A 57,671-nucleotide genomic window follows, 5' to 3' on the forward strand; every position below is an offset into this window, starting at 1 on the left:
AGTTTCTCGTGTAGGCGGTGTCACGCGTCAAGTTGAAGTTGAATTAGATCCTGAAAAACTCTTGGCGTTAAATGCCACAGCAACAGACATCACCCGACAATTACGCCTTGTTCAGCAAGATGCATCTGGCGGACAAACCAAAATAGGCGGCAGTGAACAGTCTATTCGTACCATTGCCACAGTAAAAACTGCTGCTGAAATTGCAGCAATGGATATTGCCTTGAGTGATGGTCGCCATATTCGGCTGGATCAAGTTGCCAGCATTCGTGATGGCATTGCTGAACGACGTTCTGCTGCACTGTTAAATGGCCACCCTGTGATTGGCTTTGAAATTACCCGCAGTAAAGGTGCAAGTGAAGTTGATGTTGAAATCGGAGTAAAAGAGGCACTTGAAACATTAAAAGCGGCGCATCCCGATATTAAAATCACTGAAGCATTTAACTTTGTAAATCCTGTGGTTGATAACTACAAAGGCTCAATGTCCTTGCTGTATGAAGGCGCACTGCTTGCAATCTTGGTGGTTTGGCTGTTTTTACGTGATTGGCGTGCCACGATCATTGCGGCAACTGCCCTACCTTTGTCCATTCTACCCGCCCTAATTGGCATGTATTACTTAGGCTTTACTTTAAATATTGTCACACTGTTAGCCATGTCGTTGGTTGTGGGAATACTGGTCGATGATGCCATTGTAGAAATTGAAAATATCATCCGGCATCTTCGAATGGGGAAAACGCCTTATGAAGCGGCGATGGAGGCAGCCGATGAAATTGGTTTAGCCGTGATTGCCACCACTTTCACCTTGATTGCAGTGTTCTTACCCACTGCCTTTATGAGTGGTATTGCAGGTAAATTCTTTGTGCAATTTGGCTGGACAGCGGCTTTGGCTATTTTTGCCTCACTCTTGGTGGCACGCTTACTGACACCTATGATGTCAGCCTATATTCTTAAACCTTGGGTTGGTAAAGTTGAAAGTCATCATGACAACCAAGTATTAGATGATCAAAGCCAAGCAATCAAAGATCATGGTGATCTTGAACTTCAACATGATCGTGCCAAAGATGGTCGGGTGATGCGCGCATATATGCGGATGGTGACGTGGTGTTTAAATCATCGTTGGATCACCTTAAGCAGTGCCATTATATTTTTTATTGCTTCACTGATGCTCATCCCATTACTCCCTACGGGCTTTGTTCCACCACCTGATACTGGGCAGACCCAAGTGCGTGTAGAGCTTCCACCAGGTTCACAATTTCCAGATACCTTAAAAGCAGCAGAATACGCGCGTAGTTTAATTAAAGATCATCCTGAAATTAAAAGTGTCTATACCACGATTGGTGGTGGTTCAGCAGGTACAGATCCTTTTGCGGGTGGTGCATCAAGTGAACCAAGAAAAGCAACCTTAACCATTCAAGTCACAGCACGTTCTGACCGCGCTGCAAGTTTGCAAAAAATTGAAAACGACTTACGCCAACGTTTAGCTCCATTGCCTGGTGCACGGATTCAAGTCGGTATTGCAGGCAATAACAGCCAATATCAAATTGCGCTGTCAGGTGATGACCCAGATGTATTAATCAGTACAGCACGTCAAGTAGAACGAGAAATCCGTACTATTCCAAATATTGGTAGTATTACCTCAAGCGCAGCATTGATTCGCCCTGAATTGGTGATTCGTCCTGACTTTGCAAAAGCTGCGGATTTAGGCATTACCACACAAAATATCGCTGAAACTGTGCGTATTGCCACGGCAGGAGATTTTGATCAGAACTTGGCAAAATTAAACCTTTCGCAACGACAAATTCCGATCGTCATCAAACTACCCCTGTCTGCACGTCAAGACCAAGATCTGATTAAACGCTTGATGATTACTGGTAGTAAAGGTCCAGTGATGTTAGGCACCATTGCACAAGTTAATATTGAAAGTGGCCCTTCACAAATTGACCGTTTTAACCGTTTACGTAACATCAATTTTAATATTGAGCTCAATGATCAGCCTTTAGGCGATGTTGCAGCCGCTGTAGATAAACTTCCAACCATCAAAAACTTACCTCCGACGGTAAAACGTACCAATCTGGGTGATGCCGATGTGATGGAACAGCTCTTTGCAAGCTTTGGTTTAGCTATGCTCACAGGCGTATTGTGTATCTATGTGGTCTTGGTGCTCCTGTTCAAAGACTTCTTACAACCGATCACCATTTTAGTGGCATTACCTTTGGCACTGGGTGGTGCGTTTGTGCTACTGCTTTTAGCAAAAAGTAGTTTTTCGATGCCAAGTTTGATTGGCTTAATCATGTTGATGGGAATTGCCAGTAAAAACTCGATTCTTTTGGTCGATTATGCAATTATCGCCCGCAATGAACGGCAGTATTCACGTATGAATGCGCTCTTAGATGCCTGCCATAAGCGTGCACGACCCATTATTATGACCACTTTAGCGATGGGTGCAGGTATGTTTCCAATTGCCTTAGGAATAGGTACAGATCCAAGTTTTAGAGCACCGATGGCAATCTCTGTAATTGGTGGACTGATTACCAGTACCTTCTTGTCGTTATTGGTTATTCCTGTTGTGTATACCTTTATTGATGATATTCACAACATGTTATTCAAGCGCAATAAAGCCAATAAATCGAAGGAAGCAAGCGTATCTCATTCTTGATTTTTAAAATTGAATCAAATGACAACATAATGTAAAAGAGAATGCCTATCTAGATCTTTATTAGACTTCTTTCATAAGTCTTTTTTAAAACCATAGATTAACATAAAAGCGTCCTCATCCTAGCCTTCTCCCAAAGGGCATAGGTATCTACACAATTAAATCTATTTAAGTTAAATTGGAGAGCATGCTCTCCAATTTAACATTCCACACTTAGATAACCGATTAGTTAAACGCTACGGACGTCTTGTAAAACTTAATATGAATCCACTTGCTTCATTAGCCCCAGCGCTTAAAGATATTGCCTCTACCCAAAAGACTAGCTTTGCTACAACCCAAGCAGTTTGGCGTTTCTTAAATAACGAAAACGTTTCATTTCAACAACTCAATCAGCCTCTTCAAAAACTTGCGTTTGAACAAATCGCTCTATCGAATCACCACTATGCCTTAGTTGCTCATGATTGGTCTCAACTACAATATTTCAAACATAACAACAAGTTAAATAGATTCAAAAGAACACATGCAAGTGACAAAGGCTATGAATTACAAAGCAGTTTATTAATTGATGCTGAAACGGGTTTACCCATTGCACCATTAGATCAAACTTTATGTGATGCTACTGGACGTTATTCAACATTTACTGATGGGCATAAAATAAAAGAAACCCACTTAAATGCACTATGTGAACAAATCGAACATATTGAGTCTTTACCAATAGAAAAGAAACTCGTACATATTATTGATCGTGAAGGAGATTCAATTGCTCATCTTAGATTATTGAATCAACAAGAACATTTATTTCTTATTCGAGGTAAAGAAGGAAATCGTGTTGAATATCAAGGAGAAGATGTTAAGTTAAGAGACGTATCAGACCAAATACCGACCTCACAAACCCATACAATTCAATATAAAGGGAATTGCGAACAACTCTATGTTGGTGAAACTCAAATCAGTATTACGCGTAATGCAAGACCAATGCAAAAAGACGAAACGGGAAAAAGAGTTCCACCACAAAAGGGAAAGTCATTAACCGTTCGACTGATTGTAGTTGAAGTTAAAAATAAGCAAGGAAAATCACTTTCTCGTTGGAGCTTATTAAGTAATGTATCATCAGAAATTCCAAGTATAGAATTGGCAACTTGGTATTATTGGCGTTGGAAAATAGAAAACTATTTTAAGTTGTTAAAACAGGCGGGCCATGACATTGAGTCATGGCTACAAACAACTCCGCAAGCGATATTAAGACGACTCTTAATTGCAAGTATGGCATGTGTGTTAACTTGGAGAATACAGCGAGAAAATGATGAGAAAAATTCAAGAGTTAGAGTCTTTCTAACACGTCTATCAGGAAGGCAACAAAAAAGAGGAACAAGGGAAAGTGCTCCTGCAATTTTGGCTGGTCTGTCAATATTACTGAATACACTACAATTATTATCTGAACATTCGGTGGATGACCTTAAGCTGATTGCTGAAATTGCATTAGAGTCTCTACAAAAAGATGTGTAGATACCAATGCCCAAAGGGAGAAGGAACTTTCAATACCAATATGATTCACTCCACATGATCATTTTTTGATTTATCAAAGATCTTTATTAGATAGGCATGTTTTTATTTGGGCTAATTTTATTTGATTAATTCAGCAACAAAGCTGCGGCAAATAAGCCAAAGCATAAGGATGAAAGATAATAAATATATTTGATTTTGGTTTTAAACCAATGCATAGCTTTATTTTTAGTCATCAATCGCACCAGAAGCAAGTTCCAGATCAAAACTACACTCACCATCCACAGACAGGTTAAAGTCAGTTGAACAACATTATAGTGCTGATAAATTGCCATAATAATACTGCTATAAAACAGAATATTTTTAGGATTTAATAAACTCGACTGTATCCCCAGTAAGACACATTTTATCCATGCAAAGGTGGGTTTATTTTGGTGCTCTAGATGGTAATCCACTGTTAGCTTTGCTTGTTGTGCAAATATAAAACATCGATAAGACAAATAGCTTAAATAAGCAATACAGCCCCATTTTACCAACTTTAAAATTTCATCATCAAATTTGCCAAGAAAAAACAATGAGCTCAAAATAAGACCAATCACGGCAACATTTCCCAAGACGATCCCTAAACAAACAGCTCTCGCCGCATGTGGCCCATTTCGAAACAATGAGGTTAAAATAAGAAAAAAATCAGGGCCGGGTGAAAGTAAAGCAATGAAATGGGTGACAATCACAATAAAGAACAGTTGCATTACTCGATCCAAAAAAATATTTAGATGAGCTTAAATATTTTTAGAACCTGTTATCTTGTAGATAATTGCGCAGTTAGAGCATGACAAACTGCGCTTGAAACTGCTTCGGTGTGATTCCAGTATGCGATTTAAACACATGATGAAAATGACTTTGGTCTGTAAACCCTAAATCATGTGCAACTTGAATAATTGCTTCTCCAGACTTCAAACGCTTTCTGGCTATATTTATTTTTTGATTTAATTGATACGCATGTGGTGTTAAGCCAAAATTATTTTTAAACAAGCGAATAATGGCATAACGACTAATCCCGAGGCTTTGACTGAGATCCCCTAAAGAAAGCATCTGTTTACTATGCTTCATATCATCAATAATTGCACCCAAATGCTTTTGAAAATAATCAGACTGCTTTAATAAGGTAAATTCAAAATTGGGCAATAATATTTCACTCAGGACTTCAATTAATTGTTGTTGTTTAAATAAAATCGATATGGTTGGATCAAATAACAGCTGATTTAACTGCGTAAATGCTTGGTATATATGAGGGTTTGTTAAAATTTGTGGTTTTAGCAACGGAATATGATGGGGATAAAGCTGCTCAATATCTTTGACTAATTCTGAAACGAGTTGAGCAACCCAATGTGCATCTAAATGCATCATCTGATAACTCCATGCTTGATTTTCCAGTGGATTACATGCGTGTTCCACCTCAGCAGGAATGATCACTACGCTTCCTGTTTGAATTTGCTCCTCACTGGCAAAATAGCTACTAAAGCGGCTTATTCCACAATCTACAGCACCAATCGAAAAGGTCGGATGGCTATGTGATTTATAGCAAATACGGCTTTGACATGCCCTACGTGTTTCGACATAGGGCATTTGCGGATCAGTCCAAAATTCAACTGTAGTGTCTAATTGCATTATATCCTCAGTTTTATTTTGGTCTTTACAACAGCTTAATCTGCTAAAGCTTTTTCAATATCCTGTTCTATATCCTCAGGCTTCGTGGTTGGTGCATAGCGGTTAATCACTTCACCTTTCTTATTAATTAAGAATTTGGTGAAATTCCACTTAATGCCACTGCCGAGTATGCCTTTACTGTTATTGGTTAAATAACGGAATATCACATGCGCTTCAGGCCCTTTTACATTCACTTTAGCGAACATTGGAAAAGAAACACCATAATTGCGTTGGCAATAAGCACCGATTTGCTCATTTGTACCTGGGTCTTGTCCACCGAACTGGTTACAAGGAAATCCTAAAACTTCAAGACCTTGGTCTTTATATTTCTCGTAAACCTTTTCTAATCCTGCAAATTGTGGAGTAAAGCCACATTTACTTGCAGTATTTACAATCAATAAAACTTTTCCTTCATAATCAGAAAAAGATTTATTTTCACCCTCTAACAGCTCAGCCTCAAACTGATAAATGTTGGTCATGGATACGTTTCCTCGTCGCCTTTTTCTTGTGATTTTAATTCTAAAGAAGCGGAATTTACGCAGTAGCGTAAGCCCGTTGGTTGTGGTCCATCTTCAAATACATGCCCCAAATGAGCGTCGCAATGATGGCATATAATTTCTACACGTTCCATACCATGTGAATGATCATCTTGTTCTTCTATAACAGTATTATTGATCGGTTTAAAAAAGCTCGGCCAACCACAACCACTGTCATATTTGGTTTCAGAAGAGAATAATTCTTCCCCACAACATCGACATACATAGGTTCCATGCTGCTTGGAATTCCAATACTTTCCAGTAAAGGCAGCTTCAGTGCCCTTTTGTCGAGTGATTTTAAATTCCTCTGGTGATAACTCTCTTTGCCATTCTCGGTCTGTTTTATTGAGTTTTCCCATCATTAAACTCCTTTAAATCTTTGACATTCAATGTCATGCTTCAGTACTTCCATATTTACGCTAGAGCTTGGAAAATTTCTAGCTAAATTTCAACATAGATTGTGATATTTCAGTAATCTATTTTTTTAACTCAAAATAATTGGATAAAATTATGTCCGTTTTAGGTAACACAACCCCACGTGAAATCAAGAAATCGTCAAAGCTAGAGCATGTTTGCTACGACATTCGTGGACCAGTGTTACGAGCGGCCAATGAGATGGAAGAAGCCGGTCATAAAATTATTAAATTAAATATCGGTAACCCCGCCCCGTTCGGCTTTGAAGCCCCGCAAGAAATTATCAATGATGTGGCTTTAAACTTGCCTAATGCTGTCGGTTATACAGATTCAAAAGGGATCTTCCCTGCGCGTAAAGCCATCTGTCAGTATTATCAGCAAAAAGGTATCTTGGATTTACATGTCAAAGATGTGTATATCGGGAATGGTGTATCTGAACTGATCGTTATGGCGATGCAAGGTTTATTGGATGATGGCGATGAAATGCTGGTTCCAATGCCGGATTACCCATTATGGACGGCAGCCGTAAATCTATCAGGTGGTACAGCGATTCACTATAAATGTGATGACCAAAACTACTGGTATCCTGATATGGCGGATATGGAAAGTAAAATCACCCCGAATACTCGTGGTATTGTGGTGATTAACCCAAACAATCCAACGGGTTCAGTTTATCCACGCCATGTTTTAGAACAGATTGTCGCATTGGCAAAAAAACATGATCTGATTTTATTTGCAGATGAAATTTACGACAAAATTGTTTATGACGGTATCGAACATGTCTCTGTTGCAGCATTAGCAGGAAACCATTTATGTGTTTCTTTTAATGGTTTATCTAAAGCCTATCGTATTGCCGGCTACCGTTCTGGTTGGATGGCGATTACGGGTGATAAGTCACGTGCAATGGATTACATCGAAGGCTTGGACATGCTTGCCTCAATGCGTTTATGTGCCAACCATCAAGCCCAATATGCGATTCAAACTGCTTTAGGTGGCTATCAATCAATTAATGATTTGATCCGCCCAGGTGGTCGTTTATATGAACAACGCAATATTGCTTGGGAAATGCTTAACGATATTCCTGGCGTGTCGTGCGTAAAACCAGAAGGTGCAATGTATTGTTTCCCTAGGCTGGATCCTGAAATCTATCCAATTGAAGATGATGAAAAATTCATGTTAGATTTCCTCAAAGCTGAAAAAGTTTTACTGGTTCAAGGTACAGGTTTTAACTGGCCTACACCTGATCATTTCCGTGTGGTATTCCTCCCCGCAGAAAATGAATTACGTGAAGCAATGAACCGCTTAAGTCGTTTCTTGGCAAAAATGCGTTAATCTTTATAAAGTAAAAATAAGCTCAAAAAGGCATTCAAAATTGAATGCCTTTTTTTATTGCTCAATTCATCTGTACAACTAAAAACTTAGTCATTGCCGTTATATTGCACAACATCTTCATTGAATGCTGAAAAAACGCACTGGCAAGCACTTTATCCAGTTTTAATAGTATGTAACTATAAATTTGAGTGATTATTTGAAAAATTACATTTTTAAATAAGTATGGGCAACAGCTCAGTATTTATATAGATTGAAAAACTGGTACAAAAAATGCTTATGACCAGAACAATGATTGAAAAGGATAGTTTATGAAAAAGACGGTTACTGCACTTACACTTGCAATTGGCATGCTTTTACCCTTTACGAGTTATGCAAAAAATAATGTCGTTGTCGTCGCAACTGGCGGTACGATCGCGGGTGCTGGAGCAAGTTCTACAAATAGCGCAACATACACTGCTGCGAAAGTTCCTGTAGATGATTTGTTGAATGCAGTTCCGCAAATTCAAAATCTTGCTAATGTTACAGGCGTACAGGCTTTACAGGTTGCTTCAGAAAGCATCACTGACAAAGAGCTTTTAACCATTGCACGTAAAGTAAATGAATTGGTTAAAAAGCCTGATGTGAATGGCGTGGTGATTACCCATGGTACAGATACTTTAGAAGAAACTGCTTATTTTCTAAGTCTTACGGTTCATACAGATAAACCAATTGTCGTTGTTGGTTCTATGCGTCCACCTTCAGCGCTTTCAGCTGACGGCCCTTTGAACCTGTATAGTGCTGTTGCGCTTGCTGCCGCAGACAGTGCCAAAGGCAAAGGCGTTTTTGTGTTAATGAATGATGATATTTTTGCAGCACGCGATGTGTCAAAGACCATCAATATTCATACCGATGCTTTTGTCAGCCAATGGGGTGCTTTAGGTACACTGGTTGAAGGCAAACCTTATTGGTTTAGAAACGTTGCAAAACGTTTTAACAATAGTTCTGAGTTTAATATTGAAAACATTCAGGGTGATGCGCTACCAATCGTTCAAATCGTTTATGGTTCAGGTAATATGCTTCCAGATGCCTATGTCGCCTATGCGAAAGCGGGTGCTAAAGCCATTATTCATGCGGGTACAGGTAATGGTTCCGTAGCAAATTATATTGTTCCGACATTAAACCAACTCCAGCAACAAGGCGTACAAATCATTCGTTCTTCACGCGTTCCACAAGGTTTTGTGTTACGTAATGCTGAGCAGCCTGATGATAAATATGGTTGGGTGGTTGCTCACGATTTAAATCCGCAAAAAGCAAAACTTTTAGCCGCTTTGGCACTCACTAAAACCAAAGATGCAAAAGAAATTCAACGGATGTTCTGGGAATACTAAGTTTAATCTTTGAATCAAGCTTAATACTTGAATCAACTTTAAAACCAGCACAAAGTTAAGCGTGAAACTATGCATTAAACCGTCAAATAAATTTGGCGGTTTAATTTTATCTTGAATGGATAATGATTTAATCCGCTGTTAAATCCAATTGATCAAGGATATAAAGTGTATTGCCATCAATGATATTTTTATCGTGATCCAAATACTTTTGTTCCAGCACCCCATCTGTTTCAGAAAAAGCATAATCATCATCATTGAGAACCCCTAAATGCTGTTCATCAATCACCCATAGACCTTCAATTTTATCGTGCGGATACTGTAAACGCGCAACCAAATCCACCACTAAGGTTTTTTCTACTGGGTAGATACCCTGTTGAGCCAGACCACTCCAGCCTGCTGTTAACACATATTGTTCTAAGGTTTGTTCCGCTATCAACAGGCCGAATTGTTCATCTTGCCGAATCGTCGAAGTTGGCTTTAGCTTTTCCAAATCAGTGGCATGTTGCAAATTGATTTTATAAATCCGTTTAAATGCTTGAGAATTATCTTTATAGAAATCATCATCACGTTCTGCGACTAGAAATTGTGAGGCACTCAAGGCTGTAATTGCTGTATTTGAATAGGTCTTTGCACCCCCTTCTTGTTGATACAAATACTGAGAAACGACTTTGCTTTCTAAATCAATCGTCACAATACGCACAAGATCTGATTTGCTTACTGAAGCATCGGGATTACTCATGGTGGATTGCATAATGCCCACCAGCTTTTTTTGATCAGGTGTAATGGTTAAACCTTCCATCCCTCGATTTTGGCGTCGATTGGCATATTCTTGGGGCAATAAATACCCCGATGTTCTGCGCTCATCTAAGACATAGGCATTGATCCGGTCGATTTCTAGCCCGTCTGCATTAAAATGCACAATATGAGGACCATATTCATCACTGACCCAGAAAGTACCATCTTTGAGTGCAACCAAACCTTCAGCATCCAATCCAAATTCATCTGTGCCTATGGCTAATTTCTTGCCATCTTGGTCATAGGCGATTTCTTTACTTGCGCCAAAATGCTGATTAGGCAAACCAGTAATATTTCTGCCCGTTGGATCTTTTAATAAAATTTCTTTTATTTTCTGAATAGTTCCATCATTTTTTAACTCAAATAATCCAATCTTAGGGGTATAGTCAGGCTCTAAAAAGATTTTGCCATGATCTTGATTAACGTTATACGTGGTATTCGGCCCACGATCTGTAAGTGCATAGAATTGATACTTTTCTGTAGGGTGTGCTGAAATTTCTGAACCAAACCCACCATAACGAATCTCGATAAAATGGCCAGGTTTTGCACCATCAGGAATATTGTGAATGTTTAAAACTTCATAAGGTAAACGCACGCCTTGGCTAAATTTTTTATAAAGCTGAGGATCTGTACCAATATTGTTTGGGTGGATATGCTGTTCAGAAGACAATAAGTCCATGTTCCAATCTCATTTTTTAATATTCTGATTATTTTTTATCATGAAATCAGATAAACCACAGTAAAAGAAATGCGATAAACTGTGTAGAAACACCTTCAAAGTCAATATAAATGAAAAGATTTTTCGCCCTATCACTGATTGTTTGTTCTGCATCGCTACAATTGGCATATGCTGGGACGACGTTTAAAAAAGTTTCTGAGTGTCAGAGTGATTATTTTAATGGCGATTATTGTTCTAAAGCCAATCTTGCCAAATATAAAAATGCGCTTAAAACAATGCAGCCCAATTTCGATAAAAAATATATTTTACTCAATACGGGAACTTCAGATTCTTTAGAAATGGTTGCTTTAGATACCCAAACAGGGATTGCTTATCCACTCAATTATCAGTTCACGGGTTGGGAAGATAATGAAGGCAATGTCAAAAAGAAGCCCACTTATACATTTTCATTGAATGACGCCAAATTATGCTTAATGGGTTCACAATTCGATGGTGATCACCCTGGCACACATGAAACCTATAGCAATATTAAAAATTGTTTTAGCATCAGTCATCAATATGGTCATACAAACTTTGAATCAAATTACGATGATCAGGTTCAATATCACTATGATAACAAAAGCAAAACATGGAAGCCTTATTCTCGTTAAATTTTAGATCCATAAAAAAAGAGGCTTTCGCCTCTTTGTTAAATTTAACAATCCGTTCAATATCGGACTTAAACTAATTCAGGTTTAGTCAATTCAGTCATTGGCCAACGTGGTGTCGTCGTCACCGATAAACCATCTTTTTGTCCAGCTTTTAAACGCTGATAACCTGCAAACGCAATCATTGCACCATTATCTGTACATAAAGCAGGTTCTGCATAATAAACCGTTGCTTTAATTTTAGCTAAATCTGCTTCTAAACGCTCTCTTAAACGTTTATTGGCACTGACACCGCCCGCAATCACCAAACGCCTTAAACCCGACTGTTTTAATGCTTTAATCGACTTTTTGACCAAAGTATCCACTAAAGCTTCTTGGAATGAAGCTGCAATATCTGCATCACGTTGTTCTTCACCCAATTTTTTTAACTGCACTGAAACAGCAGTTTTTAGACCACTAAATGAAAAATCTAGCCCTTGATGCAACATTGGACGTGGAAATTCAAACGCGTTTTTGTCACCTTGTTCCGCCAATTTTGAAATATTTGGACCACCGGGATAAGGTAATTTCAACATTTTTGCGACTTTATCAAAAGCTTCACCAGCAGCATCGTCAATCGACTCACCTAGAATTTCGTACTCACCAATTGCATGTGCTGCCATCAATTGAGTGTGTCCACCTGACACTAATAATGCGACAAACGGAAATTCAGGTGGATTTTCGGATAATAATGGAGCAAGCATATGACCTTCCATATGATGCACGCCAATTGCGGGTTTATTCAGCGCAAAAGCCAAGGTGCGACCAAATAATGCCCCTGTCATCAGTGCGCCCATTAAGCCTGGGCCGCGCGTATACGCCACTGCATCGATCTCTGATTTTTTTACACCGCTTTGCTCAAGCAACTGATTAATCAAAGGAATTAACTTCCGAACATGATCACGAGAGGCCAACTCAGGGACCACACCACCATACTCTGCATGCAATTTAATTTGACTATATAACACCTGTCCTCTTAAGCCGACTTCATTGTCATAGAGCGCTAATCCAGTTTCATCACATGAAGTTTCTAAGCCCAGAACGATCATTAAATTGCCTTTTACCCATTTCAAAATATTGCTAAAGCTATTATAGACTTGTGGTATGAGATGTAAATGAGTAAAATACTGACCTTCACTTGTGATCTAGGGTAATTCGACCCTGATCTTATCCATAACTTAATGAGGATTCTTCATGCCACAAGTTAAATTGAAAGAAGGCGAACCAGTAGACGTAGCTATCCGTCGTTTCAAACGTTCATGCGAAAAAGCTGGTGTTTTAGCTGATGTTCGTAAACGTGAATTCTACGAGAAACCTACTCAAGAACGTAAACGTAAAAAAGCTGCTGCTGTTAAACGCTACCAAAAGAAATTGGCGCGTGAATCAGTACGTACTACTCGCCTTTACTAAGATTAATTTGTGATTGATTGACTCACCTGGACAGATAAATGACTACTTTAAAAAACCAAATAACTGATGTTTTAAAAGCAACAATGCGTGCTAAAGAAATGGGTAAGTTAACGGTAATTCGTGGTCTACAGGCAGCAATCAAGCAAATCGAAGTCGATGAGCGCATAGAGCTTGACGATACTCAGGTTCTTGCGGTCATTGAAAAGCAAATCAAACAACGTAAAGAATCGGTCAAAGCCTTTGAAGGTGCAGGCCGTGAAGATTTAGCTAGTAAAGAACAAGCCGAAATTGAGGTGTTATCTCAGTTTCTACCTGAAGCTATGTCAGAGGACGAGCTTGATTCTCTCATTGCGCAAACTATTACTGCGCAAGGTGCAACTAGCATGAAAGATATGGGTAAGGTGATGAATTCTCTACGTCCGATCATAGCCGGACGTGCCGATCCAGCACAAGTTTCTGCAAAAATTAAAGCAAAACTTGGCTAAACCCAACGTTCTTAAATCTGAATTTCTGTTTGATTTGGTCTATTTAACAACTTAAATAAAAATTATTTTGCAATGAAATAGTTTCTTGTTAAATAGCCCAAAATCGTCAATCTACAATATCAGTTAATTTATTTTCTATCTGATAATGGCAAATATCTCTAAAGCCACCATCGACTGGATTCTGTACAGATTGATATTGAATATCTTTAAGCAAAAACCCTGCTTTTTCACATAATTTTCGTGCCAATATATTTTCTACATCGACATAAGCATTTAAACCCCAAAAATTCCATTTCGAGAATAAACTACTTACAAATAGTGTTAGCGCTTGTGCCATATAACCTTTTTGTTTAAATTTTGAGTTTCCCCAAAACCCAATAGATGCAGTATTTTGCAACCAATCAATTGCATGGATATCGACAACCCCTAAAAAATCATCAGTTTCTTTTAAACGGATAATAAATACAAAGTTCTCTTTATTTAACAACGCCACCAAACGAGATTGGCAGAATGCCATTGAAGCTGGCAAATTAGGCTCTTCCAATGCCCATGCGAGACTTGCAGGAAACTTTCTAAGCTCGGTTAAAGTATTTTTTATTGCACTATATAAATCTTCAGCATCAGATACTTGAATGATGTTGAGAACAATCTGCTCATTCTCAATTTGAAATTGGCTAAAATCCATAAATGATGTGGCTCAGATGTAAGATGTTAAAGATAAACCTATTTCAAATCACACTGAATATTATATTTTTTAAGCAGCTGCATTTCAGGTGACAACATCACTTTATCAATCACATTTTGTTTGGTCATAGATTGCGCTGATGGTGGGAGGTATCGACGATTTTCATCTGTCGTTTTATACATATCATCGACATATTTTTTAACAATGCCACAGAATTGTGACTCTTGTTGCGGATTAAACTGACTCAATTTAGGATCTAGACTACGCAAAAAAAATTTCATATCTGCACTGTATTGCGTCGAAATACGCTCAACTTCTCGAACATAGCTTTCTGGTACTGCTGCAAATGTTGAGTGAGCATAGAAAAAAATGCTGCATGCGATTAAAATTTTCTTCATGTGAATCAAATACTTTATTATAACTTTAAGTGATTTTAGCTTAACCTGTTCAAGCAAGAATAGAAAGTAAATTTTCTTTAATGGCACATTTTAAATCACCCATTATTTTTAGTTTTTAACTCAAGTTTTAAGTTCTTTAAATGTTATTTTTAAATTTTTAACTTCCGCTCATCTTGCATCACTTTTAAGCGTGTATCGATACGGGCACTCATCGCATTATTCTCTTTAGCCAAGCGCTTGGCATGTAAAAGTGATTTAATTGCATTTTCTTCATCACCAGACCAATATTGAACTTCCGCCCGATTTCTCAGCACATTGACTGTACGCATTGGATTCTTTTTATCTAAATTTGCCGCTTGTTGTAACAGTTGCCAGCCAATAATATCTTTATTATTTTTATTTACAAAACGATTAACCAATTGCTCAGCTTCTTTGGGCTTCTGCTGTCGAATATAAACTTCGGCTAATTTATAACTTAATACACGATTTTCTGGGGTTATGATTTGCTTACTGATGATGGTTTGATAGGCATCATCTAATTTATTTCGCCCTAAATAAATATCAGTTTGAATCAAAGTGACCAAAGTATGCTCAGCGTTGACCTTCTTGGCTAAATTCAGCTGCGTCTGCGCATTGTCATAATCACCTTGCAGCAAATAAAATTCACTTAAAGCCAATAAACCCGCTAAATTATTCGATTGTGCCAAAGCCAACAATTGACGGTCAGTGGCTTGTCCCGAAATCACTGCGGTATACCATTTAATAATATCAAAATCAGATTGCTGGGCGCGAAAAGGAACTTTTGGAAATTGATTTGCCCTTAATCTGGCTTCACTCATACGCTCAGTTGTTAAGGGATGGGTTAACCAAAAATCAGGTAAAAAGCTTAAACGGCTGGTAGAACGATGCATGGTTTCAAAGAAATCAGCCATACTTTCTGGGTCATATCCAGCCCCATACATAAACTGCATGCCGATCCGATCTGCTTCACGTTCTTGATTTCGGCTATAACTGAGCTGCTTATCCATCAGTGCCGCTTGTGTTCCCATCATCACCGCCCCACCTATATCACCATCCGCTTTGGACGCCAATGCAGCACCAACAATGATTCCAGCAAGCGCCAATAAACCTTGACCTTTAAATGCTTCTTGTGAACGGCTGTAATGACGTTGTGTGACATGGGCAATTTCATGTCCCATTACACTGGCAACTTCATCCATGTTACTTGAAGCTGTAATCATCCCACTATTTAGGGCAAACATGCCCCCAGGTACTGCAAATGCATTGATCTGAGCATCTTTAATTACCACCAAGCCTACTGGCTGTGAAAGCTGGGTCTGACTGAGAATTTTTGAAAAAACCAGCATAAACTGATCTTCCAGCCAAGGATCTTGCAGAACTGGCATTTGCTGTTGCACTTGGCGATAAACTTTTTCACCAATGGTTTTTTCTTTTTGTTGATCAATAAACCCCACCCCACTGCCAATCTCAGGTACTTCAAATTGAGTACTATTCTGAGTTTGCAGAAAATCATCAGCTGAGCTAATTGAAGTGCTTAAGCAGAGACAAAGGCTGAGGAAGGTCTTGTTCAATTGATCGTCCCAATTATTTTAATATTCTAAATATAACATTGAATTTAGTACAAATTCGCAATGAAGTGTTAGGGGGCTGTAAACACTTCATATGTAATTTGCATTGTCAGCAAACATTCAACATCAACTAGAAGTTTTCATTGACTAAATATCTTGGTGTGTGTTGTTCCAAAGCATCGACTAAATTTTGCAAAGCCAGTTCCGCCATTTTCTTGCGCGTCTCGGTGGTTGCTGAACCGATATGCGGTAAAGTCACGACATTATCCAACTCAAACAATGGCGATTGTTGCAACGGTTCTTTTTGGTATACGTCTAGACCCGCAGCAAAAATTTGGCGGTTCTGTAAAGCCTCTGTTAATGCCTGTTCATCCACCACCGAACCACGTGCAATATTGACAAAAACAGCATGCTTTTGCATCAAAGCAAATTCTTGAGCACCGATTAAGGCTTTAGATTGGCTATTTAAATCTACCGCAACCACAACAAAATCAGCTTGTTTTAACAGTGCTTCAAGACTTTTATATTGTGCATTAAACTGTTGTGCAACTTCGATTTTTTCCCGGCGATTATGATACACAATATTCATATTAAAGCCATAAAATCCACGTCGTGCAATTGCCGCACCGATATGACCTAAACCAATTATTCCTAAAGTTTTACCAAAAATTTCTTGACCAAATTGTGTCGCATTGACTGTACGTTGCCACTCACCTTGTTTGGTCCAGTGATCTAAACTCGGTACTTTACGTGCAGCACTCATCAACAAAGTAAAGGCTAAATCCGCTGTCGTTTCGGTTAATACGTGTGGTGTATTCGACAACCAGATTTTCTTTTGATTTAAATAATCAACATCGTAATTATCATAGCCCACACTGACAGAGGAGATAATTTTTAATTTTTCTGCAGTGGCTATATTACTTTCATTAAGCAAACGACCCGCACCAATCATTGCATCTGCATCAACAACCGCTTGACGAATTTGTGCATTGATATCGCCTTGCTTAGGATTCAATACAACCAACTGATATTTTTCTGCTAATTTTGCTTGAACTTCTGAGTCGATTTGACTAAATACAACCACTTTTTTATTCATATCCCAGAAAACCTCTCAGTACAGATCTTGAAAACTAATTCAGTTTATTTTGCATAAATTGCCATAGACGGCGTTTTAATAAAGGTTGCTCAATCATCTCTTGTAAACTTGCCAATTCAAACATTTCAGTATTGTTTAAATAAGGCAATTGACCAAGACTGATGACTTTACGCTCTTGCCTTAAAGCATCAACAAACCCTTGGATATACATCGCAGCCCCTCTTCCATCTTGAAGCTGCAACATTGGAAAAGGCCATTTTAAATCATAAAATTGCCCTACAAGCGCCTGCTGTATATTGCCCCATAGCGTGAATTGGTCAGCGCTGATTTGAGTACAATCGACAAAAATGACACAGCTTTCAATGCAATAGGCTTGGATTTCAAATGGCGCAATTTGTAATGCAGGCTCGACAATAAAGTTTGTCTGTTGCTGAATTTGTTCAGGCACCGAAACTTCTTCAGTTTGCTGTGTTTCAGGATTACGTTTTAATAAAGAAACTTCAGGCTGATGAGCTTTTTCAATTGGTGGCGGCTGTACTTTTTGATTTTCTAGTTTTGCATCTGATTGAGTTGAATGCGTGTTCAACTCAGGCACAACAGCAATATCCTGTTCAACTTGAGCAATATCACGGTATAGCGCATTTTCATAATGACGTGTTTGAACATCAACCTTGGGGATCCAAAGCTCTATTCCCATCGTAGCCAAAATGCTACGCTGATGTTCTGATACATTCATATTCATTATGGATTCAATACACACTATTCAAGCTATATTTTAGCTGTGTTTTGACTTTTTTGTCGCACTAATCAAAGCAAAAAAACACGATAAATTAAATTTAAACGCAAGAATATGTTACATGCTGATTTTAGCGACAATCATTGAGCACCAATTCACTATAAAGATGTGATTAAAATTCCGTACTTTGCCGTAAGATACATCCCCTGACGAATGATATCTGTACCATTGGCATGATGAACTTTGAGTTCTTGAGTCAACACATCAAATTGAAAAGCATCATAACAATCTTGATGTTGGCATAACCAATTTAAAGTATCAGCAAGATGTTCATCGACAATATAATTTTCAGCTAAAAAATTTTTAGACATTATGATTCAAAGACAATAAAACAAGAATAGGGTTATTCTAACGTAAATTTAACTATACTGAAAAAACCAAGACAGCCTTAAGCAATCAAACAATGACATCTATCAGCATAAGATTGAATGAATCAGCTTGCAAAACTAGATTTTTATTATTTTCATTTAGAGATATAACGCTTTCTAAATATCACCATATTTTATCCAATGATCATAATATAGTGATATTTTGAGATCGCTTCTAGAAAATTAATGATGAGCACCACACTTACGGCACTCTTTAACCACAATATTATGTCCAATTTCATATTCAAAACTGTGGATACACAATAATTTTCTGATTTTTTGAAACATTCTAAAACTCCTTTTAATATCTCACGTCAATATAGTTTCATCCTAAAACATCAATGCCTTAACAAGACATAGAATATGTTTAGCACATATACATATATCTGAGTAATACTTTTCCCTAGTTCTTTAGTCTGATACCCCACATTTCTTGATTAAATTTTCAAATCGCGATAATCCAACTAAGCTATTGTTTTTTATTGGTTAAAATAATAAAAATGTTGCAAAAATATATTGTTTTTAAGCTTGATTTAATCTGACTTTTATATAGGATGAAATGATAGCTTTTTCTATTTAACAATTTTTTTCACTTAGAAAGCTTCTGAGAAAAATACAATTTAAGCCTATCAACAAGATTATAAAGGAATTTTATATGCAAGGACGTATGATGCAGCAACCATTATTAATTAGTAGCCTCATTGAGCATGCTACGCGTTATCATGGTGATACTGCGATTATTTCAAAAAATACCGATGGCACGATTACAAAGACAGATTGGACACATGTAAGTGAAAACGCGAAACGCTTTGCCAATGCACTTGCCGGACTGGGTTTAGGCTTAGGTGACCGAGTTGCAACGATTGCATGGAATAATCATCGTCATCTTGAATCTTGGTATGCAATTTCCGGAAGTGGCTTGGTCTGTCACACCATCAACCCTAGACTTTTTCCTGAACAATTGATCTTTATTATCAATGATGCTCAAGACAAAGTGGTGTTATTTGATAAAACCTTTTTACCGCTAATCAAAGCAGTGAAAGCCCTTACCCCTCATGTAGAACATTTCGTCTATCTGGGTGCTTTTGACCAAGATATTGCCGATGCCCTCCCAGATGTTAAATTCTATGATGTACTGATTGCAGAACATTCTGTACAGTACGAGTGGCCAAATTTTGAGGAAAATACCGCAAGCTCGCTTTGCTATACCTCAGGAACAACGGGCAATCCAAAAGGCGCTTTGTATAGTCATCGCTCAACCATTTTACACACCTATGCGATCGCACTACCCGACTCACTAAATTTATCTGCAAAAGATATTATGTTACCTGTGGTTCCCATGTTCCATGTCAATGCTTGGGGTACACCTTATGCCGCAGCAATGGTCGGTTGTACATTGATACTCCCAGGGCCGGGTTTAGATGGTGCCAGCTTAGTACAAATGATTGATGAATATAAAGTCAGTATTGCGCTCGGTGTACCAACGATTTGGCAAGGCTTGCTTGCCGCAGCAAAACAATCTGGTAGCGCTCTTGAAAGCCTTAAACGCAATGTCGTTGGCGGTTCAGCTTGCCCACCTGCGATGATGAAAGCATTTAGAGACATCTATCATTGCGAAACTATTCATGCATGGGGTATGACTGAAATGAGCCCATTGGGCACAGGCAACCAACTTAAAGCCAAACACCTAAATTTAAGTGAAGAAGAACAATTTAAAGTTCGCTTGTCTCAAGGTCGCCCACCTTTTGGCGTAGATTTACGTATTACCGATGAAGAAAATGGTACACATGAAGTTGCCCGTGATGGACATAGCACGGGGAATCTGCAAGTCAAAGGCCATTGGATTATTGAATCTTATTATGGCAAATCTGAAAAAGCGTTAAGTGCTGATGGTTGGTTTGATACCGGTGATATCGCCACGATTAATGAGGACGGCTATCTGCTGTTAAGTGATCGTGCCAAAGATTTAATTAAATCAGGTGGTGAGTGGATTTCTTCTGTTGAACTTGAAAACATTGCCATGAATCATCCTGAAATTGCGATGGCTGCTGTGATTGCAGCAAACCACCCAAAATGGGATGAACGCCCAGTGGTGATTGCGATTAAACAGCAAGGTAGTCACATTACTGAGCAAGAACTATTGGATTACTATGCAGATAAGATTGCAAAATGGCAAATCCCGGACAAAGTTATTTTTGTTGAATCCATTCCTTTAACAGGTACCGGTAAAATGTTAAAGCGTGATTTACGTGAACAATATGGAGATGTGTTATTAACTGAATAACGCTATTGAAGCGCTTTAGGGTGTAACGCCTTCCTCAAATCAGTTTTGAAAGCCCAATATTTCATTGGGCTTTTCTACTTATAAAAAATTAAATATTCAACCCATGATCAGTCTTAAACAATCAGTATAAATCAGCAAGACAAGTGCAATATAAAGATCTTTAATATACTCGCCTATTGGCTTTTAATAGCTATGTACAAGATCTTTGCGCTGCTCACATTCCAAGCATTTTACGATGCGCTTTGTTTAGCTCAATGATTCATCTCATTTGATTTAAGCATAAAAAACTCGGATCGTAATCCGAGTTTTTCAATATTGATCAACTACATTTCAATACCGATTGCATTTAAAATGTTTTGGCTAGAATCTCCAATGATAGAACACGTCAATGGCTTTTTCTAAAGACTGGCTGGCTTCCAGATATAAACGTTTATTCATTTGATAACGTAAAGTCAGTTTATTCACTGGTGTAAATACCCCCACACCATAGCGAATATACAAGTCAGGGGTAATATAACCCGTCAAACTGACCTGCGTATCATCCCCAGTCCCTTGTGCATCAAAAGACAAACCACTTAAACCAAATGTACGTCCAATTTGATTGGTAAATGCGCGCGTTCCCCCTAGCCCCAAACTGATCCCTGCTGCTGCAATCGTATTGTTTACATCCGATTTAAATCCTTCAGCATTACTTAAGCCACTAGAACCTTCATTAATACGTCCTGTAATTAAAGCATTCATCGCTTCCTGATCTGACAAACCAGCATCATTATAAACTTGAATATTTGGACTAGAAGCTGTGCCTGTAATACGTAGACCTACGGTACTTCCAGAAATACTCTTATTGGTATCGACATCCAATGTAGGATTAGACAATGGGCCATTAAAACGAGCAATGGCACGATTTAAGTCTAAGCGCTGACCATAAGCTTCAACGGTTACTTTTTGACTGACACCAATCGCACCATTGGCACGCATTGCAGTTTCCAAACCACGTTGAGAAAGGTAAAGACGGCCCACCAATGGAATACGACTGTTAAAGCCTTGGAAAATAACTTTATCGCCCAAGTTTACTGAAACATCTGCACGTATAGACCACGGCTGTGCTGCTTTAAGCACTGCTAGCTGATTTTGACCTTCTTTTACAATACGGACATCAGGTGACACATTGACTACGGTTGCACTGGATTCAGGCATTGAAATTAATGCACTAGGTACATCAACTTTACCTTTAACGGTCAGTTTCTTACTTAAAGGTAAAGCATCCAATTCAATATCAGTATCGACAACTGCAGTGATCAACGGTGCTTGACGAATCAGCAATTTATCGCCATTGAGACGTAATTGTATATGTGGATCATTTTTCCAATCGATACTGCCATTAATTTTACCGACACCACGACCACTGTTAAATGCACCATTAATTGTTGCAACGTCTTGACGAATTGAAGTGTAAATCTGAACATTATTCAAATTCACAGGCAGTGAAATCATACTAATTTCACCATTTTTCAAGCGCATTTCACCATCAAACAATGGTTGTGTCAGCGTACCGTTAATTTTTCCTGCAAGTGATAAAGTCCCATCAAGCTTACGTACATCAGCAATAAATGGTTTTAAGATTTTCAGCTGAACTTCATTAAATGCCACCTCACCACGCATCGGCTTAGACTCGACATATGGATTGACAATGACACTGGCATAGCCTGTTCCAACATTCGGCGCTTTTAAATCAACACGCAATAACAAACCATCTTTTATGCTTTTCGCAATTACACTGGCTTCGTCATAGTTCATTGAAGTTGAAGGATCATTCGGATCTTCTGCCGCAATACCAATTTGCCCATTACGAGTAACCAGCTTGGCATCTAATTTAGGCTGTGCACCTTTCGCCCATGATGCTTTTGCATAACCATTTAATTTCCCCGTCAGTGCCAAACCTTCTGGCATAAACGCAGCAAAATCATTCAGATCTAGGTTTTTAGTAACAAAGGAAACATTACCATTTTGCTGACTTGCGCGGATCGGTTGATCAAAACACAATTGGCTTTGCTGACTTGACCAACAATGCTGTCCAACATATAACTCCGATTTTGACGCGTTAAAAATAACCGGCGCATTTTGTTGTTGTAATAAGTGCGCTCTTACTGAGTCAAACTCACCTTTTTGAATCTGACCCAACCAATCATTTTGCGCATTAAATCCACCTGCAAGCTGCACATAGAACTTAGAATAATAGTTCCATGCCTGAAGCTGTAATAAATGTGCTTTACGTGTTCCAGAAAGTGTAATCCCTGCATGCTGAATCTCACGGTTTCCACTGCGCAAAGTATCCATTTGCGCCACCATTTTCGACGCTACAGTTTCAGAAGTTGGTAATTCACCTTTTAAGCTTAATTTTTTAATGCTTAGGCTATCATTAAAACTAAAATTATCGACTGTGAGGTTTGCAGTTGCACTCAGACGTGGCTGTGCTTGTAGATTCAAATAACCATATGCTGTGCCACGTAATCCCGGGTAAAGCTCATATAATGCAGGTGCATTGACTTTTAATCGTAGATTCTGTGCATTTCCTGTCGCCTGAACTTGGTTATTGGCATAAGACAAAAATAAGTTGTTGGCTTCAAATTGCTGTGGCATCAAGCCTTTTAAATCAGAATTTAAAACAACTGCAAGGTTACCTCGTCCTCTTAAGGGTTTGTTATTGATCATGCCTGCAATATTCAATTGTTGAATATTAATTCTCTTCAGACGATCTGACCAATTCCCCTGAGTCTTCACATTCCCAGAAACTTCACCACGGACAGAAGAAACAAAATATTGTGGTTTAAAACGCACCAAAGATGCGTTGATATCCCAACCGATGCCATTGCTGATATGCACCAAGCCATTGGCTAAGATTTTTCCAGCAACACCATTATGCTGTAGCTCAGATATTTTAATTAGCTCTGGTGTACCTGCAACTCTGATCTTTAACAAGCCACTGCCTTGTTTTAGCTGTGACGCATTTAATGCTCCGTCATAATTCACAGCAAAGCCTTTAAACGCTCCACCAGCATTGGCATCATTGAAAATAACTACAGCTGTACTTTTACCTGTCAATTGGATTGTTTCAGGGTTGGCTTGATTTGCAAGTCGCCCAGTTAAATTAATCGCATCAAAATTAATCAATTGTTGATTTGGTTTCGCATAACCATTGGCTTTTATTTGCCCATTGATTAAATCTACTGGTGCAGTTGCGACAATACTTTGTGGATTAAAATCTTTTGCATTGAGTAAGGCATTCCATTTTAACTGGCGTTTTTCAGTAGGTAATTCAACAACTGCGTTTCCAGATAAACTGCCTTTCGTTGCCACATATTCAAATGCTGGTACGTGTAGATCATTGCCTTTTAGGTCTAACTGAGCTGTGTATTTGCCCTCAGGTAAACTGCCTTTTTCATGTTGACGTACAACGGTTGCCACATGAATATTTTGCTGATCGTCAACCAGTGCAACTTCAACCTGACCTTGTTCACTGCTTAACCAACCCACATAAGGCACGGCTCGGTCGATATTTTTCCAGTTAACCCCCAATAACATCGGTTCAGGCTTTTTACCCTTTTGCTCAGCTTGATCTAATTTAACCTTCCAAGCTTCATATTTATCAAAATCAACATTGGCGGTTAAATGCATACCTTGTTTTAATTCGCCCACTGAACCAATTTTGGCATCAAGGGAAACAGGTAAAAAGTCTTGAATCACTTGTGGGATAATTTTATCTTTTGGATTGATTCGATCTAAACGGCCTTGCACATCCCAATGCACATGATCTTGCCAACTGACCAAACCTGCAAGATTTAAAGCACCACCCATCAATTGACCATTTAAATTATTAATATTCAACTGATTGGTTAAATCGGTATGTGCTAAAGCAGTATATTGACCTTGTGGGATATTTTTACCACTAATGTCTGTGTTGATGTCTAAGTTTAGGCCTTTAACATCGCCTTGAAATTTCGCCAAGCCATTTTTAGACAGTAATTCTTGTTCCTGCAACAACGGCCAATGATAATCTTTAAAAACCAAAGCACCATTCATTGGAACATCATGACGCATCGGATGGATCACCGCCCAGCCCGTTAAAAGATCGGGCGTTTTCGTTGCAACACCCGCTTTAATCGTGTCGAGTGAGCCACGCGCATGTACGTAAATATCTTCAACATTCAAACTTTTTAAACTCGGGATCCGCAAAATTGCTTTGGCATTCAGTGGATAATCGCCTTGCTTAAAGTTCATATTACCTGTCGCGTCTTTTACAGATAAATAGCCCATGTCCATTTTAGAGTTTTCAAACTTCAGCTCTGTACCCGACCACAATGCATTTTCTAAATGAATATCGTTAAAATCAATTTTTGTAGATGCGGTTTGAAACTGCATATGATCTACATTTGCTTCATCCAAACGTAAAACAAAGGGTAACTTGATTTCGCTAAACTTAAAGGGTTCATCGCTTGGCGGTGTTTTGCTGATAATTCTTAAATTGTTAACATCAGCATGGCTCAAATGAATTTCTTTATCTAATATTGCGCGCCAACCCAAGGAAACATCCGCACGATCAATTTTGACATCAACCGCAGCGAGAGTGACCAAAACATTTTTAAGTATGATCCCTTGAAGTAAGTTACCGCTTTCATATTGGTAATCAATAATTTTCTGGCTTGAAGCAACCCGATCCAATAAAAACTTACTGCCTTTATCGGTACTAAACATTACAGCCAATGCAGCAATCAATAAAATAATGACCAAAAGCAATGACATCAGAATATTACGCAATATATTGCGCTTCTTCGGTGTCTGCTCTTGCTTTAGTTGATCATTTTGCTGTTCATTTTGAACATCTTGATGTTCTTCATCAGCCATAATATTTCCAGTAATTCTCTTATATTTTTAGTTAATTAAAGTTGTGAACCAATAAAGAAGTGCAGTCGAATTGGGCGAGCAGGATCTGAAACACCTGATGCAACATCAATTCGAATCGGACCAATTGGTGACTTCCAACGGATTCCTAAGCCTAAGCTATATTGGGTATCGTTACTAAATGATTTATCGTAAGCATTACCAAAGTCACTGAATATTGCGCCACGCCAACCCTCTTTAAATTGGTAATTGTATTCCAATGAACCGACAGCCAAACCCTGACCACCGACTTTATAGCCATATTCCGTTGGGGATAGGCTCTTATAATCGAAGCCTCGTAAACTCTGGTCACCACCAGCGAAATATCTTAAATTATAAGGAACTTGTTCAAAATCTTTGGCAAAAATATAGCCGACATTCAAACCACCAACTATCTGATGATTATCATTTTGACCAAAAGAATATAAACCTTTCCAATCTGCACTGGTAATCGCCATATCCGTATCTGAAAGTAAAGACTGACTGCCAAGCTGAATTTTATAACTTTGCTTATATCCGCGTGTTGGATTGATCCGATTATCACTGGTTGTTTTGGTTGCTTCATAACCCAACAACAATGACTGCTGTTCTTGATTTGAACCAGGAATTAAAAAAGCATCAGGAATATTGGCAATATCTACAGGACCATTTTGAGTAACACGGTCTAAACGGTAACGCACGCCAAGAATATGCTGCCACTCTTTTCTGGAACCTTTAATAATACGGTCTACCCCAGCTACCGCAGATTCAATGACCAAATCCATGTCATTACCAATACCATCACGGGTTTCTCGTTCATAACCCGCAACCAAACTGAAGTAATCATTTAATGGATGTTTATAAGGAATGTTATAGCGAGCATCAATGGCTTGACGAATTTGTGACAACTCCATATTGGCATCAAAAGAATGCCCTAAATGGTTGACAATCGCTCGTCTATATTGGCTACGTAAACGTACCCCTGTATCAGTCCCATAACCAATACCTGTTTCTAAACTGTTTAAGCGATCCGCATTTAAAGTCACAATCACAGGAATCTTTTTATTCTCACGTGCCTGATCTTTTAATAGATCATCATCGGATTCTTTTTCTCTCTGTTGTGCTTGAAGCTTCTTTAAGTTCGGATTGACTTCTTCACCTTGCGTTCCCGCAAACTGATTTTCATTGACCACATTTTGGGTTACTTCTTTATCTGACAAATGCGCTTTATCGGCATTGGTTTGCGCAGACAATGTCGTTTCAGTGATTTTCTGCTGATCTACTAAAGCTTGCAGATCCGCGGGAAGCTCAAGTGGTTTTACAATTGCATCCGGTTTAATCGCATCAACCAAGGTATAGTTAAAATAACGTGAGTTGGTTAAGTTATTGGCCAAACCATTGACACGCCATGCGGTGTAATCCGCACCATCTTCCCACGGCGCTAAGGTTTTTAAGATTTTTAAATCGATCGGAAGTGGCTTAGAAGGATCACTCATTCTAAATTCAACATCTTGCAATTTATAACGATCGCCCGTTTCGTACTTTAAATCAATTTTGGCTTTGTTTTGCGGTTGTTCAACTTTGACATCATGTAAACGCCAATAACCATCAAAAAACCCGTTATTCGATGCTGCATCTACTATTCGGCTTTTGGTAGATTCATAAGCACCATGATTGAGAATATCACCTTCTTCTAAATCAGGAAGTACGCCAATAACTTGGAACTGTGCCAGTTTAGCGCCAGCCCCTGTAAACTCAATATTCTGTTCAGTCACTTTGACTGGGTCATGTGGGGTGACTTTAACCCCTAAATGGGTATCATCGATTTTAGTAAACTTGAATTCTGCATTGTAATAACCTACTGCTTGGGCAGCTTGTACCGCCAGTGTTCTTAACTGAGGCACCGAGCCATTAAAGTCAGAATATGCTTCTTGGGTAAAGGTTCCTAATTTTGCTTTTAAGTTAGTTGCAAGAACCGTAGGTGCCCCCGTCACGGAAACACTGATTTTTGGAATTGGTACGCCGTTGTCTTGCGGCCCACGGATTTTATTGACTAAACTTTTAAAGAAACCAGGTTTAGCCTTTTCTTCATCGCTATTACTCTGTGTATTATCAACCAAGGTTTTACCCGATTGATTTTCCTCTACAGAAATTTTATTGTCCGCACGAATCGTTTGTATAAGCTGATCAACATTGACTGGCGCTTGCGTAATTTCATTCAATTCTTGCTGGGTCGCATTAGTCACTTCAACTTGAGGTGCTTTGGTCACCCCATTACGAAAATTCTGCGCATCCGTTTTTGCATCTTCTGCAACTTTATAAATTTCATTTGCTAAAGACTGATCCACAGCAACAGCAGGTAACTCTTCAAGATCTTCAAATTGGATCGGCTTAAAATCATCTTGCACCCCCATATTTTTTTCTTGTTGTTCAAGCATTTTAACGCTATCGACTTGATCAGTTTGTTGAGCTTGTTGAATTTTCTGATCTAACTGGTCGATCTTTTCGTTGGGTACACCTTGTTGAATGGCTGCTGATTCTAATTGTTCTTGAGTATTGCTGATTTTTTCAGAACTTGTACCGATGGTTTCAGAGCTTGATGGCAAGTTCTGATTGCTTTGTATTTGATCGGCATAACTGACAGGGATCGCAAAAACACTTAAAAAAACACTTGAACATATCAGTTTATTGATATGATAACGGTCAAAGTGTAAATGTACACTATGTGAAAGCACAGATTTTTTAAAATTAATTTTTGCTGGCATACCAAGCTCGAATGACCTAAATTTATTTGTAGAAAGATCAATTATTAAAAATCTTTCAAATACCCAAACCAATTGGTTTTACACATGATTTAAGTTAAAAACATGATACATGATTTTGAGAGATAGTTACCATTTCAACACATTTCTTATATATAACTAAATGAAGTCGTCTACAATGGAAAAAAATGAGCATATTTTAGGGACCCGACGTTTTTTACCGATGTTCCTTACCCAGTTTTTTGGCGCCCTGAATGATAATGTTTATAAACAATCATTATTACTCGTCATTACCTATGGTTGGATTCATCATCAGTCTGCCAATATCAGCACACTCAACAATCTCGCTGCGTTATTGTTTATTCTACCCTATTTCATCTTCTCTGCGACTGCGGGTCAAATTGCAGATAAATACGAACGCTCATTTTTAGTCCGAAATATTAAAATTTTAGAAATCATCATCATGCTGATCGCCTCGGCGGGTTTTTTATTGGGCAATCTTTGGATTTTACTCTTCGCCTTATTTTTAATGGGTACGCACAGCACTTTTTTTGGGCCAATCAAATATGCGATTTTACCTGAAATTTTAAAACCCAATGAACTGATGTCTGGTAACGCCCTGTTTCAGTCAGGTACATCGATTGCGATTCTAATTGGGATGATTTTAGGCGGCGCAGTCATTTCGCTATCACAAGGCAATATGATCTGGATTTGCTTAACCATCGTCTCTATTGCAGTGGTGGGTTATTTATCCAGTCGTTTTGTCCTTAAACAATCTACTTCAAATGAAGACTTAGATATCGATTGGAATTTCTTCCGTACCAGTTTCCAAACCATTCGTTATGCTAAAAGTTTACCGTTAATTTTTATCGTACTTTTAGGCAATTCTTGGTATTGGTTTTATGGTGCAACATACCTCACCCAAATCCCCCAGTTAACCCAGCAAAACCTGCATGCCAATGAAAATGTCGTTAGTTTATTGCTTACCTTTTTTTCTGTCGGCATTGGCGTAGGTTCGTTACTGTGCCGTAAAATTGGTGGTGCTGAGGTGAATATCAAAATGGTACCACTTGGTGCGATTGGTTTAACGGTATTTGCACTCTATTTAGCAGGCAGTTTGGCCTTTGTTCCAGAACGAACAGGTGATCTGATTGCAATTCCTGATATGTTTAACTCAGGGGCAATTTATTATCATGTCATGCTTGCGGTGACCTTATTGGGTATAAGTGGAGGTTTTTACATCGTTCCCCTTTATGCCATGATGCAAGCCTATGCCCCTAAATCACACCGTGCACGTGTGGTTGCGGCAAACAACATTTTTAATGCAATATTCATGGTTTCATCGGCAATTTTTTCTATTCTCATCTTAAGTATTTTGAAAATAGATATTAAAATCTTATTCTGTATCACAGCTGTGCTGAGTGCTATTTTTAGTACTTGGTTATTAATTCGTTTAAAACCATTAATAGCGACAACTCAGGTTTCTTTGGAGGACTAATATGCGTCAATATACTGGCATCGATAAATTGATCAATTCATTTGACCAAGCTTTAAGAAGTTTAGTACCTGGTGCAACTTCGGCACAAAGAAGCAATCCGTCCAATGCAGCCGAAACCAAACTGGCTGTCAGTGAAGCACGCCATGTTGCAGGCTTAATGCGCGTCAACCATAGTGGTGAAGTCTGTGCTCAAGCGCTTTATCATGGGCAAGCATTAACGGCCAAACTTCCAAATGTACGTCGTGAAATGGAATTTGCAGCAATTGAAGAACAAGATCATTTGGCTTGGTGTGAAGATCGTTTAAAAGAGCTCGACAGTCATACCAGTTTGCTGAATCCTGTATGGTACGGTCTTTCTTTTGGTATGGGTGCGCTTGCAGGTATTGCAGGCGATAAATACAGTTTAGGTTTTGTGGCTGAAACTGAACGCCAAGTCAGTTTACATTTACAACACCATATCAGTCAGCTTCCTGCTCAAGACGAACGCTCACGTAAAATATTGGTGCAGATGAATGAAGATGAACTGCATCATCGTGATACAGCATTAACTGCTGGTGGTGTAGAACTGCCTATTCCAGTAAAGATCACCATGACTGCTATTTCTAAACTGATGACCAAGACCAGTTATTTTATCTAATTTATCTAACAGTATGATTTAATTGATTTACAAGCCCACTTGCTGGGCTTGTTTTTTTAGCATTTTAATAAGGTCTGCTTAACCCACATTTTGATGTAGAGATGTAGATTAGAAATAACAATTACTCAGCAATGCCCAAAAGTAATTTAGCTGTATTCGGTGCCAACTTTGCAGTTGCGACAGGCAATAAAGATGGATTGAGCGGATATCGAGTTCCATCAAATTTCAACATCACTTGCCCATGCTTTCGGCTATAAACCAGCAATTGCTTCCAACCATTATGCAGATATGTTGTGGCGTAAACTGACGTATCCACCAAGGTTGTTTTACTTAAAAAGCCAAACTGTTGATTGGGTTTGCCTTGAAAGATCAGCATTGTACAACCACCAGACCCACACCAATCTTGTCCTTTTAAAAGCACAATGGCTTCATCTTGCCCATCTTGATTGAGATCATCAAATGCCACATCAAATAAAGCTTGATCTTGTGTATAAGCATTCACTTTTTGCTTAAGATTGTTATCTCGCTGTTGTAAGGTTTGCACTTCACTTACAGCTTGTGCTGGTGTAACGGATTGTTCAGGTAAATGGCGACATGCACTGAATAAAAGCACACAACTGAATAATGCCAAGGGCTTAAAATACATTGTTTTTAACCGAGTTATTTTAAAGACTATAAAATGATAACTGGAAATTGATCTGTAGAATGTGTGAATAATGCATCTTCCCAAAGATCAGACATCGGCACTTTAACATCCAACGCCAATGGTAGTTTCTTTGGATTAAATTGCATTGCATTTAAATGCGATCCCCATGCAATGAGATCAATATCCAAGGAAATTTGATGTGATGGGCGTACACGACCTGAGTCTGCTTCCATCTTTTTTAATAGAGACAGCATTTCATCTACAGACAGCTGACTTTGAACCAAACATGCAGCATTCCAATAATCTGCACCAATTCCATCACGGCATGGAATCAAATAGATTGGAGAAAATGACACCATTCCCAAATGGGCAATCTGAGCAAATGCTTTTTGAAAATTTTGTTGTGGATCGCGATTACTCGCTAGAGCTAGGGCGAATATCATTTCGGTGTCGTTCAAGACGAATTCCTACAGAATTGGCTTGCGGGATAATGGCAGGCTTACGGATCGTAATCATAATCGATTCAATAGGCGGAAAGGTAGAGAAAAGCGTATTCAACACCAATTTGGCCGCATGTTCGATCAATTTTGGCGCAGCATCCTGAATCACTTTGGCAGAAATTTCACAAATTTCTGCATAGTTCAACGTATCGACCAATTCATCTGAGTTAGACGCTTGTTCTAAACTGGTTTGAATGTGGAGATCCAACATTAAAGGTTGGATAATTTGCCGTTCCCAATTGAAGCAGCCAATCACCGTCTCAACTTTCAACCCTTCAATGATAATTGCATCCATGACGTTTATAAATTCTCAATGTAAATAATAAAATGCCCTTTTAAAAAGGGCCAAGTAAGATTTTACAATCAAACTCAACCAGCTTTTCACAAAGGGAAAACATCTATATCAATGTTTTAACAGCGACACAGGATCAATATTTTGCACCATCTGTAAACGTTGGTCAGCATAAATATCGGTATATGGTGCAAGGACACGCATAAAACGATCAAAATAGAGCATTTGCTTAAATAATAAGGCAAAGTCACGTGGGAAACGAATACCATGACGCTCGCCTACACCCACCATGTCCATCATGATGTCATTTAAATCCGATGGATTAGACGTCATAATTTTTTGTGGATCTGCAAGCAGTACTCCACTAAATAAACGCTCTAAATCTTCAGCTAAAACCTGTGTATCGACTTGAGTGCTGGTCATGCCCATACCCAACATATTTTCAGCCATCAACTTGTAATCAGTCTTTTGCAAAGCATCCATAAATGCCATACATGCTTGCCAAACTTCAGGTTTTAACTGCCCAACGATACCAAAATCAATAAAACCAATACGGCCATCTTCAAGCAACATTAGATTACCTGCATGCAAATCAGCATGGAAAGACTGGCATAACATCAAACTACCAAACCAAGTATTCATGGCGGTAATCAGCACTTGAGATGGATCTTTCGCGACCTTTCTCACCACATCAAAATCAGTCAATGGCACACCATACAAGCGTTGCATGGTAAGTACCCGACGTGTTGAAAATTGATGATAGACCTTTGGTGCGGTTGCTGCGGTGTTTTGCGACACATTAAGATAATTCACAAAATCATCTAAATTTTGTGCTTCTTCAATAAAATCAACTTCACGTACCATACGTGTTTTAATTTCATCAACAATATCTGCCAATGAAGCGAATTTTACTTTTGGAATCGCTTTTTCTAACACCTTTGTTGCCCAGTGCAATACATTTAAATCGGTATAAAGAATAGTTTCTACACCGGGTTTTTGCACTTTAATTACAACATCTTCACCGGTCACCAATTTGGCCGCATGAACCTGAGCAATAGACGCTGAAGCAAGAGGCTTTTCATCAATAGATGCAAAGATTTCACTTAAATTACGTCCAGCAAATTCTTGTTTCAACACCTCCTGAACATAGCTAAAAGGTAAATAAGGCGTTTGATCTAAACAGCCTTGAAACTCTTCAACATATTCACGAGGAAATAAAGATGGTGTACTGGCAATAAATTGACCCAATTTAATATAAGTTGAGCCTAATGATTCAAAAGTTTCACGCATCAGTTTGGCATTACTTGGTTTTTCAGTGGCGTATTTAATGCCAGCTTTGGCTGCGATAACGGCAGTTTCCCCAACTCGGGCAACTGAACGCAGACCATCTAAAAAGATATTATTTTTCATAATGTCAACATTAAATTGAATTTGTATAAGTGTAGCAAATTAATCAGCATTTGCAGTATGGCTTGCCTGACAGTTTGTACAATCTCTATCTTTTTCAAAGGCTAAAATTCGTTGTTTCATTGTTAACCCATCCCAAAGCATCAGTTTTTGTTTCAGTGGGGTTTTCGCCAAACCTAAATATAGAAGTGCATGATGTGCCTGTAAACTTGCCATGACATTGGGTGTAGTGGCCAATACACCAGAGTCAGCACAACGCAGACTTTCATTATGCTGTTGCGCTTTGGGAAATAAACATTCATAACAAGCTGAATCACCGTCAACCATAAAGAGCTGACCTTGGAAACCAATCGCAGACGCGCTAATCAGTGGGATATGCAGCTGGGTACAGATGTGGTTCACTAGATAACGGGTGGTAAAGTTATCGCAACCATCTAAGACTAAATCTTGCTGAGCAATCAATGCTTGCGCATTATTTTCATCCAATTTACTGGTATAGCTTTCCACTTGGATAAAAGGATTAATTGTTTGTAATCTCTTGGCCAAGATCTCGGATTTATAAAACCCGACATCTTGCGCAACATAGGCAATTTGTCTTTGTAAATTACTGATTTCAACCGTATCAGCATCAATCAGACTAATTTTTCCAACACCTGCACGCGCCAACAATTCGGCAGTGGTACACCCTATTCCACCGCAACCAACAATCAGTACATTGGCGAGTTTTAATTTTTCCTGTGCCTCAATATCCCAACCATCCAGCAGAATTTGACGGGAATAGAGATGCATTTCAGATTCGGTAAGTTCTAGATCGTGTTCAAGCATGGGTGGATAAACTTTTCAATTTTAATCAGTATAAAGTAAAAATTTTATAGAGGAGCAATAACTAAAAATAATCTTTAATCCTCTGGGTTAGGTTTTATCGATTCGCTCAATGTTTTCAACAGGTCATTTGCAAAATCATCATGATATGGTTCAACACAGTATGCAATCAGATTTAAACTGCTTTATTTTCCATAACCTAGCGTTTTATGATATTTATTCTCAAAAATGATTCAAATATTGAAAAACTATAAAAATCAATCTACATTAATACAGAAAATTTTTTCAAGCTGGATAAAAATATGGAACTGGATCGTTACGATAAACAAATTTTAGAAATTTTAACCCATGAAGACATCAATCTAAATGAATTGTCAGAACGTATTAACCTGTCGGTAAGTTCTGTCCATCGTCGTATCAAACACTTGATCGAAACCGATATCATGACCAATCTAAAGCGTGATATTAATTTTGAAAAATTAGGCTTTAAATTACATGTCATTTTACAAATTTCCCTAAGCAAACATGACACCGATACCTTTGCTAAATTTTTAGAAGAACTCGAAAACATCCCTGAAGTGATTAACGCCTTTTTAGTCACTGGGCAAACCGCTGATTTCCTTGTCGAAGTTATCGCAAAAGATATGGAGAATTACAGTGAAATTTTACTCAAACGGATTGGTAAAATTGAGCATGTGGTTGCACTACATTCAAGTTTTGTGATTAAAGAATATAAACGTGTGTTTAATTGTACTGGCCTACTCAATCGAATTTAAATTATGTATTGAGCCAGTTTAGTTTCTACACGATGAATAGAATGCACTTAAAAGTCTACGAAGCAAAGCTACTCTCATTGGTCTTAAACATTGGTTTTATGATGTTTTAAATAAGTAAAATTTAAAAATCAAAGATATCAGATTGTATTTGAATGGGTCTTTTTATGAGATTTTATTTAGCCGAAGAATATCAACCACAATGCAATGCACGGTTTGCGTATTATCAAACTCAAATCAAAGCACTTTTAACCAATGCAGAGATTAAGCACATTGGCGCCTCTGCGATTCCAAATGCAATCTCTAAAGGAGATTTAGACATTTATATTGCAGTGGATCAATCTGAATTTAATGATGCAATTCAAAAGCTTTACCACTTAAACTTTCAAGAAAAATTAGCAACACTGAGAACGGATCAACTGTGTATGTTGGAATCGCTCAATGGTGATGATGTCGCCTTTCAATTGGTTGTTAAAGGTTCTGAATTTGAGTCATTTATTACGTTTAGAGATAAACTCAGGCAATCGCCTGAACTGGTGCGAACGTACAATAATCTAAAAAAGCGTTGTGAAAATTTAGATATGATCGATTATCGGATTGAAAAAAATAAATTTATTTCCGCTGTTTTAAATCAGCAATAAATTCTCTCAATAAAAAACGCACCGAAAGGTGCGATTAACATTCAATTAAATCAATATGTTGCATTTTTGTTGCACTCAATATTTTCATTTATTAAATTAAAAAAATAATCATGTTTTATTAAAAATTTATCATTATTGCACTGCCTGAATCACTCTTAACCAGATATGATTTATTACTGATGCTCAGATTGTCAGTATCCGTAATGTTCTCTTTTAAATTCTGTACAAATTCCAGTAAATTAAGATTAACAAAATTTAAGACTACCATAACAATTTGGGGCAAAATTTTGCCCATTGAGCTGAAGGTTAGATAGATTCATTTGTAGGGGAGCAACATTTGATAAATTTACATTTCCAATATTTGCATCAAGTCCATTTCCACTAATAATTCCACCAAGATCATTCGTTCTAGCAGGATATTGCTGTAAATAATCTCCAGCTTTCGTAGCAAATTGACCAAGCAATGGCTCAATACTTAATTTTTGGGTTGGTTCTACTCGACCTATACTGATAGGATCTGCAAGTGCTAACCACCAACCTGGCTGTGCAATATTTAAGGATTCAGAACCTGGCCACAATAAACTCTGATTTTGTAAGCTTAAAGATGCAGCCGAATTCACCTGTAAGCTATGAATAAAGCCAAGAGCTTCTTGAAAATTTACAGTCGCTTTCGCACCACTTACTGAACCACTCATTTTGATATTAGTAAATTGACGCCCTGTTGGTGCTGCTAAACAAGCAGGAATTAAAAAAACCGTGTTTTGACATCCTGTTATCTTAGCGTCTACGGGATTACCAGCTGTGTATACTGCTGTTGTGGTTCCATTTGCGTCAAAGGTTGTTCTACCTATTGCTGGATAATCATTTCCTGTCCCTAAATTGATAGTTGGAATATCAACAGATGCAGATAAACCAACTGATGTCTTACGATTTCCTACAACAACAATTTGGGAAGTTTCAAAAGGAAGGTTATTCATTTCTGGAATACTGAATCCCCCTCCAGTTGTGATAAAACTTGCATTTGCTAATCCAATTGCAACTAAATTGCCTTTAATTGGATATGTAGCTAGATTCATAAACTGTGCAGCAGTATCGGCATATCCTTTAATTTTACTTTGTTCTGCAACAGTAGTACCAATACCTGACTGTACTTTCATGTATCCAGAGAAACTATTTAACCCATTCGCAACAGATGAATTTTCTGTTCCCAAAGTCATCAGACCTAGTATTTTCTCGGCACTCAGTCTCAATCCTACCATTTCTCTTGTTGATGACTGACCAGGATTTTTAATTGCAAACTCAATGAAAGGGTTGGTTAATTTTGCACTCGAACTTGCTCTGCCAGAATTAGTATCAGAAATACCACTTAAACTTAAATTATCAATATCAATGTCACATCCACCTGCCCCGTTCAATCCCCCACAACCTAGCTGTAATTTTTTAATATTAGCATTCAACTCTAGTTCTGCTTCCAAACCTAAGCGATAAAAACCGATATTCTGGCTACCGCCAGTACGTTGTCTTTCCAAGTTATCTGAATCATTAGGTGCAATAAAAGACATACTCATTAAAGCCTGACCAGTTGTCGCTGACATTTCACTTTCTGACATAGGTTGAAAAGTTTCAGAACTTGCATAAACTAAATGGTTGCTAAAACAGATTAACCCCAAAAAAGCATTTGATAAAAATACCTTTTTCATTATAAAAATCCTTTTTTCATTGTAAGAATACTTATTAGTTTAAAAATTCAAACAATTACTTTTATTAATAATTGCAATGTAATTTTGATGTAATTGTATACTTTTTTTTATTCTTCTCAAACTCTTTTTAATTTACCTAAACATTCTAATGTATAAAAATTTTGGCTATTGAAGACTGTGGTCCATAACTAAAAAGAGAACTCCAGCATTGCCCACCGTAAGTGGGTTTTTATCTCAAAATCCGATCTTAAATTCACCATACGCAAGCTTTATAATTGTTTTGGCAAAATTTTCATTATAGTTTTTGGATTTTTAATAGTTTTTTCCAGCATTATTCCTGAGGATAAAACTCTATCCAAAGCACCTTAGTCTTTGCATCACTCAAACCACTACACTCGTTGTATTTAGCAACGGTATAACGATCCTTAGCGTGATTTCTTTACTTTGATTATGTCTAATTTTAAGTTTCTCAAGAGAAGCTAGCGTAATGTTTTGATTAAAAGCAAATTTTCAAACATTGTATACAAGCTGTGCTATGTTAATTCAATAAATTAGTAATTATTAGTGGAAAATATTTCTTATGGGTAATGAAAAAAAAGTACCAAAAATGGTGCGTAAAAGTTCTGAAATTTTTGGTGTAATTGCTCCCACATTCTTAGCGGAACCAACTGGTTTATTAAGTTTATTGATTACATCTACAGGAGATTTAATAGCTGATTCCCTTGATAAGAAGCTCTCTGAACGTGAAGCATTAAGAACCAATATGGCTTATCAATATTTTGTTGATAGATTAAAACAGCATCAAGATAATGGTTTAGTTATTAGGGATGATGATTTTTTTAGATTTTCTGTTGGTGTTAGAAAACCATTTGAGGAACTATTTGAAGCAGTTTTGATAAAATCTAAAGACCAATATGAAGAAGAAAAAGTTAAATTTTTTTCGAATTTATATGCAAATGGTTGCGTAGACACTACCTTATCTCCACAAATGATTTCATTATTCATTTTGATTTTAGATAGATTGAGTTTTAACCACTTGGATATCCTAAATAGATTTGAAATATTGGGCCTTGAATCGCTATGGCAATCCAATGATGTTTATACCTTACAAGATCAAAACCCACTATTACCAACTTACATCGAAGAGCTAAAGAACCTAAACCTAATTACTCCTACATTTTGGGGAGATTCACCTTTAAAAATAACTAATTTAGGGAAAAAACTTATTAAATCTATTGAGTTTAATAATATTTTTGATCTTCCTCATAATCACTGTATTTCTAAGAATAACCCTGTTAGATAAGTACTCCTAATCATAATAGTTATTATAAAGCTCCTATAAAAGTGACCTAGCTTAGCTTGATAATATTAGCTATAAACAATTCGCCTTCGCTCGGAGACCACGATTCACTCAGTTTTTCTGCATCAGCTGCATGCTCATCAGCGGCTTTTCTCTTTTGAAAAGTCGCCATCTTGTTGTACTAGAATTCATATTTCATTGTAATTTAGTCAAATGAAAAATAACTTATAAACTATTGTTTTTTATTTAATAAATTAATTTTAAACACGTAATAATAAAAAACGCACCCAAAGGTGCGTTTTATCAACTCAAATCAGACTTAACTGTCTAATTCAGCCAATACTTCATCTGTGAATTCAACGTTGGTATATACGTTTTGAACATCATCAAGATCTTCAAACATATCAATCATTTTCACAATGAGTTTTGCTTGATCCACATCAGCAATCAATGCTTTTGTTGATGGGCTCATAACCACTTCTGCATTATCAGATTTTAAACCAGCAGCAGTCAAAGCATCTTGTACATCACCAAAACTTTCTGGTGTAGTGATCACTAAGATTTCATCTTCGTTCACTTCGATATCTTCAGCGCCAGCTTCCAAAGCCACATCCATGATTTTGTCTTCTAAAGAAACATCTTCAAAAGTAATCTCACCACGTTTGGTAAACAAGTATGCCACTGAACCCGCAGTACCTAAGTTACCATTGGTTTTAGAAAAACAATGACGTACATCAGGCACAGTACGATTAAGGTTATCTGTCATGGTTTCTACGATAACCGCAACACCACCCACACCATAACCTTCATAAGTGACTTCTTTTAAATCATCGTTGTCTTCACCACCAGCACCACGTTGGATAGCACGGTTGATCGTGTCACGTGTCATATTCACTGAAAGTGCTTTTTCGACAACAGCACGTAGACGAGGGTTACTTCCCACATCAGGACCGCCAAGTCTTGCTGCTGTGGTTAATTCACGAATATATTTGGTAAAAACTTTACCACGACTTGCATCTTGTTTTGCTTTGCGATGCTTAATATTGGCCCACTTGGAATGACCCGCCATGCGAAATATGCTCCTGTAGATTGGCTTTATGCCATATCAAATTGCGGCAATTCTACCATAAGCACTTTTTTATGAGAAAGTGCTTATTTTTTAGATTTAATGCAAATTAAGAATTTTTTGCTTCAGGAATCACAATATCGAGCCCTGTATGTTGTTTATATAGACGTTTAATTTCTGCTAAGTCTTGATCTAGATCTGTTGGGTAAATTTTACCAAAGATTCCACCCTGTTTTGTTTTTGAGTTTGCATACATCAAAACAATAGGAACACCAGCTGCTTTTGCGATATGCCAAAAACCAGTACGGATCGGTTTACGTGCTTGTCCACGTTCTGCGCGAGTTGCTTCTGGTGCAATCACTAAATTAAACTCTTCATTACTCTGAAACAGATCAACCATTTGAGAAACGATGTCTTTGTTTGACTTTCGATCTACAGGAATACCACCAATTTTTTCTAAAATCGGTTTCAATGGCCCTTTAAATAGTTCTTTTTTAATTAAAGTATGGATTTTAATGTCATGAATTTGAAAAATTGCCAATGACAATACAGCATCCATCATGGATGTATGTTCAAAACCGATAATGACTTGTTTTTTTTCTAATACACTTTGATCAACTTCATATGACCAACCTGAGAGCTTAAAAGTAAGTTCTCCCAACATCTTTTTCATAAATACCTAACATCATAAAATCATAATTTGCGAATTGTCCGAGTAAAAGCTTAAAAAGACAATCTCTATTGTGCTTATTTTTTACATTTGTATATTTATTTTTGTCATTTTAAAGACTTGTTTTGCTATACCGAAATGCGTGATTAAAATGTAAAATCGTTAAATCCACCAATGTCATCTAACTCACCTTAGAACAAAAATATAAATTCTTCATAAAAAACATCCATATAAATCATAATCTCAATAATAAAACTCAAATCAATATTTTTATCTTGTTAAAATCATTTAGACTTTAGTCTTAATTGCGCCATAAGCTCCAAAATTTTATCTGCAAAAGGATTGCAATATGTTGATGCCTCTCTTTGGCGTAAGTGCCTTAGTCTTTGTTTTGATTTGCACATGGAGTCTATTTGAAATTTATTTAGAAAAACGAAAAAAGTAATACTGCATATTATTCCCGCTCAATAGCCACAAACTTCGCTAGATCATCGTATACCGCAACACACTCAGCAGCTCTCATTGACTCAAAACTTAGATCATTGTTAGAACCATCCAATTAATTTTCAATTGTGGTTAAGCTTCTAATCATTCGACTCTATTTCAGTCATTCTCACCAAAAAATAAATCAGACTCATCAAGCATTAAAACTGCTTCTAAAAATTTCGCTCGACAAAGTTTGAAAATCACTTTAAATAGATACACTTACTTCTAAAGCATATAAAATAAATGGGGATCTATGAATAATTTACTACATATCTATGCATTTTGTGTGGTTTTGCTTTTTTTTAAAATGCTTGCAATCTCTTGTTATCAAGGATTTTATCGTATAAAGAATAAAGCGTTTAAAAATACCGAAGATGCTAATTTTGTCAGTGTTCAAGCCAGACCCGAAGAACTGCCACAAGTGAGCAGAGCCAGCCAAGCTTGGGCAAATGATCTAGAAAATATTCCCGTGTTTTGGGTGCTTGGAGGGCTTTGCATAGTATTAAACCTAAGCAGTGATTTCATTGTTTGGGTCTTTTGTATATTTACGATTGCAAGATTCACACATACAATCACCTATCTCAGTGCAATTCAACCATGGCGCAGTATTTCTTATGCTGTTGGAATAATCTGTCTTATTATTTTGGCGATTCAAATCATAATCACATGTATTGGATTTTAAATAAATGCAAATCAATAGGCATTAACTGATCATTTTATGCTTTATTCGCTGTTTTATAATCATTCATTTCTTTATAAGTTGTATTCTATAGTTAGAAAAATAATACAACTTATATCGATAATTCATCCAAAATATTCTATGAATAATAATTAAATTTAGATTTACTAATTTATCTTATAATTTTTTCAATATAATCAAAAGTAAAGTAAATTTATCAAAAAGTAAAACTATGTCACTATTTTGTAATACTTTATTTATATGAAAAATATACTTAAAAATACATTATTCTCAAACAACTCTATGATTTTATGTTTTTTATATTACTTTTCAATCATTATTAATTAACTTTTAAGTCTTAATACTGTTTTTAAATTAGAGTTTTTACTCTACTTATTGGTTATTTTATGTAATTTTAATAATCTCATTGTCAAGAAGACAGTGATTGTATTTAAAAGGATGAATCAAAGTGAAAATAAAAAAGATCTTTCAAAAAGCCATCGTTACAACCTCACTCTTGTGTATTGCGGGAATAAGCCAAGCTGAAGATTTTAAACGCTTCTCGGTTTCTTCGGGTTGGTTGCATATGTCATCAATGGGGAAAGCACAACCTTTTAGGATTAATACCTCTGTGGGTAATGGTACTAAAGCTGCTGTGGGTGTAATTACAGGCCAAACCATTTTAAATAATGTCGATCAATCTCGTATTGATGCGATGGATCCCAACCTAATTAGCTTGCTCAATGCACCAAGTAATGAAGAAGGACGATATTTATTTGATGACCTGCTGGATGTAATCATGGCAGACGACCCAACCTTAATCGACCAATTAACAGGAATTGCTGAAATCAATGGGATTGCCAATTGGTCAGCGGATGCTGGTTTGGAAGTTGAGGATGTAGACACGCTAGGTATGATGTTTACTTATAATGTCACTGACAATGTTGCCGTTCAATTGATTGCAGGGATCCCACCAAAAGTTGATTTAAAAGGGAAAGGTACTGTCTATGCACCCTTTTCAGCGACATCTCAGCCACTTCAAGGCTTAGTAGGCGATTTGTATTTAAAAAACAATCTTTTGATTACAGATTTGGATAGTTATAACACTGCTGCATCTGCTAGAGCTTGGACGCCTGCCATACAAGCGCAGTACTATTTTGGTAAATCTGGTGTCAATAAGTTCAGACCATTTGTAGGTGCTGGTTTAATGTATGCCTACTTCAACGAGATCGAAATCAATTCAGGGATTGAAAATGATTTGATACGTGCTGGACATATGATTCAAAACATTCATGATGGTAAAGCAGGTGCTTCTCTAGAAGGAAAGCAATCAAGCGGCAACATGAAAGTTAAGGTAGATGCTACTGATGCCATTGCACCGATTGTTACTGCTGGTTTTACCTATGACTTTAAACAAAACTGGTTTGCGACTGCCTCTATTTCGTATGCGAAGTTAGACAATACTGCGACCATTACAGTCCTCAACACCAACAACAATGCAAAGCTTATTCAGGCTAAAACTAAAATTGAGATCGACCCACTGATCACTTACCTTGGTGTAGGTTATCGTTTCTAAGTCTATCTGTTAAAACCTGAAGCCATTACAGCAACTTAAATACTGTAATGGCTTCATTTATAATTAATTTCAAAAAATTACCATGTATAAAATTTAATTCATTAAGTAATTATTTTGGCTGTCTTGTAGCCTTTTCATTTCAGACCAAGACTCACCTACCTATTTCATATAAGGTAAATATTCAAATCACATTTCAATAGGAAAGTATCAAATGACTTCTATCAATGTTGAAAGTATTAAGAATCATGCCGATGTTATTGCGTCTTGTGGAACCAAAGTTGGTGAGGTAGATCACCTTGTTGGAGCAGACCAAATTAAGCTGACCAAACACGGCGATGGACATCACCATCTCATCCCAACATCTTGGGTTGGTGAGATAAAAGGCGAAAAAGTTATCTTAACTAAAGATTCTCAAGAGGTTAAAGACACTTGGCTAGAAGTATAGATTTGGCCTATTACAACTGAGTTATATTCAATTTTATAGGTGTCTCGTTCTGAAGTAGATTGACACTTATTTCATATAAAACGCTCGATGAATTTCATCGAGCGTTTTATATTTGATTAAATCTTATTTTTTAAGATTTTCGTATCTTCATCTAACCTTAATTGGCGTTGTCTTTCGCCTTCATTGATAAGATCAAGGCGTTTCCTCCAATATTGAATTGCATATTAATATTCACTCTTTTTGCTTGTTGATATATTTTCTATTCTAGAATTTATAAGTAGTAATATGGATAATGACTAACGGTGTAATATTTCAAATAACCCTATAAGTAAACTTTAAAAATCATCTTTAGGATGCTCTCATTTAGTTTTTGAAAATTAATAGTTTATTTAGCAAATAAAAAATCCACCGAGTTGGATTTAATCAGTTAAGAATGCTGTGTTTTTCTTTTCCCACCACCATCCTGCTTATTTACAGTCGTCCAAGCAATACGTTCTGCATCTTCATCTGAGCGACCTTGTTTTTTCTCACTTTCATAAATATGTTGAGCTTGTCTTTTCTGCTTTGCTGTATATGCTGATTTATCACCGACAGACATAATCACTTCTCCATATAATGTTAAATAAAAGCATTGTTTTTATAGCATGGATTATTTTATTCGTTGTTTAGTGTTGTAAGTACTTGTGAATTTAAGCTCTGCTTATTTATTTTAACTCAATATAGAATACCAATTAACACTATGTTTTTATTTTAAAAATAACTGGCCCTTATTTTAAAGCATCATTTCATTTAATACTTAATCTTTCATTTAATCTACATTGATCACTTTTGAACAACATTTATTCACACAGTATTGATGAGATTAGTCCACCATATAAATTAATCACTTGATAAATCTTAGAGGTTAATATGCAACATGATAACAACCCATCAACCGCTCAAGAAAGATCTGAAAAAGCACAAGAAAAGCGTAGAATCCCTAAATATATTTTACTCTTAGTGGGTCTATTTTTAATTGCGATTGTGATCTATATGCTTGCGAGCTGGCAAGGCTAAGTTAGAGTAATGTGCAGCTATTTTTAAACGACCTATTTTTGATTGTATAGTCCATAATTGATCTTGCTTGAAGAGACTTTAAATTGAGGTAATCCATAAAAGCTTGGTTTGCTATAGCTGCTGTAGACTTCTTTTTCTCGATATTTAATTGTTGTTGCTGCTCTAATATTTTTTGCTTTTTTATGGTTGGGATTTATTCCTTATGCCATTTGTAGCAATTTCCCCTGTGCTAAGTCATGCGCTTTCCCTAGACTGATATTTCCATATAATCCAAAGTCGTGCGCACAGATCTACTCAGAACTTTCTTTCAGCGATAGTAAGTTTTATCGCTGTTATTTACACATACAACAAAGCCAATCAACCTCTTGTCTCGATAAATCGCAGATCTAAGCTCCAATTGATCAATAAATGTCTTTGTCAGCTTTACTCTTGGTGTTGACCTATATAGAATCTCTAGCTGTCGCAATGCTAAACACTATATCAAGCTATTCTCTACAGTCGACTTGTAAAAAAAACTTGATAAACTCTAAAATCTTAGATAGTATTGCACACGTTCCAAGTAGTTGATAATTAATCAATTCACTTGATGAAGGGCCTGTAGCTCAGTTGGTTAGAGCAGCGGACTCATAATCCGTTGGTCCCCAGTTCAAGTCTGGGCGGGCCCACCAAATAAGACAACCACTTAGGTGCATTAATCCTAAGTGGTTTTTTGTTGTCTGTGATTTTAGAATGGCCGTTTTTCAATATATTTTAGAAATCATCTGCTTTATCATTTAATCCGCTTTAGCTCGTTGCCAAGTACTGTTTCTAAAAATAATTTATTGACGAATACATTAAAAAAACTATTATATATACTCTATAAACATTTGAAATTAAGGAAAAATAAATGAATAAAGAAGTTAAATCATCTTCTATTGTAGCAGGTGTTGGTACTGACTCTTCTCGTACTATTACGTTAGTGAATTATGAACTCTTTAAATCGCTTAAAAATTAATTTTTTATAATTATTCATTCCTTCAACTATCTTGAAACTCACCACCATTGGTTTATATATGAAATTCAAACATTTTACTATTTTGGCATTAATCGCAACTAGCACGTCTCTCGTTTATGCAAAACCTACCCAATTTTATAAACCTTATAAAAGTGTAAATACTGTAGAAAATATACAGCCGAAGAAATACCATATTGAAACTGTAAATGTGAGTTTAGCGAGCAAAGTAGATGCTCCAACATTTTCAACTCAAGACCAAATAAAAGAACGATATGTTCAGAAACTAACGGATGAATTAAAATCTAAAGGTTTATTGGCAGATGAGCAAACAGCTCAACCGATCTCGTTATCATTTGATATAAAACAAAAAAGAGTTTTTGCTGGAGAAGATTTAAAATTCTTGGGCTCTAAAGCTATAGGAAAGTACGCTCACAGCACTCTGCAATACACATCTACAATGACATATGACAATAAAGATTTGGCTAACTATGTGTCATCTGAAAAAATCTCTTTAGGAAAAAGTGGAAGTCTTGGAAAAATTGTGAGGGATTTATCTGGTAAAGGATCACCGGATAATGAAATTGAAGATATCGATGGCTTCGCAAAATATATGATTGAACAGTTACCAACTCAATAAAAGTTATGGGGTTGTACTAGATTAGCAATATGTTAATTCGCGAAAATAAGCTAAATAACTGTAAATAAATATTGATTAAAAAATATTTAAGTTTTTTATGCTTGGCGTATTTACAAACGAATTGCTTTGGGGTGGAATTTAAACCCTGTTTAGTACAACCCCAGAAATAATAATTTATGCAAGACTAGTACTACGCCTACATAAAAAACAGCTCTATTTTATCAATGAGAATGCGATGGTTAAGCTATGTGGTCAGTTAATCTGTGTGTCTGAACAAGAATTAAATATCGTAATCAAGTATCTTCCAGAACATATCAAGTTAACCAGACAAGAACAAGGTTGTGTTTCTTTTGAGGTTAAACAAAGTCAAAATCCCTTAATTTGGGACGTGCATGAAGTGTTTGAGAATCGACAAAGCTTTGAAAATCATCAACGTAGAATATCTAGTTCTGTGTGGGGAATTAAAACCCAACATATTCAAAGATTGTATGAAATAACCCTCGATTAAAGGGCTATCTCAAAAATTTAAACTTTGCCTAGCCTGCTCTATCCACTTATTCTAATTCTTTTAATATCTCCTCATTAAAGGCAGGAATATCATCTGGACTGCGCGATGTAATGAGTACCCATCCACCCGTATTACAACGATGAACTTCTTCATCTGTCCAGTTTGCACCTGCGTTCTCTAAATCTATGCGAATACTTTTATATGAAGTCAAATTTTTATCTTTAATTCGTTCTGCATTGATTAAAGCCCATGGTCCATGACAGATGGCAGCAATCGGTTTCTTATGGTCTGTAAAGGCTTGAATGATTTTCTTAGCATTCTCATCAATTCTCAATTGATCGGCATTGACCGTTCCCCCTGGAATAACCAGCAAATCATAATCACTTGGATCTACTTTTTCCAAAATTGCCTGCGGACTATATGACACCGATTTTTCATCATCATGAACAACGGTTCGTACATCTTTTAGTTCAATCGCAGCGTGAATGCTTTCTATGCCCTTGCTCGTCAAAAAGTCTAAAGGTTTTTTAAGCTCATCATGCTCAACGCCAGAATTTGAAGTGATGAATAGTACTTTTTTAGTCATTTTCTTACTCCAACAATACGGTATATTTCAAGCTAACAAAAAATACGATTGCAGATGTACAAGTTTTAGCTTCTTATTGTTAAATGTTTTAGGATATTGTTTTAAGGCTTGTTAGATATCCTTTTTGTTATTCTATCTATACTGCTATTAAGCAACCTATGTATCAAACGATCAAATAACACTACAACAAAAACTACAGAAAAGACCAAAAATTATTCATTCAAAAAATGGCATAACTATTGCTTTTTCAAGTGACCTTTTAGTTATGAATCTCCTCAATGAAGCTCATTAAACGCTCTTTATTTTTACAAGTAATGATTGCATTGGTGATTGGCTGTTTATTCGGTTACTTTTTGCCTCATATTGCGATCAATTTTCAAGTGTTTGGTAATGGCTTTGTCAAACTTGTCAAAATGTTGATTGCTCCACTTATATTCTGCGTCATTGTGTTAGGAATCTATGGTGCAGGAGACTTAAAAAAAGCTGGGAAAGTGGGAATAAAAACGCTGATTTATTTTGAAATCATGACCACTATCGCTCTAATTTTAGGCTTAGCCGCAGCCTATATATTTAAACCTGGGCATGGTATGCACGTGGATATTTCAACATTAGATGCGTCCCAAATGACCAAGTACAATGAAAATATCCATGCAGTTACAGGTGTATCTGATTTCTTTTTAAATATGATTCCTCAAACTGCTGTGGGCGCATTTACAGGGAATGATATTCTGCAAGTGGTTGTCTTTTCAATTTTATTTGGCGTTGCATTATCTATGCTGTCTAAAGATGTCAGTGAACCTGTCGCCTCTTTTATCGATAAAATATCTCAAGTTATTTTTAAAATCATGTCCATCATCATCAAACTGGCCCCTATCGGCGTTTTTGGTGCAATTTCTTTTACCGTGGCAAAGTTTGGAATAGAAACTTTACTTAATCTGGGCTATTTGGTTTTAATTTATTATGCAACTGTGATTTTCTTTGTGATCGTCATACTTGGTCTGGTATTAAAATTCTTAGGCTTCAATATTTTTAAGCTTATTCGCTATTTTAGAGAAGAAATCACCATTGTATGTGGAACATCTTCTTCTGATTCTGTGCTACCGCAAGTGATGTATAAACTAAAAAAATTAGGGATAAAAGACTCCACGGTAAGTCTGGTCATTCCATCGGGCTACTCTTTTAACTTAGATGGCTTTTCAATTTATCTCACCCTTGCTGTTGTATTTATTGCACAAGCGACAGGCGTTCACCTAACAATTTCAGACCTCATCATGATTCTTTTAATCACCTTGTTTACCTCAAAAGGAGCACATGGTATTCCTGCATCAGCAATCGTTGTACTCGCTGCGACTTTATCCAGCTTTCCTGTTATCCCTGCGATTGGCTTGGTATTGATCCTTTCAGTGGATTGGTTGATTGGTATTTTAAGAGCAGTAAGCAACTTGATTGGGAATTGTGTCGCAACTTTAGTGATTGGTGTATGGGAAAATGATGTTGATAAGAAACGTGTCCATCAAATGTTAGATGATCCGAACTGGGCGAAAAATGAATTGGGCAGTTAAAACGCAATTAACACATCGTGGGAAAAAATTAGAGTTTTATTCTGTAGCAAAACCAACGCGCTACATAACCAACGCCCTGTTACCAACATACTATAACCAACACAATATGCTTTAGATAAAATCCTTTAACGCTATCTTAAGCACGCATATTTCATAAAAACCATTTCCGCATTGAGTCGCTGAAATGGTTTTTTATGAATCATGGCATTTACTTAAACTAAAGTCCTCAATCGAAGACCACTCCAGAAAGCACAACAAAAAGAATCATGCTGATCATCATGACGGATCATTTGATATGGCTATGTTGTCATTCATTACCCATACGGTAATGTCCCCATAACACAATCACCAACACCATACCCCCTGCGCATAATGCAATGAGAAAACCCGATCTTAACCCATAGCCATCAACCATTTGTCCAGAGATTGCTGCGCCTATAGAGATCCATTTTTCTCAAGTTGTTTTAAAACCATTTACATCTTTAGATGCTGATGAGGTATTTCAGCATATAACTCCCACCTTAACTCGATATATGGCTTGGGATCCTCCGCAAAACCGTCAAGAGTTTGATGAGATCTGGCAAAAATGGCTAGAGAATATTAAACATGGGAATGAGTTAATTTTCGTCGTCAGAAACATTGCTAATTATGAGTTTCTTGGCCTTGCAGGACTGCATCAAATACAAACGGAAACATCTGAATTAGGCATTTGGATTCGAGAAGATCGACATAAGTCAGGATTTGGTAAAGATGCGGTAACAAGCATGGTTCATTGGGCTTCAGGCAACTTGAGTTGTAATAATTTTATTTACCCTGTAGCTGTTGAAAATTATGCTAGTCGTCATATCGCAGAATCTTTAGGTGGGGTTATTTCTGAATATAAAAAGAAACCTAAATATGATTCAGTGACTTATGTTATTCCTCCTCATACTGAATAATACAAATAGATAGATTAAATTGTTTATGATTTATTGATGCAGGATATTGAGCATCTTTGCAGTTTTATCATCAACTCTCGCGGTAATAGTGGCATTTTCATGTAAAAGCCGATACGATAATGAGAATTATTGTTATTTATATGGAATAAATCATGGCGCTGAATGCACATCGCACTTTTATTCAAGTGAAAGAGAAAATATATCTAGGTCCAAACTATGTTCGTATTATTTTTGACTGTGCAGATGTAGAGAAATTCAAATACACCAGTATTGGTGATAACAATAAAATTTTTATTCCAAGGCATGATCAAACTGCGATAGAAATTCCTGATTTTGATTTTAATCAGCGTAAGTGGATTGTCAGTAATCCTGAGATGATGCCAGAAATTCGGACTTATACCCATCGAGATATTGATTTAGTCAACAAAACCCTAACCATCGAGTTTGCAATGCATGGTACAGATACGGTGGCTTGTCACTGGGCAGATCGTGCTCAACCTGGAGATCAAATTGGCGTAACCATGTCTACTGCCGCTAAAAATTCAATCCCTACAGGGCTGAATCATTATCTCATTATCACTGATGGGACTGGACTTGCAGTTACTCAAGCGATCTTAGAAAAATTAACAGCTGATGCCAAAGTATATGTCATTGCAGAAGTAGCAACTGTAGAAGATCAAATCGAACTAAATACACAAGCTGATTTAGAGCAAACATGGCTGTTCAATCCGAACCCGCTTCAGCAAAGTTTATTGGCTGACGAATTGTTACGCCATCCTGAATTCATTAATCTACCAGCAAGCCGTTTTGCACATATTACCGCCGAACTACAAGCCGTACGGGCATGTCGTAATATCTTAAGAAAGCAAAGTGATTGGGGCAAAGAAGATTGTTATGCCTGTTCTTACTGGCAGATTGGGAAAGCAGATAATGAACGACAGTCTAAAGTGTTAGATGATTAAGTCCAAAGTGAATAAATGATCAATCACGAAATCTGATTTATATTATTCTGAGTAGATGCGTTAAAACCTTATAAACTAGGGTTTATAAGGTTTTTCATTTAACTTACTCAACAATGAATATCGGTTTTTAATTCCCGTTTAAAATTTTTTCTAATAACGCTTTTTTTCCAACTCGATGTAAATTCAGTGCCAACAACTGCCCCTCATAAAAAGAGTCTTGCATAATAAAACAACGATATTCATTGATTTGATCTGTTAAACGATTGACAAGGTCTTCTGGACAATGTTCAACTAATTTTTTAAAGGCTTGATAGGACTCTTCAATTTTTCCAAGTTTGTATGCATTTAAGCACCATTCATATAGTGACCAAAATTTATAAATATCTTTCTTTAAAAATAAACGATTACCTTCCGGCATTTTTATTTCACTGGCTTGTTTGGCAAAACAGTAAGCCAATTCAGGATGATGATCCCAACTATGCCGTCTAGCCGAATGATACCAACACTCAGCTCTGTGTGGATCATGGGCTATTCCCATCTGCCAATACGATAGTGCATCTTTGTAATTTTTTTCACTTTCATAAAGTAAACCCAATTGCTCAAAACTACAGTATTTTTCATCATACCAACCTATATCTAATTCAGCCCGCTTTAGATACCATTCTATTGCTTTATCTATCTGTCCTGCATCTTTATATGATTGTGCACAATAGAATGCATAACGTGGTAATAAATCTGGATCATCACCAGAGATATAAGCCATTTCAAGGATTTTGGCATCTTTTAAGTATTTGTCTTTATCTAAACTCCGATTACCCTTTCGACCTGAAATAACGACATAATCGCCTTGAACATCCCCTACCTCTTGCTCATTTTTATTTTCTAAATATTCATGTAAAACACCGCGCCAATGATACTGAGCATTATTTTTAATAATGAGTTTTCTTAAATATTTTACCGAGAGATCTTCATTGGAAAGTTGAAAATAATAAGCATCTTTCTGTAAAGTCGGTAGACTTAACTCACCTGTTACTGAATCATCTGCATCAAAAATAAGAATGTAATCACTTTTTCCAAGACAAGCTTTTAAAGCAATATTACGGTTATAACTAAAATTTTGCCAAGCTTCATAAATTATCTCACCTTGAATATTTTTCGCTTTAAAAAAGTTTTCGATAATCTCTGGTGTACGATCACTAGATCCAGTATCTGAGATAACCCAGTAATCCAACTTAAAATATTGACATATATTTTCTAATGTTTGTTCAATGATATGACTTTCATCTTTTACAATCATATTTAAGCAAAGTGTCATATTTTTTCTCTTTGATTCTATTTACATACTTCTATATGAAAGAAACCTTGCATTGCAAGGCTTCTTGATGGATTTCTTTTAAGAACACTTAAATACTAGAATTAGAAATTCACTTTCCAACCAATATTTCCAATGAAATCGCTATAGTTATTACTACCCATCTGATATGAAAGATTAAACCATGCATAACTGTTTTTGCTTGTTTGCCCTTCAACACCAAATTTAACTTCACCCAAATTTGAGTTGCCAGAAATACCATAGTAACTATTATCTAACTTCACAAGTTTGTCTTCAGAATTATAAATCCAATTTAATGCGACGTATGGGCGATAGTTTGAGCTAGCTGCAATATCTGTAGGGACCACAAGAAAGGCTTTTGCTCCAAGACGAGTTTGAATATTGCCCTTGCCTTCATCAATTAACGTACCTGTAGATTTTTCTTTAAATGAATCTAATCGAACATCTTGGTAAATAAATTGACCTTGTGGTTGAATCCAATAACTAACGCCTTCACTTTGTCCAAGTTTATAGCTAGAACCTGCTTCTATTGAGGCCGTAATTCCTGAAGAATCATATTTTTCTGTTCCAAAATCTTGTCCAGATACTTCATTTTTAAACTTACTCCACATTGCCCATGTATCGACATATGCACCAGTTTTTTCAGTCGGATTTTCAAACCAAGTTCCATACAGACCAAAGCCGTAACCATCGAGTTTTGAAGATGATTTGTAATTTGTAATTGATGATTTGGAATCACTGCCTGCATTACCATAAGCAGCCATTAAGCCGACATTATATTCATCTTTTTCGCCAAAGTTTGCCAAACCTAAACCTGCATGTAAAACATAATGATGACCATCGGTATCAATCTGTCCAGATTTATCTTCAAATTCATTATAGCCCCCTACAGCTCTTAACCAGAGTTGACCGACATCATCTTTATTCATATTGGTGTATTCACTTGCACCAATACGATCTTCTAAACGATGGACAAATAAGTTATTGGCAATATTGGCATTAAAAGTATAACTACCAACCTCTGGGCGAATGACTGGTTGATGTGGACCTGTACTGCCTGTTGGACCAGTTGCTCCTGTATCCCCAGTTGCACCTGTAGAACCTGTGGCTCCAGTATCACCCGTTGCACCTGTAGAACCAGTTGCACCGGTAGAACCAGTTGCGCCCGTAGAACCAGTTGCGCCCGTAGAACCTGTGGCTCCAGTATCACCCGTTGCACCTGTAGAACCAGTCGCCCCAGTAGAACCTGTGGCTCCAGTATCACCCGTTGCACCTGTAGAACCTGTTGCGCCTGTAGAACCTGTGGCTCCGGTATCACCTGTTGCACCTGTAGAACCTGTCGCTCCAGTATCACCCGTTGCGCCCGTAGAACCTGTTGCACCTGTAGAACCTGTGGCTCCAGTATCACCCGTTGCGCCCGTAGAACCTGTTGCGCCCGTAGAACCTGTTGCGCCTGTAGAACCTGTGGCTCCAGTATCACCCGTTGCGCCCGTAGAACCTGTTGCGCCTGTAGAACCTGTTGCGCCTGTAGAACCTGTGGCTCCAGTATCACCCGTTGCGCCCGTAGAACCTGTGGCTCCAGTATCACCCGTTGCACCTGTAGAACCTGTGGCTCCAGTATCACCTGTTGCTCCAGTAGAACCAGTCGCTCCGGTATCACCTGTTGCACCCGTAGAACCAGTCGCTCCGGTATCACCCGTTTCACCTTTCATATTGAAACTTTCAAGATACCAGTCACCATTCGCATGCTTATTTAACAAATATTCATAACCGCCTTTTACAACACGGCGTTGTAAAAGAAATTCACCATTGGATGCACCATCGATGTCATACATCAAAATGGATTCTTTTCCAGTTGGATCAACCAGATTTAAGTTATTGACCCAAACCCAATCAATACCTTTATCAATCACATTACCCGTAATTTTGACGTTATCTGTATATGATTTACCATCTACACCTAAATCACCACTCTGTCCAAGACCCGTTAAATAAGAGTCCATTAGCCAAGTATTATTTCCAGTTGTATAGTCGCCAGTAATGGTTAATTTGTCTCCAGCTACACCATTAGCCAGATCAATTTGAGAGTTGGATGCAACAACGTTTCCTTTTAAGTTAAAAGCAGATTGTGTATTTGTAAGTAGATTACTGCGATTCACATCATGAGCAACAAGTTGTGAATTTATTAAATTTAATGTTGTAAAGTTCGCTTGAGTACTATTTCCATTCGCTTCCAATTGCCAAGTCGCGTTATTTTTTAAATTGAGAGTTAAAGTAGAGCTGTCTGTTTTATTTACAAGTCCCTGCATATATCCGTTTTCAAAATGATAATTGACTTGGCTTGGCGTTGTACTTGCTCCTTGAACATCAATCAAATACGCATTATTTCCCGTATTAGAAATCAGTGATGTGTTATCACCTCTAGCAGAGAAAATATAGTTTTTTTGGTTTGTTCCTACAGTAATTAAACTTGCCGTACTTGTAGCTGTTTTATTAATGATTAAATTATTAAATGTTGTAATTGTTTGATCTGTAGCTTGACTTGAATTACCACTAATATTAATAGCTTCCCTGCCTGCTTTAATCTCAGTACTAGAGGTAGCGGCATTGGCATCCAGTAAAGCGCCCTGCCAAATAATATCAATTGCAGAATCATTAAGCGCTTTAGTCGTATCTATGATCATTTTTCCTTTGGAGTATAAACGACCTTCGCCTGTACCAATTGCTGCTGTTTTCCCTAAACGAATAGCGTTTGCGCGAGTGGATGTACTCTCAATACTGATATTGCTATTATTTAAATGAACTTCTGGTACCACGCCACCTTGTTCAGAACCAGAAATATAAATTCCTATTGCATCATTTTTTTGATTTTTAATATCAATGTTTAAATCTTTATTCACCTCTACATAGCCAGCAGCACCATTACCAGAAGATTGTGGTGCTCCTTGAATTGCACGAATACCGACAACTAACGGATAATTTGATAAAAAGGATGGGTTATTATTTGCACTCATTTTAATATTTAAATTATCAAATATAGCTTTGGACCTCATCCCATTAAAAGCAGCTGTTTCTGCTGAATTAACACTTGACCCCACAACTACACCATAGTGCTCAAATCGTTCATTAAATGTTGGCCCTTTGGGTAAATCTAGCATGGTAAGATTCAATGTACCAATAGTTGAAGTACCCCCATGCGATACTCCCAGTCCTATTTTTGCAATATTATCCCCATTTGGATTGCTACTATTACTATCTAAATTTGTAATCGTGAGATCGAGTTTTTTTCCAGCGGCATTAAAAGAAGATGTAAAATTAGGTGCAGTTCCATAGACTGAAATCCCCCCCGATCCCTTGAGTGTTGTGGTTAAATCATTGGTCAGCGTTATGCTTCTGTTGGCATTTTGGCTATAAACTAAAAACCCAGTATTCCAAATACTTGTATTTCCTATTTCAGGTAAAATAGTAGATACCTCACAGTTAATATTTGCTCCAGTATTATTTGTATTATTAACCGTAACAGAGCCATTTGTTCCTTGCGTACACTCTACAGCTAAACTCGCTGAGGAAATCAGAACACCACCAATCAATAAAGTCACTTTCGATGATGATTTCCCTTTTCTCCCAAGCTCTGAACATACTACCCAAGCATTTAGGCTTACATTCCATATTAGTTTATAAATTCTATTCATGTGGTATTTCCTTGTATATTATTCTGTGATGTATTTTGCATTTTATAATTAACATATCAACAAAATAAAAACAACACAAATCACATACCACTATAAAATCAACATAAATTACAATTGCTTATACATGAATAAATTATACCATTTGATAGTATTTTCAAATAAAATAGAAAGCTGAAAAAATAAAAAAACTGTATAAGATTTATTCAAAAAATAAACATAAAACCTTTGCCTGTGTAAAGAGTGAAGACCTTAAATCATAAGCATTACAGTGTTTAAAATAGACAGCACACATGTTTTTTGTATTCATGTAATCGCTCCCTCTTTTGAGACATATAAAGATTAAATAAAAAATTCGGGAAGAAATAACTGTTGTGACGCCGCTCATATAATCCATAGCAATACCATAGACAAAGCCAGCTAGACATCAAAACCAAAACTATATTATTCAAGATCCAGCTATAGATACAGGCGATATCATTAATTTAATCTTTAAACCGTTTTCTCATTCATATAACGCCAATATCGCTTTGGTACATATTGAATATGTAGTTTAATGTTTTTCCGCGCTGAAATATTTACACTGTTAAAATAATCTTTCCAAAGCTGATCATATAGAACCTCTTGCTGATCTAATTCAACACTAAAATCTTGACTAGAACCTTGATGAATCTTTTGATCAATCTCTAAGACATTCATATTGACTTGATGAACCTGTCTTAAATCATAATAGATACCAAAATCTCGTTTTTCATCATAAATAAGCCAGCGCTGGTCTTGATATCTGGCTTTAAAATGCTTTTCGATCAAAGGCAAAACATTGAAATCTGGCTTAACCAAGCTTAAAAATAATTCATCTTTACATTTTTTAAAGCGAACAAAAGCTTCCATACGGTGCTTTTCTCTTCCCACTTGTTTGGCCCATTTTGACAGTGCCAAAACATCTGGATGACCAAAATCTCGATCAATCGCTTTTTGAGCGAAGAATGCATAAACACTAAAATTAAACAGATGTTGAAAAGCGTCCTCCTGTTCAGATAAAAAAGTATAGTAAAAATTACGTAAACCACTTGCTGAAACTTTTAACTTTAGGCCTTGCCAAACTCTATTGGCTTGAGCGTCATTAGATTCAACAAAAATCGTTTCATCAAATAAAGCGGCTTGAGTATTGTTTTCACTTGAGACAATGACATCAAACTCTTTAAATTGAAATGCACGAAATACACAGCACAAAATCCCTGTCATGGTCCCATCAAAAATATATTTCGCCATTTAGAATAACAAATCCAATTGTGGCGAAAGTTGTTGAGTATATTTTGAATGCCCTGTCTGTAATATTTTCTGGCGAATTTGGCTGGGTAATTGATCTTTTAAAAATGGAGGGGTATCAGCACAACGAATAAAATGCATTGCCCTGTTATACGCAATTCCCAGTTTTTTGATTTGATCAATATGAATTTTACCAAAGCGACGTGCTTGAACAATTTTCTTAGCTGAACGTACCCCAATTCCAGGGACTCTTAAGATCATTCGATATTCAGCTTGATTGATATCGATAGGAAATTGTTCAGGATGACGTAGTGCCCAACTCAGTTTTGGGTCGATATCTAAATCTAAATTTGGATGCTTTGCATTGACAATTTCAGTTGCTTCAAAGCCATAAAATCGCATTAACCAATCAGATTGATACAATCTATTTTCACGCAGTAATGGCGGTGCTGAACCCACCGAAGGCAACGCTTTTTCTTCATCATTAATCGGAATATAGCCCGAAAAATAAACCCGTTTGAGTTTAAACTCTTTGTAGTG

The 57,671-nt window shown here is 37.0% G+C and carries 50 protein-coding genes and 1 tRNA gene (2 of these 51 running past the window's edge); 23 read left to right on the plus strand and 28 right to left on the minus strand.

Annotated features, from left to right (window positions below; translation table 11 throughout):
* Both PYV58_RS12460 and PYV58_RS12465 read left to right on the plus strand, forming a co-directional pair.
* Nucleotides 1–2,653: the 3' portion of an efflux RND transporter permease subunit gene (locus PYV58_RS12460; RefSeq protein WP_034617386.1), read on the plus strand. Its footprint begins 518 nt before the window's first position; 2,653 of the gene's 3,171 nt are visible here — the last part of the coding sequence; its start codon lies off the left edge, out of view; its stop codon occupies nucleotides 2,651–2,653.
* 258 nt (nucleotides 2,654–2,911) lie between these two features.
* Nucleotides 2,912–4,156 carry a transposase gene (locus tag PYV58_RS12465; RefSeq protein WP_034611715.1) on the plus strand — a complete coding sequence of 415 codons (1,245 nt, stop codon included), beginning with the start codon at nucleotides 2,912–2,914 and terminating at the stop codon, nucleotides 4,154–4,156.
* Nucleotides 4,157–4,281: 125 nt separating this feature from the next.
* Here PYV58_RS12465 and PYV58_RS12470 read toward each other — a convergent pair whose 3' ends face one another.
* The 4 genes from PYV58_RS12470 to msrB all read right to left on the minus strand — a co-directional run bounded on the left by PYV58_RS12470 (nucleotide 4,282) and on the right by msrB (nucleotide 6,755).
* Nucleotides 4,282–4,902 carry a LysE family translocator gene (locus tag PYV58_RS12470; protein WP_034612762.1) on the minus strand — a complete coding sequence of 207 codons (621 nt, stop codon included), beginning with the start codon at nucleotides 4,900–4,902 and terminating at the stop codon, nucleotides 4,282–4,284.
* Nucleotides 4,903–4,975: 73 nt separating this feature from the next.
* Nucleotides 4,976–5,821 (minus strand): AraC family transcriptional regulator, encoded by an 846-nt coding sequence (locus tag PYV58_RS12475; RefSeq protein WP_034612766.1) that lies wholly within the window; start codon nucleotides 5,819–5,821, stop codon nucleotides 4,976–4,978.
* A 35-nt stretch (nucleotides 5,822–5,856) separates the two neighbouring features.
* On the minus strand, nucleotides 5,857–6,339 hold the full coding sequence (locus PYV58_RS12480; RefSeq protein ID WP_034612774.1) for a glutathione peroxidase: 483 nt from the start codon (nucleotides 6,337–6,339) through the stop codon (nucleotides 5,857–5,859).
* Nucleotides 6,336–6,755: a peptide-methionine (R)-S-oxide reductase MsrB gene (gene msrB, locus PYV58_RS12485; protein WP_004821128.1), complete on the minus strand. Its 420-nt coding sequence runs from the start codon at nucleotides 6,753–6,755 to the stop codon at nucleotides 6,336–6,338. Before msrB ends, PYV58_RS12480 begins: the two co-directional genes overlap by 4 nt.
* A gap of 151 nt (nucleotides 6,756–6,906) precedes the next feature.
* Between msrB and PYV58_RS12490 the strand changes: the two genes are divergently transcribed.
* Nucleotides 6,907–8,142: a pyridoxal phosphate-dependent aminotransferase gene (locus tag PYV58_RS12490; RefSeq protein WP_004720962.1), complete on the plus strand. Its 1,236-nt coding sequence runs from the start codon at nucleotides 6,907–6,909 to the stop codon at nucleotides 8,140–8,142.
* Between the two features lie 308 nt (nucleotides 8,143–8,450).
* The gene (locus tag PYV58_RS12495; RefSeq protein ID WP_004720964.1) at nucleotides 8,451–9,509 is read left to right on the plus strand and encodes a type II asparaginase; all 1,059 of its coding nucleotides are present in this window, start codon (nucleotides 8,451–8,453) and stop codon (nucleotides 9,507–9,509) included.
* Between the two features lie 127 nt (nucleotides 9,510–9,636).
* Here the strand turns inward: PYV58_RS12495 and PYV58_RS12500 are convergent, their stop codons facing one another.
* Nucleotides 9,637–10,983 carry an esterase-like activity of phytase family protein gene (locus PYV58_RS12500; protein WP_034612779.1) on the minus strand — a complete coding sequence of 449 codons (1,347 nt, stop codon included), beginning with the start codon at nucleotides 10,981–10,983 and terminating at the stop codon, nucleotides 9,637–9,639.
* A 110-nt stretch (nucleotides 10,984–11,093) separates the two neighbouring features.
* Between PYV58_RS12500 and PYV58_RS12505 the strand changes: the two genes are divergently transcribed.
* Nucleotides 11,094–11,633 (plus strand): hypothetical protein, encoded by a 540-nt coding sequence (locus PYV58_RS12505; RefSeq protein WP_034612782.1) that lies wholly within the window; start codon nucleotides 11,094–11,096, stop codon nucleotides 11,631–11,633.
* Between the two features lie 68 nt (nucleotides 11,634–11,701).
* Here PYV58_RS12505 and tsaD read toward each other — a convergent pair whose 3' ends face one another.
* Nucleotides 11,702–12,718, minus strand: coding sequence for a tRNA (adenosine(37)-N6)-threonylcarbamoyltransferase complex transferase subunit TsaD (gene tsaD, locus PYV58_RS12510; RefSeq protein ID WP_004720969.1), 1,017 nt, complete (start codon nucleotides 12,716–12,718; stop codon nucleotides 11,702–11,704).
* Between the two features lie 145 nt (nucleotides 12,719–12,863).
* Between tsaD and rpsU the strand changes: the two genes are divergently transcribed.
* Nucleotides 12,864–13,079 carry a 30S ribosomal protein S21 gene (gene rpsU, locus PYV58_RS12515; protein WP_001136722.1) on the plus strand — a complete coding sequence of 72 codons (216 nt, stop codon included), beginning with the start codon at nucleotides 12,864–12,866 and terminating at the stop codon, nucleotides 13,077–13,079.
* A gap of 38 nt (nucleotides 13,080–13,117) precedes the next feature.
* Nucleotides 13,118–13,564, plus strand: coding sequence for a GatB/YqeY domain-containing protein (locus tag PYV58_RS12520; protein ID WP_004720970.1), 447 nt, complete (start codon nucleotides 13,118–13,120; stop codon nucleotides 13,562–13,564).
* Between the two features lie 106 nt (nucleotides 13,565–13,670).
* Here the strand turns inward: PYV58_RS12520 and PYV58_RS12525 are convergent, their stop codons facing one another.
* The 6 genes from PYV58_RS12525 to PYV58_RS12550 form a co-directional block, all read right to left on the minus strand.
* Nucleotides 13,671–14,249, minus strand: coding sequence for a GNAT family protein (locus PYV58_RS12525; RefSeq protein WP_034612787.1), 579 nt, complete (start codon nucleotides 14,247–14,249; stop codon nucleotides 13,671–13,673).
* A 38-nt stretch (nucleotides 14,250–14,287) separates the two neighbouring features.
* A complete protein-coding gene (locus tag PYV58_RS12530; RefSeq protein ID WP_034612790.1) occupies nucleotides 14,288–14,647 on the minus strand; it encodes a hypothetical protein in 360 nt (119 codons plus the stop codon).
* Nucleotides 14,648–14,796: 149 nt separating this feature from the next.
* Entirely contained in the window at nucleotides 14,797–16,194 is a 1,398-nt protein-coding gene (locus PYV58_RS12535; protein WP_227504221.1) for a M48 family metalloprotease, read from the minus strand.
* A gap of 172 nt (nucleotides 16,195–16,366) precedes the next feature.
* Nucleotides 16,367–17,332, minus strand: a complete 966-nt coding sequence (locus PYV58_RS12540; protein WP_034612796.1) for a D-glycerate dehydrogenase — start codon at nucleotides 17,330–17,332, stop codon at nucleotides 16,367–16,369.
* Nucleotides 17,333–17,366: 34 nt separating this feature from the next.
* The gene (locus PYV58_RS12545; protein ID WP_034612799.1) at nucleotides 17,367–18,074 is read right to left on the minus strand and encodes a hypothetical protein; all 708 of its coding nucleotides are present in this window, start codon (nucleotides 18,072–18,074) and stop codon (nucleotides 17,367–17,369) included.
* Nucleotides 18,075–18,226: 152 nt separating this feature from the next.
* The gene (locus PYV58_RS12550; protein WP_004821110.1) at nucleotides 18,227–18,439 is read right to left on the minus strand and encodes a hypothetical protein; all 213 of its coding nucleotides are present in this window, start codon (nucleotides 18,437–18,439) and stop codon (nucleotides 18,227–18,229) included.
* 712 nt (nucleotides 18,440–19,151) lie between these two features.
* On the opposite strand from PYV58_RS12550, the gene PYV58_RS12555 reads away from it, so the two are divergent.
* Nucleotides 19,152–20,780, plus strand: a complete 1,629-nt coding sequence (locus PYV58_RS12555; protein ID WP_034612804.1) for a long-chain-fatty-acid--CoA ligase — start codon at nucleotides 19,152–19,154, stop codon at nucleotides 20,778–20,780.
* Nucleotides 20,781–21,140: 360 nt separating this feature from the next.
* Here the strand turns inward: PYV58_RS12555 and PYV58_RS12560 are convergent, their stop codons facing one another.
* Both PYV58_RS12560 and PYV58_RS12565 read right to left on the minus strand, forming a co-directional pair.
* Nucleotides 21,141–25,682, minus strand: coding sequence for a translocation/assembly module TamB domain-containing protein (locus PYV58_RS12560; RefSeq protein ID WP_034612809.1), 4,542 nt, complete (start codon nucleotides 25,680–25,682; stop codon nucleotides 21,141–21,143).
* 35 nt (nucleotides 25,683–25,717) lie between these two features.
* Nucleotides 25,718–28,462: a BamA/TamA family outer membrane protein gene (locus PYV58_RS12565; RefSeq protein ID WP_034612811.1), complete on the minus strand. Its 2,745-nt coding sequence runs from the start codon at nucleotides 28,460–28,462 to the stop codon at nucleotides 25,718–25,720.
* Nucleotides 28,463–28,637: 175 nt separating this feature from the next.
* Between PYV58_RS12565 and PYV58_RS12570 the strand changes: the two genes are divergently transcribed.
* Together PYV58_RS12570 and coq7 are read left to right on the plus strand one after the other, a co-directional pair.
* Nucleotides 28,638–29,957, plus strand: coding sequence for an MFS transporter (locus PYV58_RS12570; RefSeq protein WP_034612815.1), 1,320 nt, complete (start codon nucleotides 28,638–28,640; stop codon nucleotides 29,955–29,957).
* Between the two features lies 1 nt (nucleotide 29,958).
* Nucleotides 29,959–30,594: a 2-polyprenyl-3-methyl-6-methoxy-1,4-benzoquinone monooxygenase gene (gene coq7, locus PYV58_RS12575; RefSeq protein WP_034612818.1), complete on the plus strand. Its 636-nt coding sequence runs from the start codon at nucleotides 29,959–29,961 to the stop codon at nucleotides 30,592–30,594.
* A 121-nt stretch (nucleotides 30,595–30,715) separates the two neighbouring features.
* On the opposite strand, the gene PYV58_RS12580 is transcribed toward coq7, so the two are convergent.
* From PYV58_RS12580 to PYV58_RS12600, 5 genes are all read right to left on the minus strand, one after another.
* Nucleotides 30,716–31,240 (minus strand): hypothetical protein, encoded by a 525-nt coding sequence (locus PYV58_RS12580; RefSeq protein WP_034612823.1) that lies wholly within the window; start codon nucleotides 31,238–31,240, stop codon nucleotides 30,716–30,718.
* Between the two features lie 26 nt (nucleotides 31,241–31,266).
* Entirely contained in the window at nucleotides 31,267–31,698 is a 432-nt protein-coding gene (locus PYV58_RS12585) for a 2-amino-4-hydroxy-6-hydroxymethyldihydropteridine diphosphokinase (RefSeq protein WP_034612827.1), read from the minus strand.
* On the minus strand, nucleotides 31,655–32,035 hold the full coding sequence (folB, locus tag PYV58_RS12590) for a dihydroneopterin aldolase (RefSeq protein WP_004720998.1): 381 nt from the start codon (nucleotides 32,033–32,035) through the stop codon (nucleotides 31,655–31,657). Before folB ends, PYV58_RS12585 begins: the two co-directional genes overlap by 44 nt.
* A gap of 108 nt (nucleotides 32,036–32,143) precedes the next feature.
* Nucleotides 32,144–33,442, minus strand: a complete 1,299-nt coding sequence (locus PYV58_RS12595; RefSeq protein ID WP_034612833.1) for an AarF/UbiB family protein — start codon at nucleotides 33,440–33,442, stop codon at nucleotides 32,144–32,146.
* A 39-nt stretch (nucleotides 33,443–33,481) separates the two neighbouring features.
* Nucleotides 33,482–34,264 carry a HesA/MoeB/ThiF family protein gene (locus PYV58_RS12600; protein WP_034612837.1) on the minus strand — a complete coding sequence of 261 codons (783 nt, stop codon included), beginning with the start codon at nucleotides 34,262–34,264 and terminating at the stop codon, nucleotides 33,482–33,484.
* A 299-nt stretch (nucleotides 34,265–34,563) separates the two neighbouring features.
* On the opposite strand from PYV58_RS12600, the gene PYV58_RS12605 reads away from it, so the two are divergent.
* On the plus strand, nucleotides 34,564–35,037 hold the full coding sequence (locus tag PYV58_RS12605) for an Lrp/AsnC family transcriptional regulator (RefSeq protein ID WP_004721004.1): 474 nt from the start codon (nucleotides 34,564–34,566) through the stop codon (nucleotides 35,035–35,037).
* A gap of 164 nt (nucleotides 35,038–35,201) precedes the next feature.
* Nucleotides 35,202–35,675, plus strand: coding sequence for a GrpB family protein (locus PYV58_RS12610; RefSeq protein ID WP_034612840.1), 474 nt, complete (start codon nucleotides 35,202–35,204; stop codon nucleotides 35,673–35,675).
* 245 nt (nucleotides 35,676–35,920) lie between these two features.
* On the opposite strand, the gene PYV58_RS12615 is transcribed toward PYV58_RS12610, so the two are convergent.
* The gene (locus PYV58_RS12615) at nucleotides 35,921–37,375 is read right to left on the minus strand and encodes a hypothetical protein (RefSeq protein WP_034612843.1); all 1,455 of its coding nucleotides are present in this window, start codon (nucleotides 37,373–37,375) and stop codon (nucleotides 35,921–35,923) included.
* Between the two features lie 580 nt (nucleotides 37,376–37,955).
* On the opposite strand from PYV58_RS12615, the gene PYV58_RS12620 reads away from it, so the two are divergent.
* The gene (locus PYV58_RS12620; protein ID WP_051671001.1) at nucleotides 37,956–38,678 is read left to right on the plus strand and encodes a hypothetical protein; all 723 of its coding nucleotides are present in this window, start codon (nucleotides 37,956–37,958) and stop codon (nucleotides 38,676–38,678) included.
* 316 nt (nucleotides 38,679–38,994) lie between these two features.
* Here PYV58_RS12620 and PYV58_RS12625 read toward each other — a convergent pair whose 3' ends face one another.
* A complete protein-coding gene (locus PYV58_RS12625) occupies nucleotides 38,995–39,744 on the minus strand; it encodes a YebC/PmpR family DNA-binding transcriptional regulator (RefSeq protein WP_004821088.1) in 750 nt (249 codons plus the stop codon).
* Nucleotides 39,745–39,850: 106 nt separating this feature from the next.
* Entirely contained in the window at nucleotides 39,851–40,414 is a 564-nt protein-coding gene (locus PYV58_RS12630; protein WP_004721021.1) for a 1-acyl-sn-glycerol-3-phosphate acyltransferase, read from the minus strand.
* 736 nt (nucleotides 40,415–41,150) lie between these two features.
* Between PYV58_RS12630 and PYV58_RS12635 the strand changes: the two genes are divergently transcribed.
* The 3 genes from PYV58_RS12635 to PYV58_RS12645 all read left to right on the plus strand — a co-directional run bounded on the left by PYV58_RS12635 (nucleotide 41,151) and on the right by PYV58_RS12645 (nucleotide 43,597).
* Nucleotides 41,151–41,579, plus strand: coding sequence for an MAPEG family protein (locus tag PYV58_RS12635; RefSeq protein ID WP_004821083.1), 429 nt, complete (start codon nucleotides 41,151–41,153; stop codon nucleotides 41,577–41,579).
* A gap of 466 nt (nucleotides 41,580–42,045) precedes the next feature.
* Nucleotides 42,046–43,152: an OmpW family outer membrane protein gene (locus PYV58_RS12640; RefSeq protein WP_004821080.1), complete on the plus strand. Its 1,107-nt coding sequence runs from the start codon at nucleotides 42,046–42,048 to the stop codon at nucleotides 43,150–43,152.
* Nucleotides 43,153–43,363: 211 nt separating this feature from the next.
* Nucleotides 43,364–43,597 (plus strand): DUF2171 domain-containing protein, encoded by a 234-nt coding sequence (locus PYV58_RS12645; RefSeq protein WP_004721027.1) that lies wholly within the window; start codon nucleotides 43,364–43,366, stop codon nucleotides 43,595–43,597.
* Between the two features lie 427 nt (nucleotides 43,598–44,024).
* Here the strand turns inward: PYV58_RS12645 and PYV58_RS12650 are convergent, their stop codons facing one another.
* Nucleotides 44,025–44,195, minus strand: coding sequence for a hypothetical protein (locus tag PYV58_RS12650; RefSeq protein ID WP_034612847.1), 171 nt, complete (start codon nucleotides 44,193–44,195; stop codon nucleotides 44,025–44,027).
* Nucleotides 44,196–44,506: 311 nt separating this feature from the next.
* Here PYV58_RS12650 and PYV58_RS12655 point away from each other — a divergent pair, with 311 nt between their 5' ends.
* The 4 genes from PYV58_RS12655 (at nucleotide 44,507) to PYV58_RS12670 (ending at nucleotide 46,792) form a co-directional block, all read left to right on the plus strand.
* Complete coding sequence (locus tag PYV58_RS12655; protein WP_167468940.1) at nucleotides 44,507–44,653, plus strand: hypothetical protein; 147 nt, start codon at nucleotides 44,507–44,509, stop codon at nucleotides 44,651–44,653.
* 591 nt (nucleotides 44,654–45,244) lie between these two features.
* A tRNA-Ile gene (locus PYV58_RS12660) sits at nucleotides 45,245–45,321 on the plus strand.
* A gap of 384 nt (nucleotides 45,322–45,705) precedes the next feature.
* Nucleotides 45,706–46,284, plus strand: coding sequence for a hypothetical protein (locus PYV58_RS12665; protein WP_034612850.1), 579 nt, complete (start codon nucleotides 45,706–45,708; stop codon nucleotides 46,282–46,284).
* Nucleotides 46,285–46,519: 235 nt separating this feature from the next.
* A complete protein-coding gene (locus PYV58_RS12670) occupies nucleotides 46,520–46,792 on the plus strand; it encodes an antibiotic biosynthesis monooxygenase (protein ID WP_034612853.1) in 273 nt (90 codons plus the stop codon).
* 46 nt (nucleotides 46,793–46,838) lie between these two features.
* Here the strand turns inward: PYV58_RS12670 and PYV58_RS12675 are convergent, their stop codons facing one another.
* Nucleotides 46,839–47,378 carry a type 1 glutamine amidotransferase domain-containing protein gene (locus tag PYV58_RS12675; RefSeq protein ID WP_275059536.1) on the minus strand — a complete coding sequence of 180 codons (540 nt, stop codon included), beginning with the start codon at nucleotides 47,376–47,378 and terminating at the stop codon, nucleotides 46,839–46,841.
* Between the two features lie 278 nt (nucleotides 47,379–47,656).
* Here PYV58_RS12675 and dctA point away from each other — a divergent pair, with 278 nt between their 5' ends.
* The 3 genes from dctA to PYV58_RS12690 all read left to right on the plus strand — a co-directional run bounded on the left by dctA (nucleotide 47,657) and on the right by PYV58_RS12690 (nucleotide 50,840).
* Entirely contained in the window at nucleotides 47,657–48,940 is a 1,284-nt protein-coding gene (gene dctA, locus PYV58_RS12680) for a C4-dicarboxylate transporter DctA (protein WP_034612859.1), read from the plus strand.
* 425 nt (nucleotides 48,941–49,365) lie between these two features.
* Nucleotides 49,366–49,878 (plus strand): GNAT family N-acetyltransferase, encoded by a 513-nt coding sequence (locus PYV58_RS12685; protein WP_275059832.1) that lies wholly within the window; start codon nucleotides 49,366–49,368, stop codon nucleotides 49,876–49,878.
* Between the two features lie 152 nt (nucleotides 49,879–50,030).
* Complete coding sequence (locus PYV58_RS12690) at nucleotides 50,031–50,840, plus strand: siderophore-interacting protein (RefSeq protein ID WP_034612863.1); 810 nt, start codon at nucleotides 50,031–50,033, stop codon at nucleotides 50,838–50,840.
* A 127-nt stretch (nucleotides 50,841–50,967) separates the two neighbouring features.
* On the opposite strand, the gene PYV58_RS12695 is transcribed toward PYV58_RS12690, so the two are convergent.
* The 4 genes from PYV58_RS12695 to PYV58_RS12710 form a co-directional block, all read right to left on the minus strand.
* The gene (locus PYV58_RS12695; RefSeq protein WP_034612866.1) at nucleotides 50,968–52,155 is read right to left on the minus strand and encodes a glycosyltransferase; all 1,188 of its coding nucleotides are present in this window, start codon (nucleotides 52,153–52,155) and stop codon (nucleotides 50,968–50,970) included.
* A 101-nt stretch (nucleotides 52,156–52,256) separates the two neighbouring features.
* Nucleotides 52,257–55,865 (minus strand): autotransporter outer membrane beta-barrel domain-containing protein, encoded by a 3,609-nt coding sequence (locus PYV58_RS12700; protein ID WP_275059537.1) that lies wholly within the window; start codon nucleotides 55,863–55,865, stop codon nucleotides 52,257–52,259.
* Between the two features lie 489 nt (nucleotides 55,866–56,354).
* On the minus strand, nucleotides 56,355–57,134 hold the full coding sequence (locus tag PYV58_RS12705) for a TIGR03915 family putative DNA repair protein (RefSeq protein ID WP_034612869.1): 780 nt from the start codon (nucleotides 57,132–57,134) through the stop codon (nucleotides 56,355–56,357).
* Nucleotides 57,135–57,671: the final stretch of a putative DNA modification/repair radical SAM protein gene (locus PYV58_RS12710; RefSeq protein ID WP_034612872.1), read on the minus strand. The gene runs 723 nt beyond the window's last position; the window shows 537 of its 1,260 coding nt (coding positions 724–1,260); its start codon lies beyond the right edge, outside the window; it ends in the stop codon at nucleotides 57,135–57,137.

It is taken from the genome of Acinetobacter sp. TAC-1 (assembly GCF_029025845.1).
Classification (GTDB): Bacteria; Pseudomonadota; Gammaproteobacteria; order Pseudomonadales; family Moraxellaceae; genus Acinetobacter; species Acinetobacter guillouiae.

Bases quoted from the DNA above. Each gene is read 5' to 3' on its own strand.
- PYV58_RS12465 (WP_034611715.1), top strand. From the start codon at position 2,912: ATGAATCCACTTGCTTCATTAGCCCCAGCGCTTAAAGATATTGCCTCT.
- PYV58_RS12470 (WP_034612762.1), bottom strand. From the start codon at position 4,902: ATGCAACTGTTCTTTATTGTGATTGTCACCCATTTCATTGCTTTACTT.
- PYV58_RS12475 (WP_034612766.1), bottom strand. From the start codon at position 5,821: ATGCAATTAGACACTACAGTTGAATTTTGGACTGATCCGCAAATGCCC.
- PYV58_RS12480 (WP_034612774.1), bottom strand. From the start codon at position 6,339: ATGACCAACATTTATCAGTTTGAGGCTGAGCTGTTAGAGGGTGAAAAT.
- msrB (WP_004821128.1), bottom strand. From the start codon at position 6,755: ATGGGAAAACTCAATAAAACAGACCGAGAATGGCAAAGAGAGTTATCA.
- PYV58_RS12490 (WP_004720962.1), top strand. From the start codon at position 6,907: ATGTCCGTTTTAGGTAACACAACCCCACGTGAAATCAAGAAATCGTCA.
- PYV58_RS12495 (WP_004720964.1), top strand. From the start codon at position 8,451: ATGAAAAAGACGGTTACTGCACTTACACTTGCAATTGGCATGCTTTTA.
- PYV58_RS12500 (WP_034612779.1), bottom strand. From the start codon at position 10,983: ATGGACTTATTGTCTTCTGAACAGCATATCCACCCAAACAATATTGGT.
- PYV58_RS12505 (WP_034612782.1), top strand. From the start codon at position 11,094: ATGAAAAGATTTTTCGCCCTATCACTGATTGTTTGTTCTGCATCGCTA.
- tsaD (WP_004720969.1), bottom strand. From the start codon at position 12,718: ATGATCGTTCTGGGCTTAGAAACTTCATGTGATGAAACTGGATTAGCG.
- rpsU (WP_001136722.1), top strand. From the start codon at position 12,864: ATGCCACAAGTTAAATTGAAAGAAGGCGAACCAGTAGACGTAGCTATC.
- PYV58_RS12520 (WP_004720970.1), top strand. From the start codon at position 13,118: ATGACTACTTTAAAAAACCAAATAACTGATGTTTTAAAAGCAACAATG.
- PYV58_RS12525 (WP_034612787.1), bottom strand. From the start codon at position 14,249: ATGGATTTTAGCCAATTTCAAATTGAGAATGAGCAGATTGTTCTCAAC.
- PYV58_RS12530 (WP_034612790.1), bottom strand. From the start codon at position 14,647: ATGAAGAAAATTTTAATCGCATGCAGCATTTTTTTCTATGCTCACTCA.
- PYV58_RS12540 (WP_034612796.1), bottom strand. From the start codon at position 17,332: ATGAATAAAAAAGTGGTTGTATTTAGTCAAATCGACTCAGAAGTTCAA.
- PYV58_RS12545 (WP_034612799.1), bottom strand. From the start codon at position 18,074: ATGAATATGAATGTATCAGAACATCAGCGTAGCATTTTGGCTACGATG.
- PYV58_RS12550 (WP_004821110.1), bottom strand. From the start codon at position 18,439: ATGTCTAAAAATTTTTTAGCTGAAAATTATATTGTCGATGAACATCTT.
- PYV58_RS12555 (WP_034612804.1), top strand. From the start codon at position 19,152: ATGCAAGGACGTATGATGCAGCAACCATTATTAATTAGTAGCCTCATT.
- PYV58_RS12560 (WP_034612809.1), bottom strand. From the start codon at position 25,682: ATGGCTGATGAAGAACATCAAGATGTTCAAAATGAACAGCAAAATGAT.
- PYV58_RS12565 (WP_034612811.1), bottom strand. From the start codon at position 28,462: ATGCCAGCAAAAATTAATTTTAAAAAATCTGTGCTTTCACATAGTGTA.
- PYV58_RS12570 (WP_034612815.1), top strand. From the start codon at position 28,638: ATGGAAAAAAATGAGCATATTTTAGGGACCCGACGTTTTTTACCGATG.
- coq7 (WP_034612818.1), top strand. From the start codon at position 29,959: ATGCGTCAATATACTGGCATCGATAAATTGATCAATTCATTTGACCAA.
- PYV58_RS12580 (WP_034612823.1), bottom strand. From the start codon at position 31,240: ATGTATTTTAAGCCCTTGGCATTATTCAGTTGTGTGCTTTTATTCAGT.
- folB (WP_004720998.1), bottom strand. From the start codon at position 32,035: ATGGATGCAATTATCATTGAAGGGTTGAAAGTTGAGACGGTGATTGGC.
- PYV58_RS12595 (WP_034612833.1), bottom strand. From the start codon at position 33,442: ATGAAAAATAATATCTTTTTAGATGGTCTGCGTTCAGTTGCCCGAGTT.
- PYV58_RS12600 (WP_034612837.1), bottom strand. From the start codon at position 34,264: ATGCTTGAACACGATCTAGAACTTACCGAATCTGAAATGCATCTCTAT.
- PYV58_RS12605 (WP_004721004.1), top strand. From the start codon at position 34,564: ATGGAACTGGATCGTTACGATAAACAAATTTTAGAAATTTTAACCCAT.
- PYV58_RS12610 (WP_034612840.1), top strand. From the start codon at position 35,202: ATGAGATTTTATTTAGCCGAAGAATATCAACCACAATGCAATGCACGG.
- PYV58_RS12615 (WP_034612843.1), bottom strand. From the start codon at position 37,375: ATGAAAAAGGTATTTTTATCAAATGCTTTTTTGGGGTTAATCTGTTTT.
- PYV58_RS12620 (WP_051671001.1), top strand. From the start codon at position 37,956: ATGGGTAATGAAAAAAAAGTACCAAAAATGGTGCGTAAAAGTTCTGAA.
- PYV58_RS12625 (WP_004821088.1), bottom strand. From the start codon at position 39,744: ATGGCGGGTCATTCCAAGTGGGCCAATATTAAGCATCGCAAAGCAAAA.
- PYV58_RS12630 (WP_004721021.1), bottom strand. From the start codon at position 40,414: ATGAAAAAGATGTTGGGAGAACTTACTTTTAAGCTCTCAGGTTGGTCA.
- PYV58_RS12635 (WP_004821083.1), top strand. From the start codon at position 41,151: ATGAATAATTTACTACATATCTATGCATTTTGTGTGGTTTTGCTTTTT.
- PYV58_RS12645 (WP_004721027.1), top strand. From the start codon at position 43,364: ATGACTTCTATCAATGTTGAAAGTATTAAGAATCATGCCGATGTTATT.
- PYV58_RS12650 (WP_034612847.1), bottom strand. From the start codon at position 44,195: ATGTCTGTCGGTGATAAATCAGCATATACAGCAAAGCAGAAAAGACAA.
- PYV58_RS12655 (WP_167468940.1), top strand. From the start codon at position 44,507: ATGCAACATGATAACAACCCATCAACCGCTCAAGAAAGATCTGAAAAA.
- PYV58_RS12665 (WP_034612850.1), top strand. From the start codon at position 45,706: ATGAAATTCAAACATTTTACTATTTTGGCATTAATCGCAACTAGCACG.
- PYV58_RS12670 (WP_034612853.1), top strand. From the start codon at position 46,520: ATGGTTAAGCTATGTGGTCAGTTAATCTGTGTGTCTGAACAAGAATTA.
- PYV58_RS12675 (WP_275059536.1), bottom strand. From the start codon at position 47,378: ATGACTAAAAAAGTACTATTCATCACTTCAAATTCTGGCGTTGAGCAT.
- dctA (WP_034612859.1), top strand. From the start codon at position 47,657: ATGAAGCTCATTAAACGCTCTTTATTTTTACAAGTAATGATTGCATTG.
- PYV58_RS12690 (WP_034612863.1), top strand. From the start codon at position 50,031: ATGGCGCTGAATGCACATCGCACTTTTATTCAAGTGAAAGAGAAAATA.
- PYV58_RS12695 (WP_034612866.1), bottom strand. From the start codon at position 52,155: ATGACACTTTGCTTAAATATGATTGTAAAAGATGAAAGTCATATCATT.
- PYV58_RS12700 (WP_275059537.1), bottom strand. From the start codon at position 55,865: ATGAATAGAATTTATAAACTAATATGGAATGTAAGCCTAAATGCTTGG.
- PYV58_RS12705 (WP_034612869.1), bottom strand. From the start codon at position 57,134: ATGGCGAAATATATTTTTGATGGGACCATGACAGGGATTTTGTGCTGT.